This is a genomic window from Micrococcus sp. EWR3.9.1, from assembly GCF_052615555.1.
Genome location: NZ_JBQXFD010000005.1, coordinates 112,628 through 161,681 on the forward strand (window position 1 = coordinate 112,628; position 49,054 = coordinate 161,681).

48 protein-coding genes (1 of these 48 only partly in view) are annotated in these 49,054 nt (G+C 73.4%); 20 read left to right on the forward strand and 28 right to left on the reverse strand.

All coding sequences use genetic code 11. The features are described 5' to 3' along the window. Both ACUJ8O_RS05050 and ACUJ8O_RS05055 read right to left on the reverse strand, forming a co-directional pair. A protein-coding gene (locus tag ACUJ8O_RS05050; protein ID WP_036339161.1) for an ABC transporter family substrate-binding protein crosses the window boundary here: on the reverse strand, positions 1–913 show its start. 950 nt of this gene lie to the left of the window's left edge; 913 of the gene's 1,863 nt are visible here — the first part of the coding sequence; its start codon is at positions 911–913; the stop codon falls past the left edge of the window. A gap of 195 nt (positions 914–1,108) precedes the next feature. Then, positions 1,109–2,587 carry a phytoene desaturase family protein gene (locus tag ACUJ8O_RS05055; protein WP_036316456.1) on the reverse strand — a complete coding sequence of 493 codons (1,479 nt, stop codon included), beginning with the start codon at positions 2,585–2,587 and terminating at the stop codon, positions 1,109–1,111. Between the two features lie 65 nt (positions 2,588–2,652). Between ACUJ8O_RS05055 and zupT the strand changes: the two genes are divergently transcribed. Beyond that, entirely contained in the window at positions 2,653–3,441 is a 789-nt protein-coding gene (gene zupT, locus ACUJ8O_RS05060) for a zinc transporter ZupT (RefSeq protein ID WP_445373203.1), read from the forward strand. A 13-nt stretch (positions 3,442–3,454) separates the two neighbouring features. Here the strand turns inward: zupT and ACUJ8O_RS05065 are convergent, their stop codons facing one another. Then, positions 3,455–4,636: a S1C family serine protease gene (locus ACUJ8O_RS05065; RefSeq protein ID WP_158183876.1), complete on the reverse strand. Its 1,182-nt coding sequence runs from the start codon at positions 4,634–4,636 to the stop codon at positions 3,455–3,457. Between the two features lie 2 nt (positions 4,637–4,638). Next, a complete protein-coding gene (gene tpx / locus ACUJ8O_RS05070) occupies positions 4,639–5,139 on the reverse strand; it encodes a thiol peroxidase (RefSeq protein WP_158183877.1) in 501 nt (166 codons plus the stop codon). Positions 5,140–5,220: 81 nt separating this feature from the next. On the opposite strand from tpx, the gene ACUJ8O_RS05075 reads away from it, so the two are divergent. After that, positions 5,221–6,123: a patatin-like phospholipase family protein gene (locus ACUJ8O_RS05075; protein ID WP_158184364.1), complete on the forward strand. Its 903-nt coding sequence runs from the start codon at positions 5,221–5,223 to the stop codon at positions 6,121–6,123. 24 nt (positions 6,124–6,147) lie between these two features. Here the strand turns inward: ACUJ8O_RS05075 and ACUJ8O_RS05080 are convergent, their stop codons facing one another. Further along, positions 6,148–6,687, reverse strand: coding sequence for a PACE efflux transporter (locus ACUJ8O_RS05080; protein ID WP_236649693.1), 540 nt, complete (start codon positions 6,685–6,687; stop codon positions 6,148–6,150). Between the two features lie 130 nt (positions 6,688–6,817). Between ACUJ8O_RS05080 and ACUJ8O_RS05085 the strand changes: the two genes are divergently transcribed. Both ACUJ8O_RS05085 and ACUJ8O_RS05090 read left to right on the forward strand, forming a co-directional pair. Continuing rightward, positions 6,818–7,336, forward strand: coding sequence for a ferritin (locus tag ACUJ8O_RS05085; protein ID WP_158184363.1), 519 nt, complete (start codon positions 6,818–6,820; stop codon positions 7,334–7,336). A 145-nt stretch (positions 7,337–7,481) separates the two neighbouring features. After that, complete coding sequence (locus tag ACUJ8O_RS05090) at positions 7,482–8,429, forward strand: DUF808 domain-containing protein (protein ID WP_158184362.1); 948 nt, start codon at positions 7,482–7,484, stop codon at positions 8,427–8,429. A gap of 151 nt (positions 8,430–8,580) precedes the next feature. Here ACUJ8O_RS05090 and ACUJ8O_RS05095 read toward each other — a convergent pair whose 3' ends face one another. Then, positions 8,581–9,414, reverse strand: coding sequence for an alpha/beta fold hydrolase (locus tag ACUJ8O_RS05095; protein WP_060973545.1), 834 nt, complete (start codon positions 9,412–9,414; stop codon positions 8,581–8,583). Between the two features lie 128 nt (positions 9,415–9,542). Here ACUJ8O_RS05095 and ACUJ8O_RS05100 point away from each other — a divergent pair, with 128 nt between their 5' ends. From ACUJ8O_RS05100 to ACUJ8O_RS05120, 5 genes are all read left to right on the forward strand, one after another. Beyond that, on the forward strand, positions 9,543–10,277 hold the full coding sequence (locus ACUJ8O_RS05100) for an NUDIX hydrolase (protein ID WP_073117454.1): 735 nt from the start codon (positions 9,543–9,545) through the stop codon (positions 10,275–10,277). Between the two features lie 28 nt (positions 10,278–10,305). After that, positions 10,306–11,634, forward strand: coding sequence for a quinolinate synthase NadA (gene nadA, locus ACUJ8O_RS05105; RefSeq protein WP_192593483.1), 1,329 nt, complete (start codon positions 10,306–10,308; stop codon positions 11,632–11,634). Next, on the forward strand, positions 11,631–12,551 hold the full coding sequence (gene nadC / locus ACUJ8O_RS05110) for a carboxylating nicotinate-nucleotide diphosphorylase (protein ID WP_445373204.1): 921 nt from the start codon (positions 11,631–11,633) through the stop codon (positions 12,549–12,551). Before nadA ends, nadC begins: the two co-directional genes overlap by 4 nt. Then, complete coding sequence (locus ACUJ8O_RS05115) at positions 12,548–13,720, forward strand: cysteine desulfurase family protein (protein WP_445373205.1); 1,173 nt, start codon at positions 12,548–12,550, stop codon at positions 13,718–13,720. Before nadC ends, ACUJ8O_RS05115 begins: the two co-directional genes overlap by 4 nt. Before the next feature lie 109 nt (positions 13,721–13,829). Next, positions 13,830–15,467, forward strand: a complete 1,638-nt coding sequence (locus tag ACUJ8O_RS05120) for an alkaline phosphatase D family protein (protein WP_127445837.1) — start codon at positions 13,830–13,832, stop codon at positions 15,465–15,467. A 73-nt stretch (positions 15,468–15,540) separates the two neighbouring features. Here the strand turns inward: ACUJ8O_RS05120 and ACUJ8O_RS05125 are convergent, their stop codons facing one another. The 4 genes from ACUJ8O_RS05125 to ACUJ8O_RS05140 are packed head-to-tail and all read right to left on the reverse strand — an operon-like array spanning position 15,541 to position 18,939. Further along, on the reverse strand, positions 15,541–16,548 hold the full coding sequence (locus ACUJ8O_RS05125) for a glycine betaine ABC transporter substrate-binding protein (protein ID WP_036316435.1): 1,008 nt from the start codon (positions 16,546–16,548) through the stop codon (positions 15,541–15,543). After that, the gene (locus ACUJ8O_RS05130; protein WP_036316433.1) at positions 16,545–17,297 is read right to left on the reverse strand and encodes an ABC transporter permease; all 753 of its coding nucleotides are present in this window, start codon (positions 17,295–17,297) and stop codon (positions 16,545–16,547) included. Before ACUJ8O_RS05130 ends, ACUJ8O_RS05125 begins: the two co-directional genes overlap by 4 nt. Next, positions 17,294–18,301: an ABC transporter ATP-binding protein gene (locus tag ACUJ8O_RS05135; RefSeq protein ID WP_036316431.1), complete on the reverse strand. Its 1,008-nt coding sequence runs from the start codon at positions 18,299–18,301 to the stop codon at positions 17,294–17,296. The genes ACUJ8O_RS05130 and ACUJ8O_RS05135 overlap by 4 nt, the downstream gene beginning before the upstream one ends. Further along, the gene (locus tag ACUJ8O_RS05140; protein WP_002855197.1) at positions 18,298–18,939 is read right to left on the reverse strand and encodes an ABC transporter permease; all 642 of its coding nucleotides are present in this window, start codon (positions 18,937–18,939) and stop codon (positions 18,298–18,300) included. The genes ACUJ8O_RS05135 and ACUJ8O_RS05140 overlap by 4 nt, the downstream gene beginning before the upstream one ends. Before the next feature lie 228 nt (positions 18,940–19,167). On the opposite strand from ACUJ8O_RS05140, the gene ACUJ8O_RS05145 reads away from it, so the two are divergent. Then, positions 19,168–20,469 (forward strand): dicarboxylate/amino acid:cation symporter, encoded by a 1,302-nt coding sequence (locus ACUJ8O_RS05145; protein WP_036316429.1) that lies wholly within the window; start codon positions 19,168–19,170, stop codon positions 20,467–20,469. A gap of 73 nt (positions 20,470–20,542) precedes the next feature. Here ACUJ8O_RS05145 and ACUJ8O_RS05150 read toward each other — a convergent pair whose 3' ends face one another. After that, positions 20,543–22,024, reverse strand: a complete 1,482-nt coding sequence (locus ACUJ8O_RS05150; protein ID WP_095347484.1) for a sugar porter family MFS transporter — start codon at positions 22,022–22,024, stop codon at positions 20,543–20,545. 139 nt (positions 22,025–22,163) lie between these two features. Between ACUJ8O_RS05150 and ACUJ8O_RS05155 the strand changes: the two genes are divergently transcribed. From ACUJ8O_RS05155 to arfB, 3 genes are all read left to right on the forward strand, one after another. After that, positions 22,164–23,906, forward strand: coding sequence for a bifunctional 3'-5' exonuclease/DNA polymerase (locus tag ACUJ8O_RS05155; protein ID WP_445373206.1), 1,743 nt, complete (start codon positions 22,164–22,166; stop codon positions 23,904–23,906). Positions 23,907–24,043: 137 nt separating this feature from the next. Next, complete coding sequence (locus ACUJ8O_RS05160) at positions 24,044–25,489, forward strand: MFS transporter (protein WP_445373207.1); 1,446 nt, start codon at positions 24,044–24,046, stop codon at positions 25,487–25,489. Further along, positions 25,482–25,937, forward strand: coding sequence for an alternative ribosome rescue aminoacyl-tRNA hydrolase ArfB (arfB, locus tag ACUJ8O_RS05165; protein ID WP_036316421.1), 456 nt, complete (start codon positions 25,482–25,484; stop codon positions 25,935–25,937). The genes ACUJ8O_RS05160 and arfB overlap by 8 nt, the downstream gene beginning before the upstream one ends. Before the next feature lie 24 nt (positions 25,938–25,961). Here the strand turns inward: arfB and ACUJ8O_RS05170 are convergent, their stop codons facing one another. Together ACUJ8O_RS05170 and ACUJ8O_RS05175 are read right to left on the reverse strand one after the other, a co-directional pair. Beyond that, a complete protein-coding gene (locus ACUJ8O_RS05170) occupies positions 25,962–27,428 on the reverse strand; it encodes a serine hydrolase domain-containing protein (protein WP_445373208.1) in 1,467 nt (488 codons plus the stop codon). Between the two features lie 33 nt (positions 27,429–27,461). After that, positions 27,462–28,469 (reverse strand): cation diffusion facilitator family transporter, encoded by a 1,008-nt coding sequence (locus ACUJ8O_RS05175; RefSeq protein WP_445373209.1) that lies wholly within the window; start codon positions 28,467–28,469, stop codon positions 27,462–27,464. A gap of 143 nt (positions 28,470–28,612) precedes the next feature. Here ACUJ8O_RS05175 and ACUJ8O_RS05180 point away from each other — a divergent pair, with 143 nt between their 5' ends. Continuing rightward, complete coding sequence (locus tag ACUJ8O_RS05180) at positions 28,613–29,743, forward strand: saccharopine dehydrogenase family protein (RefSeq protein WP_145950510.1); 1,131 nt, start codon at positions 28,613–28,615, stop codon at positions 29,741–29,743. A 28-nt stretch (positions 29,744–29,771) separates the two neighbouring features. Here the strand turns inward: ACUJ8O_RS05180 and ACUJ8O_RS05185 are convergent, their stop codons facing one another. After that, positions 29,772–31,424: an ABC1 kinase family protein gene (locus tag ACUJ8O_RS05185; RefSeq protein WP_445373210.1), complete on the reverse strand. Its 1,653-nt coding sequence runs from the start codon at positions 31,422–31,424 to the stop codon at positions 29,772–29,774. Positions 31,425–31,467: 43 nt separating this feature from the next. Further along, the gene (locus tag ACUJ8O_RS05190) at positions 31,468–32,865 is read right to left on the reverse strand and encodes a DUF4921 family protein (RefSeq protein WP_445373213.1); all 1,398 of its coding nucleotides are present in this window, start codon (positions 32,863–32,865) and stop codon (positions 31,468–31,470) included. Between the two features lie 126 nt (positions 32,866–32,991). Here ACUJ8O_RS05190 and ACUJ8O_RS05195 point away from each other — a divergent pair, with 126 nt between their 5' ends. Beyond that, positions 32,992–34,506 (forward strand): acetyl-CoA hydrolase/transferase family protein, encoded by a 1,515-nt coding sequence (locus tag ACUJ8O_RS05195; RefSeq protein WP_095347487.1) that lies wholly within the window; start codon positions 32,992–32,994, stop codon positions 34,504–34,506. Between the two features lie 115 nt (positions 34,507–34,621). On the opposite strand, the gene ACUJ8O_RS05200 is transcribed toward ACUJ8O_RS05195, so the two are convergent. Together ACUJ8O_RS05200 and ACUJ8O_RS05205 are read right to left on the reverse strand one after the other, a co-directional pair. After that, positions 34,622–35,047, reverse strand: a complete 426-nt coding sequence (locus tag ACUJ8O_RS05200) for a DoxX family protein (protein ID WP_036338685.1) — start codon at positions 35,045–35,047, stop codon at positions 34,622–34,624. Beyond that, positions 35,047–35,466, reverse strand: coding sequence for an organic hydroperoxide resistance protein (locus ACUJ8O_RS05205; protein WP_002855232.1), 420 nt, complete (start codon positions 35,464–35,466; stop codon positions 35,047–35,049). Before ACUJ8O_RS05205 ends, ACUJ8O_RS05200 begins: the two co-directional genes overlap by 1 nt. Positions 35,467–35,577: 111 nt before the next feature. On the opposite strand from ACUJ8O_RS05205, the gene ACUJ8O_RS05210 reads away from it, so the two are divergent. After that, positions 35,578–36,066, forward strand: a complete 489-nt coding sequence (locus ACUJ8O_RS05210) for a MarR family winged helix-turn-helix transcriptional regulator (RefSeq protein WP_095347488.1) — start codon at positions 35,578–35,580, stop codon at positions 36,064–36,066. 31 nt (positions 36,067–36,097) lie between these two features. On the opposite strand, the gene ACUJ8O_RS05215 is transcribed toward ACUJ8O_RS05210, so the two are convergent. The 5 genes from ACUJ8O_RS05215 to ACUJ8O_RS05235 form a co-directional block, all read right to left on the reverse strand. Beyond that, the gene (locus tag ACUJ8O_RS05215) at positions 36,098–36,904 is read right to left on the reverse strand and encodes an alpha/beta fold hydrolase (RefSeq protein WP_036338733.1); all 807 of its coding nucleotides are present in this window, start codon (positions 36,902–36,904) and stop codon (positions 36,098–36,100) included. Between the two features lie 26 nt (positions 36,905–36,930). Next, entirely contained in the window at positions 36,931–37,941 is a 1,011-nt protein-coding gene (locus tag ACUJ8O_RS05220; protein ID WP_069941693.1) for an NADP-dependent oxidoreductase, read from the reverse strand. Positions 37,942–37,982: 41 nt separating this feature from the next. Then, positions 37,983–38,666: a type 1 glutamine amidotransferase domain-containing protein gene (locus tag ACUJ8O_RS05225; RefSeq protein WP_069941694.1), complete on the reverse strand. Its 684-nt coding sequence runs from the start codon at positions 38,664–38,666 to the stop codon at positions 37,983–37,985. 85 nt (positions 38,667–38,751) lie between these two features. Then, positions 38,752–40,404, reverse strand: a complete 1,653-nt coding sequence (gene abc-f, locus ACUJ8O_RS05230) for a ribosomal protection-like ABC-F family protein (RefSeq protein WP_095347489.1) — start codon at positions 40,402–40,404, stop codon at positions 38,752–38,754. A gap of 28 nt (positions 40,405–40,432) precedes the next feature. Next, positions 40,433–41,263: a patatin-like phospholipase family protein gene (locus tag ACUJ8O_RS05235; protein WP_010080497.1), complete on the reverse strand. Its 831-nt coding sequence runs from the start codon at positions 41,261–41,263 to the stop codon at positions 40,433–40,435. Positions 41,264–41,270: 7 nt separating this feature from the next. Between ACUJ8O_RS05235 and ACUJ8O_RS05240 the strand changes: the two genes are divergently transcribed. Next, positions 41,271–42,071: a formate/nitrite transporter family protein gene (locus ACUJ8O_RS05240; protein ID WP_095347490.1), complete on the forward strand. Its 801-nt coding sequence runs from the start codon at positions 41,271–41,273 to the stop codon at positions 42,069–42,071. A gap of 24 nt (positions 42,072–42,095) precedes the next feature. Here the strand turns inward: ACUJ8O_RS05240 and aqpZ are convergent, their stop codons facing one another. Together aqpZ and ACUJ8O_RS05250 are read right to left on the reverse strand one after the other, a co-directional pair. Further along, positions 42,096–42,794 (reverse strand): aquaporin Z, encoded by a 699-nt coding sequence (gene aqpZ, locus ACUJ8O_RS05245; protein WP_073117468.1) that lies wholly within the window; start codon positions 42,792–42,794, stop codon positions 42,096–42,098. Positions 42,795–42,960: 166 nt separating this feature from the next. Further along, positions 42,961–43,503 (reverse strand): hypothetical protein, encoded by a 543-nt coding sequence (locus ACUJ8O_RS05250; RefSeq protein ID WP_206495966.1) that lies wholly within the window; start codon positions 43,501–43,503, stop codon positions 42,961–42,963. Between the two features lie 237 nt (positions 43,504–43,740). Between ACUJ8O_RS05250 and ACUJ8O_RS05255 the strand changes: the two genes are divergently transcribed. The 3 genes from ACUJ8O_RS05255 to ACUJ8O_RS05265 are packed head-to-tail and all read left to right on the forward strand — an operon-like array spanning position 43,741 to position 45,787. After that, positions 43,741–44,466, forward strand: coding sequence for a histidine phosphatase family protein (locus ACUJ8O_RS05255; protein WP_179297197.1), 726 nt, complete (start codon positions 43,741–43,743; stop codon positions 44,464–44,466). Next, the gene (locus ACUJ8O_RS05260; protein ID WP_095347491.1) at positions 44,463–45,005 is read left to right on the forward strand and encodes a DUF3090 domain-containing protein; all 543 of its coding nucleotides are present in this window, start codon (positions 44,463–44,465) and stop codon (positions 45,003–45,005) included. The genes ACUJ8O_RS05255 and ACUJ8O_RS05260 overlap by 4 nt, the downstream gene beginning before the upstream one ends. Further along, the gene (locus ACUJ8O_RS05265) at positions 45,005–45,787 is read left to right on the forward strand and encodes an SCO1664 family protein (RefSeq protein WP_095347492.1); all 783 of its coding nucleotides are present in this window, start codon (positions 45,005–45,007) and stop codon (positions 45,785–45,787) included. The genes ACUJ8O_RS05260 and ACUJ8O_RS05265 overlap by 1 nt, the downstream gene beginning before the upstream one ends. A 43-nt stretch (positions 45,788–45,830) precedes the next feature. Here the strand turns inward: ACUJ8O_RS05265 and ACUJ8O_RS05270 are convergent, their stop codons facing one another. The 4 genes from ACUJ8O_RS05270 to ACUJ8O_RS05285 form a co-directional block, all read right to left on the reverse strand. Continuing rightward, positions 45,831–46,397 (reverse strand): mismatch-specific DNA-glycosylase, encoded by a 567-nt coding sequence (locus tag ACUJ8O_RS05270; protein WP_095347493.1) that lies wholly within the window; start codon positions 46,395–46,397, stop codon positions 45,831–45,833. 1 nt (position 46,398) lies between these two features. After that, positions 46,399–46,653 (reverse strand): Txe/YoeB family addiction module toxin, encoded by a 255-nt coding sequence (locus tag ACUJ8O_RS05275; RefSeq protein WP_049159304.1) that lies wholly within the window; start codon positions 46,651–46,653, stop codon positions 46,399–46,401. Continuing rightward, positions 46,654–46,914, reverse strand: coding sequence for a type II toxin-antitoxin system Phd/YefM family antitoxin (locus ACUJ8O_RS05280; protein WP_002855277.1), 261 nt, complete (start codon positions 46,912–46,914; stop codon positions 46,654–46,656). It abuts the gene before it with no gap. Between the two features lie 499 nt (positions 46,915–47,413). Then, a partial coding sequence (locus ACUJ8O_RS05285) for a DUF262 domain-containing protein (protein WP_445373211.1) occupies positions 47,414–49,054 on the reverse strand: 1,641 nt, incomplete at its 5' end.

A 49,054-nucleotide genomic window follows, 5' to 3' on the forward strand; every position in this document is an offset into this window, starting at 1 on the left:
CAAGGGTGATGGACTGGCCGGCCTGCCAGCCGCCGTCCTTGAACTTGTAGGGGCCCATGGAGGGCACCAGCGAGGCGTCCGGCAGCTCGCCGGGGCTGAAGTCCCAGCCGTCGTTCCAGAACTCGGCCGCCGGGGTGAGCGCCTCGACGTCCTTCTCCTTCGCGGCGGTGACGAGCTCCTCGAAGCTCATGCCCGCCTCCTTGGCGACGATGTGCGCCGGCAGCGCGGTGCTGATGAGGATCTCCCAGTCCGCGTAGGGCTCCGGGTAGGTGACGGTGAACTCCTTGCCGTCGGCCTCGCCCTCGGGCGCCTCCGGGATGTACTTGCCCTGCTCGAAGGAGATCGAGTCGAACAGCGGGGTCTCGGCACCCTCGGCCTTGATCGTGTCGTTGTTCGCGGCCCAGTGGACGATGAAGTCGCCCGCGGTGACGGGGGTGCCGTCGGACCACTTGGCGTCGTCGCTGATGGTGTACTTCACGGTCAGCGGGTCGTCCGAGGTCTTCTCGTACGTGCCGAAGTCCTTGTCCGGGATGATCGAGCCGTCGGTGCCGAAGTACCAGAAGGACGAGAACATGCGGTCCGCGACGGCCGAGTTGTACGTGGTGTACGTGTTCGACTGCAGGCCGTTGTAGGACAGGAAGTCGTCGGCGCCCACCGAGTACGCGATGGAGCCGTCCTGGGTCTTGACGTCGCCCAGGTCGGCCTTCCCCGGCCCGGAGGCCTCGGCGGTGAGCTTCTGACCCTTGTCCCCTTCGATGACGTTGCCGGCGCCCGAGTCGCCGCCCTGGCTGGCGCCGGAGGCGCTGTTGCTGCTGGAGTCGCCTGCATTGCCGCCGCCCGGGGCGCACGCGGAGAGGATGAGGGCCGAGCCGGCGGCCAGGGCCGCGGCAGCGGAGAGCTTCGTGTACTTCATGGAAGGTGCTTCCGTTCATGAGAGGTGCAAGGACGTCGCGCGCCCGCATCCCTGTGGGGACCTGGTGGTGCGAGACGACCCCCGGGCCGTTCCGTCGAGACGGGACGTTCCGTGAGATGGAGCACACTGTAGCGGGAACATTCAGGTTCGCGAAAGTCCGAATCTGGATCCGTCCCGTCCGTGGCGCCGGCGCGGTCAGCGACGACGGTCCGCCAGCAGAGTCCGCACGGCCCACGCCCCGCCCATGCCATGGACGCCGGCGCCCGGCGGGGTGGAGGCGGAGGCCAGATACAGCCCGGTCCGACCCGCCCGGTGCGGCCGGGGCGACGCGGTGGGGCGCAGGAGCGCGCGCGCTCCCGCGAGCGATCCCCCCGCGATGTCACCGCCCACGAGGTTCGGGTTCCACGCCTCCAGATCGGCCGGGCGCATCGCGACCGCGGCCCCGATCCGGTCCCGGAAGCCGGGTGCGTGCCGCTCCACCTCCGCCTCGATCAGCGGACGGACGTCGCCGGGGTGGCCGTGGGGCACATGGGCGTAGGACCAGACGACCGTGTGCCCCCGGGCGGGCCCGGTGGCCCGTGAGGGGTCCGCCGCCTGCTGCTGACAGAGCATGACGAAGGGCCGCGTCGGCATCCGGCCGGCCGCGACGTCGTCCTCGGCCCGCCGGATCTCGGCGGCGGTCCCGCCCAGGTGCACCGTCCCCGCGCCCGCGAGCCGGGCGTCGCGCCACGGGATCGGCCCGTCGAGCAGGAAGTCGACCTTGGACACGGACGGCCCGGGGCGCCACCGGCGCAGGGCCGCGGCGTATCGCGGCGGCAGGCCCGTGCCGGCGACGCGCAGCACCTGGCGCGGGGTCAGGTCCAGCACGACGGCGTCCGCGGCGGGCAGCGCGCGCAGGTCCGTGACCTCGTGGCCCAGGTGCAGCCGACCGCCGTGCGCCCGCAGCACCGCCACGAGCGCGTCGACGATCGCCCCCGACCCGCCGCGCGCCACCGGCCAGCCCGAGCTCATCCCGAGCGCGCCGAAGAGCGCACCGAACGCCGCCGTCAGGGGCCGGCTCGAGGGCAGGATCGCGTGGGCGGCCGAGCCCGTGAACAGGGCGCGGGCGGCCTCCGTGCGGAACATCGCCCGGCCCAGCAGATCGGCCGGCCACGGGGCGCGCAGGCCGAAGCGGGCCATCGCCACCGGATGGGGCGGGGGTCGCAGCACCGGGCCGAGCGCGCCCGCCAGGATCTCGTCGACGTGCGCGACCAGGGCCCCGTGCACGGCCCGCCAGGCCCGCGCGTCGACGCCGAGACCCGCGGCGGTGGCCTCGAGGTCCCGGTGCAGGAGGGCGGCCGGCCCGTCCGGCAGCGGATGTCCCATCGGCATGGCCGGGTGCAGCCAGGCGAGCCCGTGGTCCGTCAGCCCCAGCTCCCGGAACACGGGGCTGGCGACGCCGAACGGATGGCCCGCCGCCCCGAGGTCCACCACGGTCCCCTCCCCCAGCACCGGCGCGGACGCGCACGCGCCGCCGGGCACCGGGGCCCGCTCGAACACGTCCACCTCCCAGCCCTCGCGGGCCAGCAGGGCGGCGGCGGTCAGGCCGTTGGGGCCGGCGCCCACGACGACGGCGCGGCCCGGCTCGACGCCCCGGGGCAGCGCGAATCCGGGGCCGGCGGCGGTGTCGGTCATGGTCTCCTCCTGTGGTCCCTAGGATGGTCCCACCCCGCCCGCCGCCCGTCAGGAGGCCCTCCCCCGTGGACCCGTTCTGGACCGCGCTCGCTCTCACGACGTTCGCCGGGCTGGCCACGGTGCTGGGCGGCGTCCTGGCGATCGTCGGACGCGAGCCCTCGGGCCGCGGGCTGGGGGCCGCCCTCGGCCTCTCCGCGGGCGTCATGCTCGCGGTCTCCTTCCTGGAGATGCTGCCGGCCGCCGTCGAGGGGCTGGGCGGGGCGGTCGGCCCCGCGGCGACCGCCGTCGCGGTGGCCGCCCTGGCCCTCGGCGCAGGCGCCTACGTGCTGCTCGAGCGCGCCGTCCCCGACCCCGTCTCGGAGATGCCGGGCGACGTCGACGACCCGGCCGGCCTGGACCGGCGGAGGATGCTGCGCCTGGGCACGGTGACGGCCCTGGCGATCGGCCTGCACAATCTGCCGGAGGGCTTCGTCACCTTCGCCGGCACCCTGCAGGATCCGTCGGTGGGCCTCGCGCTGGCCGTCGCGATGGCCGTGCACAACGTGCCCGAGGGCGTGGCCGTGGCCGTGCCCGTGCGGCAGGCCACCGGGTCGCGGCGCAAGGCCTTCGCGTGGGCCGCGTTCACGGGGATCGCGGAGCCGCTGGGCGCGCTGATCGGCTGGCTGCTGCTGGCCCCGTTCCTCACGCCCGCGCTCGTGGCCGCCGTCTTCGCGGCCGTGGCAGGCGTGATGGTGACCGTGAGCCTCGACGCGCTGCTGCCCGCCGCCCGGGCGGCCGGGGGCCGTGCCGCAGCGCTGGGCGGCGTGCTGCTGGGCGTGGCCGCGATGGCCCTCTCGCTGGACCTGCTCGCCTGAGCGCGGGCGCCGGTCAGTTCACGAGGGCCGGCTGCAGGACCGCCTCGGCCTCGCGCACCCCGCCGTCGGCGGTGCGCCACTGGACGATGATCCGGTCCCCCACGTTGTGGTCGTTGACCAGGCGGGACATCCGGGAGGCGTCGTCGCCGACGGGCCGCCCCTCGATCTCGAGGATCACATCGCCCTCGACCAGGCCGATCTGCTCGGCCGCCGAGCCCGCGTCCACCTGCATGACCACGACGCCGACGTCGGGATCCGCGCCGACCATGATGCCCAGGGCGCCGTCCGCGCCGATGCTCACGGTGTCCGTCTCCTCACCCGAGAGGACCTGCTCCACCACGTCGAAGGCCACCTCCAGCGGGATCGCGAAGCCGTCCACCTCGTCTGCGGTGGTCCCATCGCTGGCCGCCACGGTCACGCCGACCACCTGGCCGGCGTCGTCCACCACCGGGCCGCCGGAGTAGCCGGGCACGACGTCCGCGTCCGTCTGGATCAGGCCGGACAGGCGCGCGTACTGATCGGTGCCCTCGGCCGCGGCCATGATCGAGCGGTCCGTGCCGAGCACGGTGCCGCGCACGGCCGTCAGGCGGCCCTGGCCCCCGCCGTTGCCGACGGCGGCCACCGTCTCCCCGCGCCGCACCGGGTCCAGCGAGACGCTGGCCACCGGCAGGTCTGAGACGCCCTCGACGTCGAGCACCGCGATGTCGTGCTCGGCATCGCGCCCGAGCACCGTGGCCGTGTGCCGCGCGCCGGTGTCCGCGACCACCACGTGCACCTCCGAGGAGTCCTCGACCACGTGGTAGTTGGTCACCGCCAGCCCGTCCGGGGAGAGCACCATGCCCGTCCCCGTGCCGGTGCGGGCGCCGAGGGCGGTCTCCACGAGGAGGATGCCCGGGGCGTCCGCGACCGGCTGGCCCGGATCCAGGGACGATCCGTCGTGGGCCGACGCGGACCAGTCCACCGCCACGCCGTCGTGGACGTGCGTCAGGCCCGCCGCGAGCTCGCCCGCCTCCCGGGCGGGGGCCTCGGCGGCGGGCACATTCGGGGCGGAGTCCGCGGCGACGTCGACCATCCGGCCGGCGAGGAGCGCGGTGAGGCCCCCGGCCAGGACCAGCGCGCCGAGCACGCCGAACAGCGCGATGACGAACGCCAGGGGCGAGCGTCGTGCGCGCGGCGGCCAGCCCGGCGGCGTCACGCTCAGCCCCGGGCGGCCGCCAGGGCGGCCTCGTAGTCCGGCTCCTCGGAGATCTCGGGAACGAGCTGGGCATGACGGACCACGCCGTCGGCATCGACCACGACGACGGCGCGGGCCAGCAGGCCCTCGAGAGGACCGTCGGTCATGCGCACGCCGTAGTCGTCGCCGAAGGACGAACGGAACACGGAGCCGCTGCGGACGTGGTCGATGCCCTCGACCGAGCAGAAGCGTGCGGCGGCGAACGGCAGGTCCGCGGACACGGCCACGACGGTGGTGTCCCCGAGGTCCGCGACGCGGGAGTCGAACTCGCGGACGGAGGCGGCGCACACGCCCGTGTCCAGGGACGGGAAGATGTTCAGGATCACGCGGCGGCCGCGCAGCTCCCGCAGGGTCACCGGGGACAGGTCCGCCCCGGTGAGGGTGAAGTCGGGGGCGGGGGAACCCACCGGGGGCAGCTCACCGACGGTGTGGACGGGGGTGCTCTTCATGTGGGTCGTCGCCATGGGGACAGCCTAGGATGGGCGCGGCCGGACGGGAGCACTCCGCGCCCGGCTCGGCGGACGGCGAACACGGAGGTACCGACCATGACCGAGCCCATGACGTCCAACGTCACCGACACGGCGCTGCTGTTCGAGGGCGGGGGGATGCGCGCCGCGCTCACCTCGGCCGTGGTGGCGGAGCTGCTGCGCGAGCGGATCCACGTGGACTTCGTGGCCGGCATCTCGGCGGGCTCGTCCAACGCCGTGAACTACCTGTCCCGCGACCCGGCCCGCGCGCGGCGCTCGTTCGTGGACTTCGCCGACGATCCTCGGTTCGGCAACTGGCTGAGCTTCCTGCGCGGCAAGGGCCTGTTCAACGCCGAGTACATCTACGAGCACGCCGGCCTGCCCGAGGCGGACCTGCCCTACGACTTCGCCACGTTCCGCGCGAACCCCGCCCGGCTCGTCCTGGGCGGGTTCGACGCTGCGAGCGGCGAGACCCGCTGGTGGGACCGCTCCGACATGACCACCTTGACCGACCTGATGGTCCGCGTCCGCGCGTCGTCCACGATGCCGGTCCTCATGCCCCCGGTGCATGCCGAGGGCACGGTGTTCGTGGACGGCGCCCTCGGCGTGGACGGCGGGATCCCGCTGACCGCGGCGGAGGACGCGGGGTTCGAGAAGGTCCTCGTGGTCCTGACGCGGGAGCGCGGGTACGTGAAACGGCCCGAACGGTTCCCCTCGTTCTACCAGCGCACCTTCCGGCGCTACCCCGCCGTCGCGGACGCGCTGCTCACGCGCTGGCGCCGGTACAACGCGACCCGCGAGCGCCTGTTCGAGATGGAGCGGCAGGGACGGGCCTATCTGTTCGTGCCCGAGACCATGCCCATCGCCAACGGCGAGCGGTCCGTGGCCAAGCTGGCCGCCGCCCACGAGCTCGGCCTGGACCAGGTGCGCCGCGAGATGCCCGCGATCCGCGCGTTCCTGGGGCTGCCGACGTCCCGTTGAGCCGCGCCTGATCCGATCGGCGGGTCAGGCCTCGGCGCGGGCGGCCGAGTCCGGCAGGCCGAACACCGAGTCGAACGCGTAGGCGTACACCGCGGCGTAGACGAGGAAGAACACGAGCAGGCCGGCCTCGATGAGGAACGCCTCCCCCAGCCCGATGCCGAGGATCAGCGCCACCGCGGGCACGAGGAACACGATCAGCCCGCCCTCGAAGCCGACGGCGTGGGCCACGCGCACCCACCAGGGCCGGCCCGTGATCCCGAGGCGGCGTTCGAGGGTCTCGAACACCGAGTTGAACACGATGTTCCACAGCAGGGCCACGGTCGAGGACACCACCGCCACGGCGAGTGAGGGCCCGCCGCCGTTGCCGAGCGCCGCCAGGATCACGGTGGTGAAGAGGATGGCGAGCAGCTCGAAGACCACCGCGTAGACCACGCGGCGCAGCAGGGGCGTCCGGAACACGCGGCGGCGCACGAGCGCGTCCCGGCCTCCCGGGCCCCGCGGCACGTCGGAGGGCGGCGTCGACGCGGGGTCGACGCCCGGGCGGGCGTGGTGGGTCTCGGACACGGCGCCCAGCCTAGGGCCGGGGCCGCGGGGCGCCGAATCCGGCGGGACCGGCCGCCCGCCGTCGTCGTGCCCCGATGACGGGGCGGGCGCGCCTTCACCGCGCCCCGGTCGCCTGCCTAGAGTTCGAGGCATGAAGCTCACCGATGACCTGCTGCAGAAGTTCAACGACCAGATCACCCTCGAGTTCGAGGCGTCCATGGTCTACCGCCAGCTCGCGATCGCCGCCGACGACCTGGACCTGTCCGGGATGGCCGCGTGGCTGCGGCACCAGGCGGACGAGGAGATCGTCCACGCGAACAAGTTCATCGACCACGTCGCCGACCGGGACAGCTTTCCGACGATCGGTGCCATCCCGGCCCCGCCCGTGCAGGCCGGCCTGTCGGCCCTGGAGATCTTCCGGTCCGCGCTCGCGCACGAGCAGAAGGTCTCCGAGGCGATCCGGGAGCTGTACCGGGCCACCGAGTCCGCGGGCGACCTCAACTCGCGCCCGCTGCTGAACTGGTTCCTGGACGAGCAGATCGAGGAGGAGTCCACCGTCTCCGAGATCGTGGGCCAGCTCGAGCTCGTGGGCGACGACGGCTCGGGCCTGCTCCGCATCGACGGCCGTCTGGGCTCCCGCCCCGTGGAGACCACCGAGAACGACGCCTGAGCCCACCGGCGGCCTCGTCGGCCGCGCACGCACCGGCCCGGTCCCCCACGGGACCGGGCCGGTGCGTGTCCGTCCCCGCCGCTATGCTCGACCTGCGCCCTGCCCGCGCACCGGCGCGCCCGTCGGCCCCACCCCAGGAGGAACCATGGTCGGACTCGTAGCCCTGCTCGACGACGTCGCCGCCCTCGCCCGCCTCGCCGCCGCGAGCGTGGACGACGTGGCCGCCGGAGCGGGACGCGCCGCGGCCAAGGCGGCGGGCGTGGTGGTCGACGACGCCGCGGTGACCCCGCAGTACATGGCCGGCGCGGCCGCGGCCCGCGAGCTGCCGATGATCTGGCGGATCACCAAGGGCTCCCTGCGCAACAAGCTCGTGTTCATCCTTCCCGCGCTGCTGCTGCTCGACTGGCTCGCCCCCTGGATCCTGCCGTGGCTGCTGCTGGCCGGCGGCACCTACCTGTCCTATGAGGGCGCGCACAAGGTGTGGGGCAAGCTCGCCGGCCACGGGCATGCCGACGACGAGGAGCCCGCCGTCGAGCGGGGTCCGGAGGCCGAGGACACCGTGGTGCGCGGGGCCATCACCACGGACTTCATCCTGTCCCTGGAGATCATGGTCATCTCCATGAACGAGGTGGCCGACCTGGGCTTCTGGATGAAGGCGGCGATCCTGGCGGTGGTGGCCGTCGTCATCACCGCGGGCGTGTACGGGGTGGTGGGGCTGATCGTGAAGATGGACGACGTCGGCCTGCACCTGCACCAGAACGCCTCCACCTCCGGCGGCCGCTCGTTCGGCGCCGGGCTGGTCAAGGCCATGCCGCACGTGCTGCGCGTGGTGACCGTCGTCGGCACCGTGGCGATGCTCTGGGTGGGCGGCCACATCGCCCTCGTGGAGCTGGACGCGCTGGGCGTGCCGTGGCCCTACGCCGTGCAGCACGGGATCGTCGAGCCCGTCACGCACGCCGCCGGCGCGTTCCTCGGCTGGCTCACGGAGACCGCGACGTCGGCCGTGTGGGGCCTGCTCTGGGGCTCGGTCGCGCTCGGGGTGGTCCTGCTCGTCGGACGCCTGCGCGGGAAGAAGGCCGCGCCCGCCCACTGATGCGGCGGGCGACGGGTCCGCCCCCACCCGCGCCCGACGCTGAGGCCCCCACCCGCGCCCGACGCTGAGGCCCGCAGACGCGCCGCTACGCACGGAACGTGGCGGCGCGTCTGCGGGCCTCGGCGCTGTCTCCGTCTCCCGACGGGCCCCGTCAGTCGGCGGTGAGGAAGGTGCGCACCGCGGAGACGAAGGCCTCGGGCTGGTCGGCGTGCAGCCAGTGGCCGGCGTCACGGACGGTCACGCGCACGACGCGCGGGAACAGCTCCTTCATCCGCGGCACGTCCTCATCCTGGACGTAGTCCGACTCGGCGCCGGCCAGCCACAGGACCGGATGGTCGAACACGCGCTCCGGATCCTCGGGGACCACCGGGTCCGGGAACGAGCCGATCTCCCGCAGGTGCTCGAAGAGCATGGCCACGTTGGGCTGCCACGCGAAGTGGCCGGCCGTGCGCCGCAGGTTCTGCAGCAGGAAGCCGCGCACCCGCGCGTCGTGGACGTGCTCGGCCATGGCCGCGTCGGCCTCGGCCCGCGAGTCGTACGCGTCCAGGTCCATGCGCAGCATGGTGCCCAGCAGGTGCACGAACTCGTCCGTGGCCTGCGGTGAGAGCCGCGGGGAGATGTCCTCCACGATCAGCCGGTCCACGAGCTCCGGGTGCCGCAGGGCGAGCACCATCGCGACCTTGCCGCCCATCGAGTGGCCCAGCAGGTGGACCGGCCCGTCGGCGGCGAGGCCGGCGCGCAGGTGGGCGGCCACCCGGTCCGCGATCTCGCGGTAGTCCACCCGGTCCGTCCAGGGCGAGGCGCCGTGGTCCGGCAGATCGATCAGCTCCACCGTGAAGTCGTCGCCCAGCTCCTTGGCCGGGCCGGTGAAGTTCCGGCCCCGGCCCATGAGGCCGTGCAGGAACGCGACGCGGCGCGGGCCCTCCCCGATGCGGGTGGAGGCCAGGGGGGCGTCGGACGGGGCGGAGGCGGCGGTCGTGTTCACCCGACTCAGGCTAGCGCGGGAACGCGTCGGCACCTCCCCCGCCTTACAGTCATCTCGACCCTCTGAGATGGGCGCGAACAGTGTCATACTGACCAGAACAGCCCCGCCAGTCCGCCCCGGGAGGTCCCATGCCGGTCGCTGAGGCCCGCGTCAGCGTGGCCGTGTCCACGGCCGTCTTCGGCGTGCGCCCGGACCCGCACGGCGTGCCCCGCCTCTGTGTCGCCCTCGTCCCGCGGATGCGCGAGCCGTTCCTGGACCGGTGGGCGCTGCCGGGCGCGTGGCTCGGCGCGGACGAGGAGCTGGCCGACGTCGCCGCACGCGTGGCCGCCGAGTGCGTGCCCGGTCCCGTCCGTCGCCTCGAGCAGCTGGCGGCGTTCGGCGCCGTGGACCGTTCCCCCACCGGACGCGTCCTCACGGTGGCCCACTGGGCGCTCAGCCCCGCCCTGGACGACGACGGCGCCGCCCCGGCGTCCAGCCCGGACCCGGACGTGGCCGGGCTGCCCATCGGGGTCCATGTGCGCTGGCACCGGGCCGACGCGCCGCCCGCGCTGGCGTTCGACCACGCGCAGATCCTGGCGGCGGCCGTGGCGCGCCTGCGCGCGGACCTGCCGCGAGCCGGCGTCGGGCACGCGCTGCTGGGGCCCTCCTTCACCCTCGCCGAGCTGCGCGCCGTGCACGAGGCCGTCCTCGGCCGCGGCCTCGACGCCGCCAACTTCCGCCGCGCCACCCTCGCCGCCGGGACCCTCGAGGAGACCGGCGAGGTCCGCGGCGGCACCCCGCACCGCCCGCCCAAGCTCTACCGGTACCGGCCCGCCGGGCCCGGGACCGACCCCGATCCCGCCGGGCCGGACGCCCGCCGCTGACCCACCAGCCCCGACCCAGGAGTCACCCATGACCACCCCGACCGGGACCACCGCCTCGGTGGCCCGCACCCTGACCCTGATCGACAAGGACGCCGCGCGCGGCTCCTCGTGCTCCCCCGACCTGACCCGCGGCCCCTGGGCGTTCGACGCCGGCCTGCCCGCCTACGGCCCCGGCGCATCGCAGGACGACGCCGTCCCGGCCGACGCCCCCGTGCAGGGCCGCATCCCCGAGGAGTACCAGCGGGCCTCGGACGAGGAGCTCCACGCCCGGATCAGCGCGGCGCGGCAGACGCTCGGCGACCGCGTCGTCGTGCTGGGCCACTTCTACCAGCGCGACGAGGTCGTCCAGCACGCCGACTTCGTGGGCGACTCCTTCCAGCTCGCGCGCGCCTCCCAGGGCCGGCCCGAGGCGGAGGCGATCGTGTTCTGCGGCGTGCACTTCATGGCGGAGACCGCGGACCTGCTCTCCACCCCGGACCAGGCCGTCATCCTGCCCAACCTCGCCGCCGGCTGCTCCATGGCGGACATGGCCGACCTGGACTCGGTCGAGGACGCGTGGGAGCAGCTCGAGGCGGTCTACGGCACCGAGCCGGACGACGACGGGCGCGTGCCCCTGCTGCCCGTGACCTACATGAACTCCTCCGCGGCCCTCAAGGGCTTCGTCGGCGAGCGCGGCGGCATCGTGTGCACGTCCTCCAACGCCTCGGCCGTGCTGGACTGGGCGTTCGAGCGTGCCCAGCGCGTCCTGTTCTTCCCGGACCAGCACCTGGGCCGGAACACGGGCCGCGCCAGGGGGATCCCACTCGAGCAGATGCCGACGTGGAATCCCCGCCTGCCGCTGGGCGGGAACTCCGAGGACGCCCTGCGGGACGCGAAGGTCCTGCTGTGGCACGGCTTCTGCTCGGTGCACCGCCGCTTCACGGTCGCGCAGATCGAGCAGGCCCGCGCCGAGCACCCGGACGTGCAGGTGATCGTGCACCCCGAGTGCCCCCTGCCCGTGGTGGAGGCCGCGGACTCCTCCGGGTCCACCGACTTCATCGTCAAGGCCATCCAGGCGGCGCCGGCCGGCTCGACCTTCGCGATCGGCACCGAGATCAACCTCGTGCAGCGCCTGGCCGCCCAGCACCCCGAGCACACGATCTTCTGTCTCGATCCCGTGATCTGCCCGTGCTCCACGATGTACCGCATCCACCCCGGCTACCTCGCGTGGGTGCTCGAGGAGCTCGTGGCCGGCCGCGTGGTCAACCGGATCACCGTGCCCGCGTCCGTCGCCGACCCGGCCCGCACCGCTCTCGAGCGGATGCTGGCCGTCGCGCCGAAGCAGTCGGCCGCGCAGTCCGCCGGGGCCGGGACGTGACCCCGGCCGACCGCGCCCCGGCGGCACCGGCCCCGCCACCGGACGTGGAGCGGATCGTGGCCGCGGCGCTCGCCGAGGACGCGCCCTGGGGCGACGTCTCCTCGGAGACCTTCGTCCCGGAGCAGGCCCGGATCACCGCGCGTGTGGTGGCCCGCGAGGCCGGGGTGCTCTCCGGCACGAACGCCCTCGAGGCCGCCTTCCGGCTCGTCGACCCGGCCGTGTCCGTCACCCTGCACCTGGCCGACGGCGCCGACCTGTCCCCCGGCGCCGTCGTCGCCGAGGTCGCGGGCCCCGCCCGCTCGGTGCTGCGGGCCGAACGCGTGGCGCTGAACCTCGTCCAGCGCCTGTCCGGGATCGCCACGACGACGGCCGCCCACGTCGCCGCCGTGCGCGCCGGCGGCGGGCACGCGCGGGTGGTGGACACCCGCAAGACCACCCCGGGTCTGCGCGTGCTCGAGCGGCAGGCGGTGCGGGACGGAGGCGGGCACAACCACCGCTTCAGCCTCTCGGATGCCGTGATGCTCAAGGACAACCACCTGGCCGCGCTGGGGTTCGGCGGCGCCGGCGACCCGGGTGAGGCCCTCACCGCGGCCCTGCGCGCCGGGATGGCACGCCTGCCGCACACCACCCACGTGGAGGTGGAGGTCGACCGGCTCGAGCAGATCCCGGCGGTGCTCGCCGCCGGGGTCGGCACGATCATGCTGGACAACTTCTCGCCGGCCGAGCTGCGGGCCGGCGTCGAGCTCGTGGCGGGCCGCGCCGTCGTCGAGGCCTCCGGCGGGGTGAGCCTGGAGACGATCGGGGCGATCGCGGCCACGGGTGTGGACGTGATCTCGGTGGGTGCGCTGACCCATACCGTCCGGTCCCTGGACCTGGGCCTGGACGCCGTGGTCGAGGAGGGCTCGCCGCGCCGATGAGCACCACCCTCGACCTGGACCACGCGGCCACCGCGCCCGTCCGGCGCAGCGCGCTGGAGGCGATGTGGCCCGCCCTCACCGGCGTCTACGGCAACCCGTCCTCGGCGCACGAGGCCGGCCGGGCGGCGGCGGCCCTGCTCGAGGACGCCCGCGCGCGGGTGGCCCGCGCGATCGGCGCCCGGGCCGGGCAGGTCGTGTTCACCTCAGGCGGCACGGAGGCCGACGCGCTCGCCGTGCTCGGCACGGTGCGCGCCCGGATCCTCGCCGGACGCCCGGCGGGCCACGTGCTGACCACGGGGATCGAGCACAGCGCGGTGCGGCAGTCCTGTGACCAGCTGGCCCGGCTGCACGGCGTCGAGGTCGAGCACCTCGCGCTGGACCGTGACGGCCTGACCTCGGCGGACGACCTCGCCGCCCGCCTGCGCCCGGACACCGCGCTGGTCAGCGTGCACCTGGCCCACAACGAGGTGGGCACGGTGCAGCCGGTGGCCGAGCTGGCCGCCGTCGCCCGGGAGGCGGGCGTGCCGCTGCACGTGGACGCGGTGCAGGCCGCGGGGCAGATCCCGGTGGACGTGCGCGCCCTCGGGGCGGATCTCGTGGCGCTGTCCGGGCACAAGGTGGGCGGGCCCAAGGGGGTCGGCGCGCTGTGGGTGCGCCCGGGCCACACCCTGGAACCGCTCGTGCCCGGTGGTGGCCAGGAGCGGGGCCGACGGTCCGGGACGCAGAACGTGGCCGGCGCGGCCGGGTTCGCAGCGGCCTTCGAGGAGGCCGAGGCGGAGCGCGCCGCGGCCGCGGACGCGTGGGCCGAGCTGCGGGACCGGTTCGCGGCGCGCGTGCTCGACGGCGTCCGGGGGCTCGTGCCCGACGCGCGGCTGACCGGCCATCCCGCGCGGCGGCTGCCGCGTCACGCCTCGTTCGTGCTGCCCGGCGTGAACGGCGAGTCGGTGCTGGAGGAGGCGGCCCGCCGGGGCGTGCTGGCCTCGGCGGGGTCCGCGTGCTCGGCCCACGACGCCGAGCCGTCCCCGGCCCTGCTCGCGCTGGGCCTCAGCGAGGACGAGGCCCGCACGGCCCTGCGCTGCACGTTCGGCCCGGACGCCGACGCCCCGCTGCTCGACGCCGCGGCGGACGCGATCGTCGACGCCGTCCGGACGGTCGCCGCCCTGCGCTGAGCGGCCCCGGGCCGGTCGACCCCGATGCCGCCGGGGCCGGCGTCGGAAGTTCACCCGAGGGTCAGCCCGAGGCCACATGTCCCTCGCCTGCGTGCCCCACCCTGGCCCCGTGAAGCAGACCACCGCACCCCTGTCCCACTCCGCCTCCCGCCGTTCGGTGCTCGCCGCGGCGTCCGCCGCCGTACTCGCCCCCGCCGCCCTCGCCGGCCCCGCCGCCGCCCGTCCGGCTCGCCACACCCCCGGTGGCCTGGTCGCGTCCCGTCTGACGCTGCCGTCCGGCGTCGCCACCGGCGATGTCACCTCGAACTCGGCCGTGCTGTGGGCGCGCTCGTCCGGCCGTTCGCGCCTGCACGCCACGCTGCGCGCGGTCGACGAGGACGGGAAGGCGCTGCGCGGCCGCTTCTCTCGCGGGCTGACCCTGCGCTCCGGCTGGGTCGACGGGGCCACCGACCACACGGCGAAGATCCTCGCGGACACGCTGCCCTCCGGCACCCGCTTCGAGGTGACGTACGCGTTCGAGGACGAGGCCGGCCGCCTGGGCGAGTCGGCCGTGGCCCGCTTCACGACGGCGCCCGGCGCGCGGTTCGGCCGGAAGACCTCCGCCGCCCAGTCCTTCGTGTGGACCGCGGACACCGCGGGGCAGGGCTACGGCATCAACCCGGAGATCGGCGGCATGCGCGGCTACGCGGCGATGCACGCCACGCAGCCCGACTTCTTCCTGCACTCCGGCGACACGATCTACGCGGACAACCCCATCCCGGAGACCCTCGAGGTGGCCGGCGAGCCCACCTGGCGCAACCTCGTCACGGAGGAGACGTCCAAGGTCGCCGAGACGCTGAACGAGTTCCGCGGCCGCCACCGCTACAACATGATGGACGACAACCTCCGCGCCCTGTACACGGACGTCCCCGTCATCGCCCAGTGGGACGACCACGAGACGACCAACAACTGGTGGCCGGGCGAGGTCCTCGAAGACCCGCGCTACACCCAGGTCCGTGACGTGGACACACTGGCCGCCCGCGCCCGCCGCGCGTGGCAGGAGTACATGCCGATCGCCGACTCCACGGCCCTGCGCCGCGGCTCCGGCTTCGAGCCCGCCCGCATCTACCGCAGGATCCCCCGCGGCGCGACGCTCGACGTGTTCGCCCTGGACATGCGCACCCACAAGGGCGAGAACACCCCGGGGCTCGAGACCCACGAGACCCCGATCCTGGGCGAGGAGCAGCTGCAGTGGCTCATCCGCGGGCTGCGCGCGTCGACCGCCACGTGGAAGGTCATCGCCAACGACCTGCCGCTGGGCCTGATCGTCCCCGACGGCACGGGGCAGGAGTCCCTGTCCAACGGCGACGACGGCGCCCCGCTGAGCCGCGAACTGGAGATCGCCCGCCTCCTGAAGGCGATCAAGGACCACGGCGTGAAGAACGTCGTGTTCCTCACCGGCGACGTCCACTACTGCGCGGCGCACCACTACTCCCCCGACCGCGCGGCGTTCACCGACTTCGAGCCGTTCTGGGAGTTCGTGGCCGGCCCCATCAACGCCGGATCGTTCGGCCCGAACACACTGGACGGCACCTTCGGCCCTCGCCTGGACTTCGAGGCGCACGGGCCGGTCATGGGCTCGCCGCGCTCCGGCGAGCACCAGTACTTCGGCCACGTCGAGATCCCCGAGGACGGCCGCGAGTTCCGGGTGCGTCTGATCAACGCCGCCGGCCGGACGGTGTACTCGCGCACGCTGACGGCGGCCTGATCCGCCGTGCCGCGCGGCGGGTGACGCTCCCCAGCGGGGCGTCCCCCGCGGTGTCGGCGGCGTCGGCGGACCGTCAGTCGGTGATCAGGCCCTCCTCGCGGAGCCAGTCCCACGCGACCTGGGTGGGCTCCTCGCCGTCGACGTCCACCCGGGCGTTCAGGCGCGCGGCCGTCGCGTTGTCCAGGCGCGCGGTCACGGGCGCCAGCAGGTCGGCGATCTCGGGGTGCTCGGCCAGGACCTCCTCGCGCACGATGGGGGCCGCGTTGTACTTCGGGAAGAAGCTCAGCGGGTCCTGCAGGGTCGTCAGGTCCAGCGCGGCGATCCGCCCGTCCGTGGCGTACGCCTCCCCGAAGGTGCACGTCCCGTCCGCCACCGCGGCGAACACCGCCCCGATGTCCATCTGGCGCAGCCGGGATCCGGTGGGCCGTTCGATCCCGTAGGCCTCGAGCATGGGCAGGAATCCGTCGTTGCGGGCGGCGAATTCGGCGCTCACGCAGAAGGACTGGTCCTCCGTGGGGAGGTCCTTGATGTCCGCGAGTGTCTCCAGGCCGAGCTCCTCCGCCCGGTCCTGGCGCACGGAGAAGGTGTAGGTGTTGTCGAGTTCGGCCGGCGGCAGCCACACCAGGCCCTGTTGCGCGTCCTCGTCCCGGACCGCGGCCCACTGCGCCTGGGCGTCCGGGATCGGATCGGTGTGGCCCAGGTACGTGATCCAGGCGGTCCCCGTGTAGTCCCACTCGACGTCCACGACGCCTGCGACCTGGGCCTGGCGCGCACTGAGCGAACCCGGCATGTTGGTCAGATCCTCGACGTCGGCACCCGCGGAGCGCAGCAGGATCGCGGTGATCTTGCCGAGCACGACGCCCTCGTTGAAGTTCTTGGACCCCACCGCCACGTGGGCGCCCTCGAGGTCGATCCCGGCGACGTCGCCGGCGGGCGTGCCCGAGGGCAGGTAGCCGCCGGCGGTGCTCAGCCCGCACCCGGACAGGACCAGGGAGGCCGCCAGGCCGAGCGCGGCGAGCGCGGCACGAGCGGGGGTCCGGCCGCGGCGGCGGGATGGGATGGTCGCGCGCGAGGTGGTCATGCGAGCCCCCTCGGGGTGGCCAGCGTCTCGACGAGGCGGCCGATCCACTCGATCATCAGGGCGAGGGCGGCCACGAGGATCGCCCCCGAGACGAGCAGCGGGAAACGGAACAGGACGATCCCGGTCTGGATGAGCAGGCCGAGGCCGCCGGCGTCGATGAACGTCGCGAACGCCCCGGTGCCCACCAGCAGCACCAGGGCGGTCCGCAGACCCGCCATGATCACGGGCAGGGCCAAGGGCAGCTCCACCCGGAGCAGGGTCTGCAGCGGTGACATGCCCATGCCGCGGGCCGCCTCGACGACGGTGGGGTCGACGCCCCGCAGCCCGGCCAGGGTGTTGGCCAGCACGGGCAGGAACGCGTAGAGGGACAGGGCCAGGACGGCGACCCGGAAGCCGAACCCCCACGCCATGGCGAGCAGGACGATCACACCGATCACGGGAGCGGCCTGGCCGGCATTGGCCAGCCCCATGGCGACGGGGGTGAACCGCCGGGCGGCGGGGCGGCTCAGCAGCACGCCGAGCGGGACGGCCGTCGCCACGACCAGAACGGTGGACACGCCGACGAGGGCCAGGTGCTCGGCGGTGAGGCGCAGGACGGTGGGCCAGGTCAGCAGCCGGGCCTCGACGTCGTCGAGGGCGGCTCCGCGCACCCAGACGGTCCACCCGATCAGCAGGGCGGCCACGAGCAGCGGCAGGCCGATCAGGAGCAGGCGGTCCTCGGCGGAGGCCGCACGCAGCCGGGCGATCATGGCCGAGCCTGCTCGTCGCCGGCGCGGGCGTGCGCGCGCAGTGTCGGATAGTCGAGCAGACCGATGACCGTGCCATCACGGACCACGGCGATCTCCTCCGTCGGGGCCATGACCAGCGCGGCGAGGGCCTCGCTGATCGGGGTGGCCGCGTCGAGCACGGGCTCGCCCGGCAGCGTGCCCGTCGGGTGCGGTGCGATCGGGCGCAGCGGCAGCGAGTCGACCGACCGCAGCCCCAGCCGTTTGAGCCCCGCCCCCGACCCCACGAAGTCGGCCACGAACTCGGTGGCCGGCCGCGCCAGGACCTCTTCGGGGGTGGCGTACTGGGCCACGTGCGCGCCGGGTTCGAGCACCAGGATCCGGTCGCCCAGGAGCACGGCCTCGTCCACGTCGTGGGTGACCATCACGATGGTCTTGCCCACCCTGGCCTGGATGTCGAGCATCTCCTGCTGCAGGCGCTGGCGGGTGAGGGGGTCCACGGCGCCGAAGGGCTCGTCCATGAGCAGCACGGGTGGATCCGCCGCGAGGCCCCGCGCCACGCCGACGCGCTGCTGCTGTCCGCCGGACAGCTCGCGCGGGAAACGGTCTCGGTAGATCGCCGGGTCCAGGCCGACGAGCTCGAGCAGCTCGTCCACACGGTCGGCGATGCGCCGGCGGTCCCACTTGAGCAGGCGCGGCACCAGGCCGACGTTCTCGGCGACGGACAGGTGGGGCATCATCCCGCCGCCCTGCACGACGTAGCCGATCTGACGGCGCAGCCGGGTGGGGTCACGGCGTGTGATGTCCTCCCCGCCGATCAGGATCCGCCCGGAGGTGGGCTCGATGAGGCGGTTGATCATCTTCAGCGAGGTGGTCTTGCCGCAGCCGGACGGGCCGACGAACACCACGGTCTCCCCCGCGGGGATGATGAGGTCCAGGGCGTCCACGGCGGGACGGTCCTGCCCCGGATAGAGCTTCGTCAGGGACTCGAGACGGATCTCGGCCCCGGCGTCACGGTCGGTGCTCATGCGCGCAGTCCCTTCGAGATGGTGAGCCGGCCGAGCAGCACGAGCAGCCCGTCCAGGACGAGGGCGACGACGACGATGCCGAGGGTGCCCACGAGGGCGTAGTTCAACGCGTTGGCGCCGCCCAGGGAGACCAGCCCCGTGAAGATGTACGAGCCCAGTCCGGGCCCCAGGACGTAGGCCGCGACCGCGGCCACGCCCATGCCGAGCTGGCCCGCGACCCGGATGCCGGTGAGGATCACGGGCCAGGCCAGCGGGAGACGCACCCGGGTGAACAGCGCCACCGGCCCCATGCCCATCCCCCGGGCGGCCTCCAGCACCTCCGGGTCCACGCCGCGCAGACCCACGAGCGCGTTGCGGAGGATGGGCAGCAGGGCATAGAAGACCACCACCACGACGGCGGGGACGGTCCCGATGCCCACCAGGGGGATCAGGACGCCGATGAGCGCGAAGGAGGGCAGGGTCAGCCCGACGGCCGTGAAGGCGTTCGCGATCGGGGTCAGGGCCTTGATCCGCGTGGCGATCACGGCCAGCGCGATGGCGAGCACGGTGGCGATGGCCAGCGCCTGCAGCACGAGCCACCCGTGCTGCCACGCCCGGAAGAGGATGTCGGGCCAGCGTGAGGCGAGGAACTCGCTCATGCGGCCTCCACGCCGGCAGCGCACCCCTGGGCGGCCCGGGCGTCTGCGGGGCGGGGCAGGACCGTCATCGTCGTCTCCTTCGGTCCGGGTGGGTCGGGCGTGCTCTTGCACGCTCCCCGAGATGGTGGCGCTCCCTGTGTTCTGCGCCACGAAGGGGGTCACCGGCACCGCCAAGGATGGCCTACCGACCGGGCGACGGGCAGGACGGCCTCCGCTAGCGTGTCGGCCATGTCTCGCTCCCACTCCGATGCCCTCGACGCGTCCGGCCCCGACTCCGGGGGCGCCGTCGCCGTGCCCCGCCGCCGCGTCGGCCTGCTGCCCCGCATCCTCGTCGCGATCGTGGCCGGCGTCCTCGTCGGCCTGGTCGCGCCGACCTGGCTCGTGCAGGCCTTCGCCACCTTCAACGGGCTGTTCTCGAACTTCCTGGGTTTCATCGTCCCGGTGCTGATCCTGGCGCTCGTCGCCCCCGCGATCGGCGACATCGGCCGGGGCGCGGGGAAGCTGCTGGCCCTGACCGGCGGCATCGCCTACGGCTCCACCCTGGTCGGCGGCTTCGGCGCCCTGCTGGTCTGCCTGCTCGTCTTCCCGCTGATCCTCACGCCCGGGTCCTTCGAGGGGATGGCCAACCCTGAGGACGCGCTGCTCGGCCCGCTGTTCGAGGTGCAGATGGACCCGCCCTTCGGCGTGATGACGGCCCTGCTGCTCGCGTTCGTGCTCGGCATCGGCCTGACGATGCTGCCGCGCGGCGCCCTGCACGAGAGCTTCGACCAGCTGCGATCGATCATCGAGCGGGTCGTCATGGGCCTGATCGTGCCGCTGCTGCCCGTCTACATCTTCGGCGTGTTCCTGAACATGACCGCCGCCGGCGAGGTCTTCAAGGTCATCACCACGTTCCTCGGCGTGATCCTGCTGGTCTTCGGCCTCACCGTGGTGCTGCTGCTCCTCCAGTACGTCGTCGCGGGCGCGATCGCGGGCCGCAACCCGTTCACGGCACTGAAGACGATGCTGCCGGCCTACGCGACGGCCCTGGGCACCTCGTCCTCGGCGGCGACCATCCCGGTGACCCTGCGCCAGACCCTGCTGCTCGGCGTGCGCCGGCCGATCGCCTCGTTCGTCGTGCCGCTGTGCGCGACGATCCACCTGGCCGGCTCCACCGTGAAGATCGTCTCGTTCTCCATCGCGGTGCTGTTCCTCTCGGGCCAGTCGATCGACGTCCCGGTGTTCGTGGGCTTCATCTTCATGCTGGGCGTCACCATGGTCGCGGCGCCCGGCGTGCCCGGCGGCGCGATCGTGGCGGCCTCGGGCCTGCTGACCTCGATGCTCGGCTTCACCGAGCCGCAGGTCGCGCTCATGGTCGCCACGTACATCGCCATCGACTCCTTCGGCACCGCCACCAACGTGACCGGCGACGCCGCCATCGCGATGATCGTCGACAAGATCGCCGGAGACCGTCTCATCGAGGACTCCGAGGACGAGGGCCTGGAGCGCCTCGACGACGAGGGGGCCGCGACCGGCGCCGACGCCGGCTGACCCGCCCCGCACACACCACGGCCCCCTCCCTGTCTGCAGCTCAGGGAGGGGGCCGTCGTCGGGACGGGCGGTGTCAGCCGCGCAGATCCCGCTCCGCCTCGGCGCGCACCGCGCGCCGCTGCCCCGGGGAGCGCACGACGACGTCGCTCATCTCCTCGAGCGTCTTGCCCTTGGTCTCGGGGACGAAGGCCGCCACGAAGGCCAGGGACAGCGCCGCCATGACCGCGTACAGACCGTAGGCGAGGGTCAGGCCGATGTCCGCCAACCACGGGAACGTGGTGGAGACGGTGAAGTTCGCCGCCCACTGCGCGGCGGCGGCCACGGCGAGCGCGCCGGCGCGGATGCGGTTCGGGAACATCTCGCCCAGCAGCACCCAGACCAGCGGACCCCAGGTGGCGCCGAAGAACACCACGAAGGCGTTCGCGGCCACCAGCGCCACCGTGGACCACGGCTGCGGCAGGGAGACGGACTCGGCGCCGCCGGTCTGCGCGAAGGAGAAGGCCAGTGCCATCAGGCCGAGGCTGACCGTCATGCCGGCGGAGCCGGCGATCAGCATGGGGCGACGGCCGACGCGGTCCACCAGGGCGATCGCGATGAGGGTGACGGCGATGTTCGTGACCGAGGTGATCACGGTGACCGTGAGGGCGTCCGACTCCCCGAAGCCCACCGAGCGCCACAGGGTGGTGGAGTAGTAGAAGATCACGTTGATGCCCACGGCCTGCTGGAAGACGGAGAGCAGGATGCCGATCCACACGATCGGCTGCAGGCCCGCCGCCGGTCCACGCAGGTCCGCCAGCGACTCGCGGCGCTCCGAGTCCAGCGAGCGCCGGATGTCCTCGATCATCAGGTTCACCCGGTCCACACCGGTGAACTCGTGCAGGACCTCGGCCGCCTCGTCCGTGCGGCCGCGGGCGACCAGGTAGCGCGGGGACTCCGGCAGCTTCAGGGCGAACAGGCCGTACAGCACCGCCGGGACGGCCTCGGCCAGGAACATCCAGCGCCAGGCGTCGACGCCGAGCCAGAACGGCTGCGCCGCTCCCCCGGCCATCGTCGCGAAGAGCGCGTCCGTGAGGAGCGCGGCGAAGATGCCCAGGACGATCGCCAGCTGCTGGAGCGAGCCGAGGCGACCGCGCACATGGGCCGGGCTGACCTCCGCGATGTACGCCGGAGCGATCACGGACGCGGCGCCCACGCCCAGGCCGCCGACCATGCGCCAGAAGATCAGGTCGACCACGCCGAACGCCAGACCCGAGCCGATGGCGGAGACCAGGAACAGGATCGCGGCGATTACCATCACGGGCACGCGGCCGCGGCGGTTGGCGATCGGCCCGGCGAACCAGGCGCCGAGAGCGCAGCCGATCAGCGCCGAGGAGACGGCGAAGCCCGTGAGACCGGCGCCGAGGCCGAACTCCCCGGCGAGGGCGTCCACGGCACCGTTGATGACCGAGGTGTCGAAGCCGAACAGGAAGCCGCCGAGCGCGGCGGCGACCGAGATGCCGACCACCTTGGCGTTGAGGCGAGACGTCGCGGCGCCGCCGGACCGGGTCGCTGTCATGGTGGGTCCTCTCTGGGTGGCGCCCGACGGCCCGCTGCGCGCCGGTGCGTCCGCACAGTGTGTTCTCCGCTCAGCGAGCGTGCAAGTCGCACAGCCCCTCGCCCCGCCCACGGTGAGGCGGCGGGGCAGAATGAGGGCCATGTTCGTCGTCCTGGGCCCCGCCCCCGCCTCCGTCGGCAGCCCCGGCGCCTGGTGGGCCCTGGACGGGGAAGGCGACGGCGCCTCTCCCCTGGGATCCTGCGCCGCCGGGTCCGTGGCCGGGCTCGTGGCCGGTCTGCCCGCCCGCCTGGGCGTGGACCCGAGCACGGTCCGCTGGGTGCTCGCCGACGTCGGGACGGAGTACGCCGCCTGGCTGGTGGCGGGGGTGCGGGTGGATCGGTGCTGGGACCTGGCCCTCGTCCAGCGGATCCTGCGGCACGCGGCAACGGCGCCGGGCAGCGGGGTGCGTTACACGCCCGTGGCGCAGCTCGAGGTCGCCGACCCGGCGGAGCCCGAGCGCCCGGCGCGGGTGCCCGCCGGTCAGGAGTCCTTCTTCGACCTGCCGGACGAGGCCGGCCCCGCTCCGGACGTCACCGTGCTCGCGGCGGAGCTGGCCGCGCAGCGGGCGGCCGTCGAGGGCTCGGCCCACCCGCACCGGCTGCGGCTGCTCGCGGCGGCGGAGTCGCAGGGCGCACTCGTGGCCGCAGAGATCCGGGCGGCGGGTCTGCCGTGGGACCGGGGCGTGCACGAGGCGCTCCTCGCCGAGCAGCTCGGCCCCCGGCCTGCACCGGGCGAGCGTCCCGCCCGCCTGCAGGCCCTGGCCGAACGCATCGCCGACGTCCTGGGCTCCCCCGGGCTGAGCCCCGACTCGCAGCCCAGCCTGCTGCGGGCGCTGCAGACGACGGGCGTGGCCGTGGAGTCCACGCGGCAGTGGGACCTGAAGCACTGGATCGACGCCGGCGGCGCGGAACGCGAGGCGCGGGCCGCGCTGCTCGCGCCGCTGCTGGAGTACAAGGCCCTGGCCCGGCTGTGGACGGCCAACGGCTGGCACTGGCTGGACCAGTGGATCGGCGACGACGGCCGGTTCCACGCCGCCTACCTGGTCGGCGGCGTGGTGACCGGGCGGTGGGCCGCCCACGGCGGTGGGGCCATGCAGGTCCCGGCCGGGGTGCGCGACGCCGTCCGCGCAGACCCCGGGTGGACGCTGACCGTGGCCGACGCCTCCCAGGTGGAGCCGCGCATCCTCGCCGCGATGGCCGCCGACGAGGCGCTGGCCCGTGCCGGGACCACGCCCGACCTGTACCGGGAGGTGGCGGAGCAGGGCCGGGCGGCCGGCACCGCGCTGGCCGACCGCGGGCGCGCGAAGATCGCCCTGCTGGGTGCGATGTACGGCTCGACGACGGGCGACTCCGCGGCGCTCATGCCGCACCTGCGCCGGCTCTACCCCCGAGCGATCGGCCTGCTCGAGCGGGCGGCCTCCGTCGGCGAGGGAGGCGGCCAGGTGTCCACGTGGCTGGGCCGCTGGTCCCCCGCGCCGGGGCGGAAGTGGCAGGAGTCCGTGTCCGACGTCGGCACCCAGGCCGCCGAGTCCGCGGCCCGGCGACGGCGGCGCTCCCAGGGCCGCTTCACCCGGAACTTCGTGGTGCAGGGCACCGCGGCCGAGTGGGCGCTGTGCTGGATGGGCGAGATCCGCCGTCGACTGCGCTCGGCCGGCATGCGCACGGAACTCGTGTTCTTCGTCCACGACGAGGTCGTCCTGCACGGCCCGGCCACGGAGGTCGAGGCCGTGCGGACGGTCGTGGCGGAGTCCGCGAGCGCCGCCGGCCGCCTGCTGTTCGGTCCCGCCCCCGTGGACTTCCCGCTCACCGTCTCCAGCGTGGGGTCGTACGCGGACGCGAAGTGAGCGACGGGGCGGCAGGGCGACGGTCGCGGTCATGGCCTCCGTGCGCCGCACCGGGCCGAGGACCCTCGGACCTGGCACGATGCGGGACGAGGGCCGATCCTGGAGAGCGCCCGAGACACCCTTGTGAAGGAGACCGCATGCCCGTCGCCCCGCGTCCGTCCGACGGCGCCGCGTCCTCGGTCTTCACCCCGCACCAGCAGCGCATCCTCGCGGTGCTCCTCATCCCGATCTTCATGTCCCTGCTGGCCGTGTCCAGCATCAACGTGGCCCTGCCCGCCCTGCAGCGGGGCCTGGACGCCAGTGACGCGGAGCTGCAGTGGGCCATCTCCGGCTACACCCTCGTGTTCGGCATGGTGCTCGTGCCGGCGGGCCGGGCGGGTGACCTCTTCGGACGACGCCGGCTGTTCATGGTGGGCCTCGGCGTGTTCGCGCTCGGTGCGCTCCTGTCCGGCCTGGCGCCCACGGGCGTCCTGCTCGTGCTCGCGCGCCTGGTCATGGGCGTGGGCGCGGGCCTGCTCAACCCGCAGGTCACCGGCTTCATCCAAAGCGAGTTCTCCGGCACCTCCCGCGCCCGGGCGTTCGGGGCGCTCGGTGCCGTCGTCGGGGTGTCCGTGGCGGTGGGGCCGCTGCTCAGCGGCGGGCTCATCGCGTGGCTCGGCGGCGACCTCGGCTGGCGCGCGACCTTTCTGGTGAACGTGCCCATCGCCCTCGGCGCCCTGATCGTGGCCCGCCAGTGGCTGCCGCGCACCGTCCCCGAGCGGGCGCGGCGTCCGGACCTGGACCCGGTCGGCGTCGTCCTGCTGGCCGGCGCCCTCGTGGCCGTCATGCTCCCGTTCCTGGACCGGGGGCTCGGGCCGTGGCGGTTCGTGCTCGTGCCCGTCGGCATCGGCCTGGCCGCCCTCTGGACGCGGTGGGAGGCCCGCTACGCACGACGGGGCCGCGCCCCGATGGTGGACCTGCGCCTGTTCCAGACCCGCAGCTTCGCGTGCGGCGCCCTGCTGATCGCCATCTACTTCACCGGCTCGACCAGCATGTTCGTCGTGATCGCCATGTTCATGCAGAACGGGCTGGGCTACCCGGCGCTGCACGCCGCGCTCATCGGCCTGCCTTCGGCGGTCATGTCGAGCGTGATGTCCACCGTGGCCGGGCGCGTGGTGCTGCGCACGGGCCGGAAGATCGTCGTCCTCGGCATCGCGCTGGCGCTGCTCGCCGTCGTGGGCTCCATCGGGGTGGCGTGGGCCAACCGGGAGTTCGGCCTGAGTCCGTGGTGGCTGCTGCTCACCCTCGCCATCTTGGGTGCCGGGCAGGGGCTGGTGGTCTCCCCCAACCAGACCCTCAGCCTGGCCGAGGTCCCGCCGCGGCACTCCGGCACGGCCGGCGGCGTCCTGCAGACCGGCCAGCGCGTCGGCACGGCCGTCGGCACCGCCGTGATCGTGGGGGTGTTCCTGGGCGTCGCCTCCAGTGCCGACTGGGACGGGGCGTTCATGGCCGCCTTCGCGCTGGTGGCCGGGTGCATGGCCCTCGCGCTCCTCGTCGCACTCGCGGACCTGCGCGGACCACGGACGGCGGCCCCCCGTGGCTGAGCCCCGCCCCGGCGACGTGCGCGTCACCCCCGGCCCCGGCGCACCCCGCGGGCTGATCATCCCCGCGGGCGAACTCGTCGAACGCTTCTCCCACGCCTCCGGCCCGGGCGGTCAGGGCGTGAACACGGCGGACTCGCGGGTCCAGCTCAGCCTGGACCTGGCGGCCACCTCCGCCCTCGACGACGTCCAGCGCGCCCGCGTCCTCGCGCGGCTGGCGCCCCGGCTGGCCGGGACGGTCCTCACCGTCAGCGTGGCGGAGCACCGGGCCCAGTGGCGCAACCGGGTGGCCGCCCGCGAGCGGCTCGCGGCGCTGCTGCGCGAGGCCCTGGCCCCGCCGACGCCGCGGCGGGCCACGACGCCGACGCGCGGCTCCCGGCGGCGCCGCCTGGAGGCCAAACGCCGTCGCTCCGAGGTGAAGCGCACGCGCCGCCGCCCCGGCCTCGACTGAGGCCGCCCGCCCGCAGGCGGCGGCTCAGTCCCGCCCGGTCACCCCACGGCCGGCGGCCGAGCGGTGACCCCACGCGTCGCCACGCCGGGCGAGGTAGTCCTCTTCGGGCCAGCTGCTCACCCCGGACACGCGTATCCTCACCACCCGGCCGTCGTCGCCGAGGTCGAACGGGATGCGCTCCCCCGACGCGCCGAAGCCATCCTCGTCCTCGGGCAGGAACGTGGTGGCGTCCAGCGCTCGCAGCTCGTGCATCCCATCGCGGGGGCCGGGCGTGCCGGGGTCGATCAGCACGAGGCGCTCACCGGCGCGAATCACGTCCGTCTCGCCCCACAGGGAGACGTAGCGGCCGGTCAGCCGGTCGAGGTCGTCGGTCGTGACGCCGGCGGGCAGCGCCTGCCCGTCGGCGGCGTCATGGGCGAGCAGATCGATGAGCTCGACGAGGCCCACCGCGAGCGCGTCCGCCGGACCGTCCACGGCGTTGGTGAGCACGCTGACGGTCAGGCCGGTCACCGGGTCCACCAGGGTCCGGGTGATCTGCCCGGGGAAGCCGCCGGAGTGGCCCACGAGCCGTCGTCCGCCCACGCTGATCCCGATCAGGCCGAGCCCGTAGGTGCCGGTCCCGGTCCCCCGCGGGAAGGAGGCCTCGGCCCGGTGCATCAGGCGCAGCGCGTGCTCGTCCAGCAGCTCACGCCGATCCAGTGCGAGAGCGGAGAAGAAGCGGCTGAGCTCCTCCGCCGTGGAGACGAAGCCGGTGGCCGCGGCCAGCGCGCCGGTGGCGGTCGGTGCCACGCTCACCCGACGCCCACGGCCGTGGGCCCGGGTGTGGCCGACGACGGCCCGGCCCGCCGCGTCGTCGTCGATCTCGGGGCGGGTGTCGGTGAGGCCGAGCGGGACGAGGATGTCCTCCGTGACGTGCTCGGCGTAGCCGCGGCCCGTGACTGCCTCGATGATCGCCCCGAGCAGGCCGTACCCGATGTTCGAATACTTGAACCGCTCCTGCGGGGCGTAGGTGGCGCCGTGCTCCCGGACGATCGCGCGCAGGGCGTCGGCGTCCGGGAAGGGGCCGTCGAGCTGCCAGTGGTCCGCGTCCACCCCGTCGCGGATGGCGCCGGAGGTGTGCGAGAGCAGCTCGCGGACGGTGACCCGGGCCAGCGGCGTGTCGGCACAGTCGGGCAGTCGTCCGGCCACGGTGTCGTCCAGGCGCAGACGACCGGCGGCGACCAGACGCAGCACGGCGACGGCCGTGAAGGTCTTGGAATGGCTGGCCACGCGGAACAGGTGGCCGGTGGTCAGCTCCGCCCCGGTGGCCTCGTCGGCCACCCCGAACGCGGCGGAGAGCACCAGCTCGTCGCCGAGCCGCACGGCCACCTGGGCACCGGGCACGTGCCGCGTCTCCACCTGGGTGGCCAGCCACCGGGACAGGTACGGGGCCGCCTCCCGGAGGCGGTCGAGGGACGGAGCGGGCGGCGGGGCGGGGGTGGTCTGGGTCACGAGAGGCCACTGTACGATGCCGGCCGCGCGGGCTCAGGCGCGGGCGTTCTGCGATTCCGGGGCCAGGGGCGCGTGGGCGGGGTTGGACAGGGAGAGCACGACGGCGGCCACGCGCGGGTGCTCGAGGAGGGCGTCCTCCACGCGCTGGAGCAGGACCGCGGCCTCGCTCTCCCGCTCGTCCCCGGCCAGGTCCACGGCCCCGACGACGAAGAGCTTCTCCGGGCCGACGTACTCGAGGTGCAGGTAGCTCACGGAGAGCACCTCGGGCCGCTCCAGCAGCCAGCGCAGCACCCGGGTCCGGACCGCCGGGTCGGCGACCTCGCCGACGAGGAACGCCATGTTCCGCGAGAGCAGGAAGATCGCGACGACCCCGAGCAGCACGCCCACGAGGATCGAGCCGGCGGCGTCCCACCGGGGGTCCCCGGTGAGCTGGTGCAGGGCGAGGGCGGCCGCCGCGATGACCAGGCCGATCAGGGCCGAGGCGTCCTCCACCCACACGGCGCGCAGGGTGGGGTCCGAGGTCTGGCGCAGGAACGTGGCATCGCTGATGTGCCGCCGCTCCGCGTCGCGGCGGAGGCGCCGGTGCGCGTTCAGGAACGAGATGCCCTCGAGCACGAACGCGACGGCCAGCACGATGTACGCGATCGTGTACTCCGCCTCCTCCTCGGGGGCGGACCAGGCCGTGATCCCGTGCCAGACCGAGACCGCCGAGCCCACCGCGAACAGGCCGAAGGCCGCGACCATCGACCACACGTAGGCCGCGCGCCCGTAGCCCAGCGGGTGCCGCGCGTCGGGGGCTCGGCCGGCCCGACGCTCCGCCAACAGCAGGAAGACCTCATTGCCGGCGTCGGCCCAGGAGTGCGCGGCCTCCGCCACCATCGCGGCTGAGCCGGTGACCGCGCCCACGATCGACTTGACGACGGCGATCACCGTGTTCACGCCGAGGGCGATCAGGACGGTCAGCAGGCTCTCGCCGCCGGTCTCGGCGGCGGGCGAGGCGGAGTGAGCGGGCGGGGCGACGGCGGGCGGGGTACGGGTCATCCCCCGAGTCTGCCCCTGCAGGCGGGTGCCGGGCCAGGCTCGCCATGTCCGGGTCCGCCGGTCCGGGAGCGCGAGATGGGGTCCACGCGGATCGGCGTCGCCGAGCCCGTGAGGTCTCCGCGTGCGCGGCCTAGCGTGGGACCATGACGGATTCTCCCCTGCACCTCGACCGCCCCGACGCCCCCCGCATCATCGTGCTCGGCGCGACGGGCTACGCCGGATCCCTCGTCGTGGACGCCCTCGTGGCCCAGGGCGCACGGCCCGTGCTGGCGGGCCGGAACCGGGACTCGCTCCAGCACGCGGCGAGGCGGCACGACGGGCTGGAGGTCGCCGTCGCCGACGCCGGGGACCCCGCCTCGCTGAGGGCCCTGGTCACGGAGGGCGATGTGCTGGTCTCCACGGTCGGCCCCTTCGAACGCTACGGCCGACCGGTCGCCCGCGCCGCCGCGGAGCGGGGCGCGCACTACGTGGACTCGACCGGTGAGGTCGGCTTCGTGAAGGACCTCAAGGCGGACCTGGACGCCACCGCCCGACGCACGGGCGCCACCCTGCTGCCCGCCCTCGGCTTCGACTACGCGCCGGGCATGCTCGCGGGCGGGCTCGCGCTGGCGGAGGCCGGTGGACGCGCACGGTCCCTGCAGATCGGCTACTTCGCCGACGGCGAGCTGGACCCGCGCGTCGACCTCAGCCACGGGACGCGCCAGACGATGGTGGGCGCCCTCACCGAGCGGACGATCACGTGGCGCGGCGGGCGGCTGGCGACCACGGGCCCGGCCAGCCGGTCGGCCGTCTTCCGGGTCGACGGGCAGGACCGCCGCGGCGTGCTGTTCGGCGGCACGGAGTCCCTGTTCCTGCCGCGGATGCAGCCCGGCCTGGATGAGGTCGAGGTCTTCAACGGCTGGTTCCCGGCCCGGCCCACGCAGATCGGCGCCGCCGCCCTCGGCGCGGTGGGGTGGCTCCCCGGCGTCGCCCGCGGCGTGCAGGCCCTGCTGCGGCCCTTGGCCGGGGACCCGGGTGGCCCCGACGCCGCAGACCGGGCCCGCACGGGCTCCCGAGTCGGGGCGATCGCGCGGGACGCGGCCGGCCGCGTCGTGGCGGACGTGCACCTGCGCGGCCCCAACGCCTACACGTTGACCGGGGACCTCATGGCCTGGGGCGCCCGTCAGCTCGCCGCAGGCCGGGCCCGCGAGGCCGGCGTCGTCAGCCCGATCCAGGCGTTCGGCCTCGACGACTTCGAGACGGCCTGCGCCGCGGTCGGCCTGGTGCGGGCATGATCCCGACGACTGACCCCGCCCGTGGCCCTCAGCGGGGGCGACGCCGCGGGCGGCTGATCCAGGCCAGATAGGCGCTGCCGCCGGTCAGGGCGGCGCCGCCGGCGGCCACCACCGGCCCGGCGAAGCGGCCGAGCCGGTCCTTGTACGCCACGAGCACGTTCGTGCCGCCGGTGATCATCGCGGCCACCACCATGGCGGCCACCACCCGGTCGCCCGTCCGCTCGAGGCGCGTCACGAGCGGCTCGAGCTCGCTCGCGCGGACGGTGACGTCGATCCCGCCGTCGTCGATGCGTTCCATCACCTTGCGGGCGTACTCCGGCAGGTCGATGCCGAGCTCGGCCGCCGCGATCGTGGCCCGGCCGATCCGGCCCGCCACCCGCCGGGGGTCGAGGTGCTCCCCCACGAGGCGCAGGGCGAACGGGTCGAGCACGCGGGTGTAGTCGAAGCCGGGGTGCAGGCGGCGGCCGATGCCGTCCACGATGATCAGCATCCGCAGCAGCTGCACGAGCTCGGGCGGCAGGGACAGCCGGTGGCGCCGCACCAGGGCGAAGATCTCCGAGATCAGCTGCGCCACGCGGATGTCCTCGAGCTCGCGCCCCTCGAGGCGGCCGACGATCCGGGCCACCTCCAGCCGGAGCCGACGGCGGTCCACCGGGCCGCGCGGCGGGGCGATGTCCAGCAGGGCCCGCACCAGCCCGTCGGTGTCCTGCCGGGCCAGCGCCATGGCCAGGCCCGCGAACCGGCGTCGAAGGGACGGGGAGATCCGCCCCACGGAGCCGAAGTCGATGAACCCGACGGTCCCGTCCGGCTCGATGAACAGGTTGCCCGGGTGCGGGTCCGCATGGAACACGCCGTGCTCGAACACCATGGCCAGCAGCACGTCGGCGGCCCGGTACGCCAGCTCCTCCCGGTCGATGCCGGCGGCGTCGAGTCCGGCCAGGTCGTCCACGCGCAGCCCGGAGAGCTCCTGCATGGTCAGCACGCGCGAGGTGGTCAGGTCCCACTCGATCCACGGGAACCGCACGCCCGGGGTGTCCCGGAAGCCGGCGGCGATCTCCTCGCAGGCCCGCGCCTCCACCACGTAGTCGAGCTCGGCGCGCAGCGAGCGGTCGAACTCGTCCACCATGGCCGGCACGTCCAGGTCGGCGAAGGTCCGTGAGGCCCGCGACCACGTGGCCGCCAGCGTCCGCAGGATCTCCAGGTCCGCCTGGACCTGCTCCACCACACCGGGCTTGCGGACCTTCACGACGACGGCGCGCCCGTCATGCAGGCGCGCGCGGTGGGCCTGACCGATGGAGGCGGTGGCCAGGGGCGCCCGGTCGAACCAGGCGAACAGGGTGTCGACGTCGGCGCCGAGGTCCTCCTCGACCGTCCGGGCGACGGCCTCGAAGGGCACCGCCGACGTGCTGTCCGTGAGGCGGGCGAACGCCGCGCAGTAGGCCTCGGGGAACACGTCCGGGCGCGCCGAGATCAGCTGCCCGAGCTTCACGAAGGTGACGCCCAGCTCCTCGAACGTGCGCACGAACAGCTCGGGGCGGGCCTCGGCGTCGATGCCCAGGTGCGGCTCCCCCTCCTCGAGGGGCAGCCACCGGGAGAGCCCGGCCTGCACGGCCGTGGCCCTGAGGCCGTTGCGGGCCATGACGTGGGCGATCTCGCGGTAGCGCTGCAGGTGGAGGGCCATGACGCCCACGCTACCGACCGCGCGGAGGGACGGGCCCCGCCGCTCAGTCCGCGTACCGGAGCATGCCCGGCCGGACCCGCGCGTCGGCCCCGATCCGCATCCCGTCCGCGAGCGCGCCCGCCGCCCGCAGCTCCCGCAGCCTCGCCAGCACCCGGTCCCGCACGTCCCACGGGCTGAGGGTGTTGACGTTGATCTTGGTGGCGCCCTCGAAGCCGGCGAGTGTGGAGACGCGCCACTTGAGCATCACGCGCCACGGCATCGGGTCCGCGACGCCGGGCGGGCGGGTGTGCCACTCCTCGTTGGAGGGGACGTCCGGGCCGGTGGCCGCGTGGGCGGCGTGCAGCAGGTCGGACATGCCGCGCAGCTCGGCCGGGTCCTGCCGCCACGGCTCCCCCACCGGGCTCGTGGAGTAGACCTCGACCGTCGGGTACCGGTGGCCGAAGCCGGCGAACATCACGGCGTGCTCGTTCTCGGCGATGACGAGGTCGTGCGCCACGGCGACGTCCAGCGCGGCGTGGTTGAAGACCTGCGGGTCCTCGCGCAGCCGGTCGAGGGCGGCGGCGTTCTGGGCGCCGATCTCGTCGATGGCCACGAGCTGCTTGTGCAGGTGGTCGAAGGAGGCGCCGGCGGGCTTGAGCCAGTTCTGGAACACGGACACGTACCGCACGGCGGGCGTGGTCGCATAGAGGTCCCGCATGGCGTCGGCGGTGAGGGCCAGGAAGGCGTGGTGCTCGTCCGGGGTGAGGGTGCCCGAGGAGGCGAGCTGGTGGTCGTCCACGGCCCCGTCGACGAAGTGCCGCCGAGCGATCACGACGTCGTGCGTGCCGCCGAAGAATGCGGCCGACGCCCCGATCAGCTCCGCCTCGGACATCGCCGCCGCCTCCTCGGCGGAGCGGCCGGAGGCGCGCAGCTTCGCGGTGACGACGGCGCGCACGTGGGCGCGGCCGGCCTCGGTGGCCAGGTACTCGTCACGGCGGCGGCACGCGTCCGGGGGGAGCTCGTAGCCGTGGTTGAGACGCCAGTAGTCGTAGCTGAGGATCTCGAAGAGGTTGGGGACCCGGCGGAAGGCCGGGATCGTCTCCTCGAGCCGCTCCGCGGCCGGATGCCGCAGGATCTGCCAGGCCGGGGCGCCGTCGTCGGCCCTCGTGGAGACGATGCGTGACTTCTCCGGCGGCGTCTCCAGCATCCGGTGCTCGCAGAAGGCGCAGTGCCGGCCGTGCTGGGCGGGGTCGAGCGGCTGCGGGGCGGGCCGGACGAGGCCGAGCGGGCGGTGGCCGCGGCCGGGCACGGTCCAGACCTCGGTGCCGGTGAAGGGGTTGCGCTGCTTGACGGTGCCGTCCGGCAGTCGGGTGAGGGGCTCGCTCACAGACGGGTGCACGAGGCCAGGATACGAGGCGGTGCCGGCCCGGAGGGCCGAGCCCTGTTCGCCGTCGTCGATCACGCAGGGCGGGCCCGTGTCCTCCGGCGTGATCATCCCCACGGCCACCCGTGACGCGGGTACGCTGATCGCTGTTCCACGTCACAGCGCTCTCGCTCGACTCGTCTCACCCGCACGGAGGCCTCACCCATGTCGTCCCGCATCCACCACCCCGGCCTCCGGTCGAAGGTGATGTCCGCCGCGGAGGCGGCGGCGTTCATCCAGCACGGCACCACCGTGGGCATGAGCGGGTTCACGGGGTCCGGCTACCCGAAGGCCGTGCCGACGGCGCTGGCCGAGCGGGCCAAGGAGCTGCACGCGCGCGGCGAGGAGTTCCGCATCAACCTCCACACGGGGGCGTCCACCTCCGCGGAGATGGACGGTGCGCTGGCCGAGGCGGACGCCGTCGCGCTGCGCACCCCGTTCCAGTCGGACCCGACGATGCGCGCCAAGATCAACGCGGGCGCGATCGAGTACATCGACACACACCTGTCCCACCTGGCGCAGACCGTGTGGAACGGCTTCTACGGGCCCATGACCACCGCGGTGATCGAGGTGTCCGGGATCCGCGAGGACGGCCGTCTCGTCCCCAGCTCCTCCGTGGGCAACAACAAGTCCTGGATCGACCTGGCGGATCAGGTGATCCTCGAGGTCAACTCGTGGCAGAGCGAGGACCTCGAGGGTCTGCATGACGTCTACTACGGCACCGCGCTGCCCCCGCACCGCACGCCGATCATGCTCACCCACCCCGCGGACCGCATCGGTGAGACGTACCTGCGGTGCGATCCGGCCAAGGTGGTGGCCGTCGTCGAGACCCACGCCCCGGACCGGAACTCTGCCTTCAAGCCCGCCGACGCGGACTCGATCGCGATCGCCCAGCACCTCGTGGAGTTCTTCGAGCACGAGGTGGCCCAGGGCCGGTACGACGAGCGACTGCTGCCGCTGCAGTCGGGCGTGGGCAACATCGCGAACGCGGTGATGTCCGAGCTGGTGAAGTCCCGGTTCACGGGCCTGTCCGCGTTCACCGAGGTGGTGCAGGACGGCATGCTCGACGCCCTGGACTCCGGCACCCTGGCGACCGCGTCCGCGACCGCGTTCTCCCTGTCCACCGAGGCCGCCGAACGGTTCAACGACAACGCCGCGAAGTATCGGGACAAGCTGATCCTGCGCACCCAGGAGATCTCCAACCACCCCGAGCTCGTGCGCCGCCTCGGCATCCTCGCCATGAACGGCATGCTCGAGGCCGACCTGTACGGCAACGTGAACTCCACGCACCTGATGGGCACGAAGATGATGAACGGTCTCGGCGGCTCCGGCGACTTCGCCCGCAACGCGTTCACCTCGTTCTTCCTCACCCCCTCCACGGCCAAGGGCGGGGACATCTCCTGCATCGTGCCGATGGTCTCGCACGTGGACCACACCGAGCACGACGTGCACGTGGTGGTCACCGAGCAGGGGCTGGCCGACCTGCGCGGCCTCTCCCCCAAGCAGCGCGCCCGCACGATCATCGACACGTGCGCGCACCCGGACTACAGGGAGCAGCTGCGGGACTACTTCGACCGCGCGATGCGCGAGTCGGACGGCCTGCACACCCCGCACCTGTTGGGCGAGGCCCTGTCCTGGCACCAGCGCTTCCTCGAGACCGGGACGATGCGTCACGGCTGACGGCCCGCCGGGCCGGACACCTGCGGAACGGGCCGCGCCTCGCGGCGGGGTGAGGTCACGCCGGCTCCGGGCACGTGCCCGGAGCCGGCCCAGGACCGCAGGACCGGCGACGGCGTCAGCCGCGCCCGCCCTGCTCCCGCTCGGGGATTCCCGCGGCCCACAGGGCGGCCGCGATGAGGGCGGGCTGGCCGAAGAGCCGCGCCAGGCGGCGACCGTCCGTGTCCAGCCCGAAGCCGTCCTTGCGCTCGGCGTACTGCCCGATGTTCCCGGGGTAGATCGCGGTGTAGAAGGCCGCCAGGGCGGTGCCGGTCAGGCGGCGCTGCCCGGGGAGCGCCAGCAGAGCGGCCCCGAGGCCGATCTCGGCCACGCCGGATCCGAGCACCACGAGGTCCGCCGGGAGCGGGACCCACGAGGGCACCTGGGCGCGGAACTCACGGCGTGCCACGGTGAGGTGGGACAGCCCCGCGGCGGTCATGAACCCGCCGAGGCCGAGGCGGGCGGCGGTCTGGGAGAGGGGGACAGGCTGCCGGTGCTTCGTCATCACGCCTCCCCGAGCTCGAGGACGACGTCGATGTTGCCCCGGGTGGCGTTCGAATAGGGGCACACCTGATGCGCCTGCTCCATGAGGGCGCGGGCCTGATCCGCGGGGACATTGGGGAGCACGACCTCGAGGGTGACCTCCAGGCCGAAGCCCTCACCCTGGCGGCCGATGCCCACGCGCGCGCCGACGGAGGAGTCGGTGATGTCGGCACGGGAGGCACGGGCGACCATCTGCAGGGCCGAGTGGAAGCACGCGGCGTAGCCGGCGGCGAACAGCTGCTCGGGGTTGGTGCCCTGGCCGGAGCCGCCCATTTCGGTGGGCACGGCGAGGTCGAGGTCGACCCGCCCGTCGGTGGTGCGGACATGGCCGTCGCGGCCGGCGCCGGTGCTGAGCGCCTCGGCGGTGTAGATGGTCTCCATAGGAGGTCCTTTCATCCGCCCGCCCCGTGCGGGACGAGTCGGCTCCAGCCTGCCACCCTGTTAGGTCGCGCGCAACCAAGTCGCTCCCCAGCGACCACTAGAATCGCTTCCATGGATGCCGCGCCGACCCCCAGCCTCGCCCTCGAGGACCAGCTCTGCTTCGCCCTGCACCGGGCGTCGCGCGCCGTCACGCGCGGCTACGGCCCCCTGCTGTCCCGCCTCGGCCTCACCTACCCTCAGTACCTCGTGATGCTCACCCTGTGGCAGGCGGAGGGTGACGCCTCGGCCGAGACGGAGGCGTCGACACCGGACGCCGGGGCGCTGGGAGTCGGCGCGCTGCGGGACCGGCTCGGCATGGACAACGGGACGATCACACCCCTGGTGCGGCGCCTGGCCGGCATGGGGCTCGTCACGCGGGAGCGCGACGTCCACGACGAGCGACGCGTGCTGGTCCGGCTGACGGACGAGGGGCGAGCGCTGCGGGCGTCCGCCCGGACGGTCCCGGTGGACGCCCTCACCCGGATCCCCCTCGACACCACCGAGCGCCAGGTCCTCATGGACCTGCTGAACCGGATCACCGAGGCCGCCGGGCCGCGCTGAGACGGCGGGAGCGGCCCGCGCGGAGCGCGGGTCAGCGCACCCGGTCCAGGATCGCCCGAGCGACGGCATCCGCCTCACGCTCGGGCAGCCAGTGGTCCGCGTCGAGCTTCACGAACCGGTACTCCCCCGCCACCTGCCCGGCCGTGAGCTCGGCGGCCCGCGGCCCCAGGGCCGCGTCCCGGGTGCCCCACACGTACGTGGTGGGGACCGTCACGGGCGCGCTGCGCGTGGTGGTCACCAGATCCGGGTTCGCCCGATACCAGTTCACCGGGCCGCGCAGGCTCTGCGGGGTGGAGAACCGGCGGGCGTAGTGCTCCGCCCCGGGGACCTGCCCCCGTTGCAGCAGGGAGCCCAGCCGTCGGGCGAGGATTCGTTCGGGGAGGGCCGGCGCCTGGAAGGCGGCGATGTACCAGCTGCGGCGCAGCTGGTCCGGGCCGCGCAGGGCGCGGGCCAGGGCGGCCGGGTGCGGCGTGGACAGGACCGTCAGGGACGCGACGCGCTCGGGGTGGGCGGTGGCCAGCGCCCAGGCGACGGCGCCACCCCAGTCATGGCCGACGACGTGGACGCGCCGCGCCCCCGCCGCGTCCGCCAGCGCGACGGCGTCCCCCACGAGCGCCGGGAGGCGATAGGCCGCCGTCGCCCGCGGAGCGGCCCCCGGGGAGTAGCCGCGCTGATCCGGGGCGAGCGTGCGCAGCCCCGCGGCGTGCAGCAGCGGTTCGACATGCCTCCAGGACGTGGCGTCCTGCGGGAAGCCGTGCAGCAGCAGGACCACCTCCCCCTCGGCCGGCCCGCCGTCGCGGACGTCGAAGGTCAGGCCCTGATGCCGGAAGGTGTCCATGCCGCCCCCGAGTGCGCCGTCGCCCGTCACAGCCGGACGAGCATCTTCCCCGTGTTGGCACCCTCGAGCAGGTCGATGAACGCCTGGGGTGCGTTCTCCAGCCCCTCCCGGACGGTCTCGTCCCACTGGATCTTCCCGGCGGCGACCCACGGGCCCACGCGCTCCAGGAACTCGGGGCGGACCTGCGCTGCGTACTTCTGCAGGACGAAGCCGCGCAGGGTCAGGCACTTGCCGATCGCCAGGGCGAGGTTGCGCGGGGCGGCCGGCGGCTCCGTCGAGTTGTACTGGGCGATCGCGCCGCACATCGCCACGCGGCCGTCGACCCGCATCGCGGCGATGGCGGCCTCGAGGTGGTCGCCGCCCACGTTGTCGAAGTAGACGTCGATGCCCTCCGGCGCCGCCTCGGCCAGCAGATCGGTGGGCGAGCCGTCGTGGTAGTCGAACGCGGCGTCGAAGCCCAGCTCCTTCACCCGCGCCACCTTCTCGGGCGTGCCCGCCGAGCCGACCACGCGCGAGGCGCCCAGCAGGCGGGCGATCTGGCCGGCGACCGAGCCGACGGCCCCCGCGGCGCCCGAGATGAAGACGGCGTCGCCCTCCTGCATCTCGGCCACGTGCACGAGGCCGGTGTAGGCGGTCAGACCCGTCATGCCCAGCACGCCCAGGTAGGTGCTGTCCGAGAACTGGGAGGTGTCCACGACCTGGACGGTGTCGCCGTCGAGGACGGCGTGCTCGCGCCAGCCGCGGCCGTGGAGCACGGACGTGCCCTCCGGCACGTCCGCGTGGCGCGAGGCGATCACGGTGCCCACCGCGCCGCCGTCGAGGGGGGCGTCGAGTTGGAACGGAGGCACGTAGGACTCGACGTCGTTCATGCGGCCGCGCATGTACGGGTCCACGGACATCACGGTGTTGCGCACGAGGACCTGGCCCTCGGCGAGCTCGGGGAGCTCGACCTCCGTGAGACGGAAGTTCTCCGGCGTCGGGGCGCCGTGGGGGCGGGAGGCGAGGTGGATCTCGCGCGTGCGGGTGGGGGTGCTCATGGTGGTCTCCTCGGGGTCGGGGCGGCGGGCTCGGTGGAGGGTCAGCGCGCGAGCAGGTCCAGGAGGCGGCGGGCGGCGTCGGCGGAGGAGGCCGGGTTCTGGCCGGTCACCAGGGTGCCGTCCGTGACCACGAAGCTCTCCCCGTCCGGGCCCTTGCGGTAGTCCGCGCCGGCGGCGATCAGCGAGTCCTCGACGAGGAACGGGACGACGTCCGTCAGCTGGGCGGCCTCCTCCTCGCCGTTGGTGAACCCGGTGACCTGACGGCCGCGCACGAACGGGGTGCCGTCGGCGGCGGTGATCGGGTGCAGGATCCCGGGCGCGTGGCAGACGAGGCCGAGCGGGCGCCCGGCCGCGTCGCTGTCGAGGATGATCCGCGTGGAGTCGGCGTCGGACACCAGGTCCCACAGCGGGCCGTGACCGCCCGGGTAGAAGACGGCGTCGAACCCGTCCACGTCCACCTGGGCCAGGGGCGTGGTGTGGGCCAGGGCGGCCTTGGCCTCCTCGTCCTGGTCGAACCGGCGGGTGGCCTCGGTCTGCATCTCCGGCTTCGAGCTCGTCGGGTCGATGGGCGGCTGGCCGCCGCGGGGCGAGGCGAGGGTGACCTCGTGGCCGGCGTCCGTGAAGACATAGTAGGGCGAGGCGAACTCCTCGAGCCAGAACCCGGTCTTGCGGCCGGTGTCGCCCAGCTGGTCGTGCGAGGTGAGGATCATCAGGATGCGGGACATGTCGGGAGCCCTTTCGTTGGTGGGTACTGAACTCTCATGGTCGTACGCAACCGAATCTCGGGCAAGGGTGACGGTGCCCGGGTCGTCAGCGCTCCGTCACCCGCCCGTCCTGGACCTGCCAGCGACGGTCGGTGCGGACGGTGTCCAGCATGCGGCGGTCGTGGGTGACGAGCATCAGGGCGCCCTCATAGGTCTCCAGGGCCTGTTCGAGCTGCTCGATGGCCTCCAGGTCCAGGTGGTTGGTGGGCTCGTCGAGCACCAGGACGTTCACCCCGCGGGCCTGGAGCAGGGCCAGGGATGCCCGGGTGCGCTCGCCGGGCGAGAGCTCGTCCACGGGGCGGTTCACGTGGTCGGCCCTGAGGCCGAACTTGGCCAGCAGGGTGCGCACCTCCCCGGAGGCCATCTCGGGCACGAGCGCCTCGACGGCCGCGGCGAGCGGGACGGTCCCGGCCAGCAGTGAGCGCGCCTGGTCGATCTCCCCGATCTGCACGCTGGATCCCAGGGCGGCCGTGCCCTCGTCCGGGGCCTGGCGGCCCAGCAGCCCGCGCAGCAGGGTGGACTTGCCGGCCCCGTTGGGCCCGGTGATGCCGATCCGCTCTCCCGCGTTGACCTGGAGGGACACCGGGCCGAGCGTGAAGCCACCCAGCCGGAACACGGCATCGTTGAGGGTGGCGACCACGGAGCTGGAGCGCGGCGCCGCGCCGATGGTGAACTCCAGCCTCCACTCCTTGCGTGGCTCCTCCACCTCCTCCAGGCGCGCGATGCGGCTCTCCATCTGCCGGACCTTCTGGGCCTGCTTCTCGCTCGACTCACTGTTGGCCTTGCGGCGCAGCTTGTCGTTGTCCGGGGACTTCTTCATCGCGTTGCGCACGCCCTGGCTGGACCACTCCCGCTGGGTGCGGGCGCGGGAGACGAGGTCGTGCTTCTGCTCGGCGAACTCCTCGTACTTCTCCCGGGCCTGGCGGCGCAGGGTGGCCCGCTCCTCGAGGTAGGCCTCGTAGCCGCCGCCGTAGACGCGGTTGGTGCGCTGGGCGAGGTCGAGCTCCAGGACGCGGGTGACGCAGCGGGCCAGGAACTCGCGGTCGTGGCTCACCAGCACGACGCCGCCGCGCAGCTCCTGCACGAAGGCCTCCAGGCGGGTCAGGCCGTCGAGGTCCAGGTCGTTGGTGGGCTCGTCCAGGAGCACGACGTCGAAGCGGGAGAGCAGCAGCGCGGCGAGGCCGACGCGGGCGGCCTGCCCACCGGAGAGGGAGGTCATGAGGACCTGTTCCGGGGAGGCGGAGAGGTCCAGGCCGAGGTCGGCGAGGACGGCGGGGATGCGCTCCTCCAGGTCCGCGGCGCCGGAGGTCAGCCAGCGGGTGAGGGCGGTGTTGTAGCGGTCCGCGGCGGCGTCGGTGACGTCCGGGTCCGCCAGGGCCTCGGCGGCCTCGTCCATCTCGGTCTGCGCGGCGGCGCACCCGGTGCGGCGGGCGATGTACCCGGCGACCGTCTCCCCCGGCACCCGCTCGTGCTCCTGCGGCAGCCAGCCCACGAACGCGTCGGCCGGGGCCAGGCTGACCGTGCCGGCCTGCGGCGCGAGGTCCCCGCCGAGGATGCGCAGCAGGGTGGACTTGCCCGCGCCGTTGGCCCCCACGACGCCGACGACGTCCCCGGGCGCGACCGTGAGGTCCAGATCCTCGAAGAGCGTGCGGTGGCCGTGGCCGCCGGCGAGGCCGGAGGCGACAAGGGTGGCGGTCATGGTGCTCCTGACGGAAGTGCGGCGGGCGTCAGGCCATTCTGCCGCGACTGAGCTCCACGAGCTTCTCGGCCCGGGCGCGCGTCGCCTCCTCTCCCGCCGCGATGGCGACGCCGGAGCTGCGGAAGTCCGCGACCGTCATCCCCTCGATCGGCGGGCTGATGAGCACGTCCGGCCGGTAGAGCGAGAGCCGGACGGTGGTGAGCTGGGCCTGCATGACGTCGATCGCCCGCATGGCCTGGCGCAGCGACGTGGCGGGCGAACGGCGGGTACGGGTGCGCGCCCCGGGCTCCGGCCGCTCCAGGGGCTCGAGCGTGGTGGCATCGACGGCGATCACCCGCTGCGCGCCCAGGAAGCGCACCCCGTCCACCGGGATCTGGTTGAGGATGCCGCCGTCCACCAGCACGGAGTCCCCCACGGTCACCGGCTCCAGCGCGCCGGGGTAGGCGGTGGTCGCCTGGATCGCGGTGATGAGGTCCCCGGTGTGCAGGTAGCGGGTCTGGCCCTCGACGACGTCGGCCGCGGTGAGCACCAGGGGAATCTGCAGCTCCTCGAAGGTGTCCGGGAGCAGCTCGCGGAGCCAGGCCCGCAGCCTCTCGCTGGAGAGGATGCCGCCGGTCAGGCCCCAGTTGATGAGCCGCGGCCAGTCCACGCTCCGCTCGATCTTCTCGAGCGAGGCGGCGTCATGACCGGCGGCTATGAGCGCGCCGAGGAGGCCGCCCATGCTCGTTCCCGCGAGCACGTCCGGGCGGATGTCGAGCTCCTCGAGCACCCGCCAGACCCCGATGTGGCACAGCCCGCGCGCTCCTCCGCCGCCCAGGGCGAGGCCCAGCCGACCCGTGGGCCGTTCGTCATGCATCATGGGCCCAGTGTGCCACGGACATGACCGTGAAGGGAGCGATGCCGGTCAGTCCGTCTCCGGCAGGCCGGCGGCCCACAGGGCGGCGGCAGACGAGGGCGCGGAACGCCTGCATCGGTCCCTCACCGTCCTGACGACCACCGGGTTCCTGGGCGGCGTCGAGATCACGATCGGCCTGCTCGCGTACCTGCTCACGCTCCACGAGACGGGCAGCCACCTGCTGGCCGGACTCGCGTTCTCCATCGGCCTGGTCAGCCTGTTCCTCGCCCACTCCGAGCTCTTCACGGAGGGGTTCTACTACCCGATCACCGCGATCGCCGCCGGCCGGGGCACGTGGGTGGAGCTGCTGCGTCTGTGGGCGGTGACCCTCGTGATGAACCTCCTCGGCGGCACCGTGATGATCGCCCTCGTGGTGGCGGGGTTCCCCGACCTGCACGGCACCCTGGCCGAGAGCGCCCACCACTTCCTGGACATCGGCTTCAGCTGGCAGGGCGCCGCCCTGGCGGTCCTGGCCGGGGTGGCGATCACCCTCGTGACGCGGATGCAGGCCGGGACGGACAGCCCGACGGCGATGATCGTCGCGTCCGTCGCCGGAGCCGTCGTCCTCGCCGGCGGTTCGCTCTTCCATTCGGTGATGGACTCGATCCTCATCATCGGAGCCATCCCGTCCGGAGCGCACGGCGTGGGCTGGCTCGAGTGGCTCAGCTGGGTGTGGTGGGTGATCCCCCTGAACATCCTCGGCGGGTTGGCGCTGACGACGGCGCCGCGCCTGCTGCGTTCCAAGGAGGTGCGGGAAGAGAAGGGGCGGTGAGGGGCAAGGTCCGAATGGCAGGGGTCAGACGGCGTCACGCGTCCCGTCGGCGGCGGGCTCGGGCAGCTCCTCGGTCATCCGGGAGGAGTTGGGGAAGACGAAGCGGTAGCTGAGACCGGCGACCGCGGCGCCCAACAACGGGGCCACGAAGAACAGCCAGACCTGGCCGAGGGCGTCCCCGCCTGCGAACAGGGCCACGCCGAAGGAGCGAGCGGGGTTCACGGAGGTGTTCGACACGGGGATGGAGATCAGGGGGATCAGCGTGAGGGTCAGGCCGATGGCCAGCGGCGCGAAGCCGGACGGAGCACGGCGGTCCGTGGCGCCGAGGATGATGTAGAGGAACACGGCGGTCAGCAGCGCCTCGGTCAGGAACACCGCGCCCATCGAGTAGCCGGCGGGCGAGAGTTCGCCGTAGCCGTTGGTGGCCAGGCCGTTCTCCGCAAGCGAGTAGCCCGGACGACCGGAGGCGATCGCCAGCAGCACGCCGCCGGCCGCCACGCCGCCCACGAGCTGGGCGATCCAGTACGGCACAGTGAGCTTCCACGGCAGACGACCCGCGAGCGCCGCACCCAGGGTGACTGCCGGGTTGAAGTGACCGCCGGAGACGTGACCCACGGCGTAGGCCATGGCCACCACGGTCAGGCCGAAGGCGAGGGCGACGCCGAGGAAGCCGATGCCCATGTTGACGCCTGTGGCGTCGTCGATCACGGATGCGGAGAACACGGCAGCGCCGTCCGTGGGACCGTCCCGCCGTTGCCTGGGCGCACCGTCTCGTCCCGCGTCCACCCTCCTGACCGCGCCGCCACGATCACGCCCGCAGATCAGGCAGCGGCCCTCATCCGGGACGGGGACGCCGCCGGGCACCGCTCGTCCGGTCGGGGGCCGGGCCTCAGCCCGCCGGCTGATCCACCCCCGCGGCGGGACGCCCGTCCTCCAGGTAGACGCAGTGCGCGGCGTCCCAGGCGGCGTCGACGCGGCGGGCGATCGCCGGGCGCAGGAGCTTCCGGGCCTCCTGGCACGTCACGAAGCGATGCTCGGAGGCCTCGTCCTCCTGCAGGCGGATGGCGGCGACGTCCGCGGCAGTGAGCGGGTGGACGGCGCGGAAGAGGAAGCGCAGGCCGATCCGGCCGTCGGCCTTGCTGGGCCGCGTGTCGACGGCGACGAGCCGCCCGGCGGTCACCTCCAGCTTATGTCCCGCGCGGCGGGCGCGCACCGTGCGGACGGCCAGGATCAGCCAGGCGAGCACGGCCAGCGCGGCGAACACCGCGGGCAGCACGTGCCCCAGGAGCACGGAGGAGGCGACGGCGGCGAGGAACGCGGCCAGGTTGAGGACGACGTCGTACATCGGCGCGATGAACCGCCGGTTCACCACGTGGAGCCCGGCGATCGCCACGCCGCACGCGAACGTCACCGAGAGCAGGAGGTTGACCACCGGGGGAGGGTATCAGCGGCGGTCGAGGCGGACGGCCTCGAGCATGCGGCGGTCGTGGGTGACCAGCAGCAGGGCGCCGTCCTAGGCCTCGAAGGCCTGCTCCGGGCGTTCGAGGCCTGCAGACGGGCGTCAGCCTTGCCGGGCATAGGCGTGCTCGCGTTGCGTCACTGACCCTTTGCGTCATGGCCGCGAGGCTTTGTCCGCGAGAGGCGGGCATCCCCTCGCTACGCTGAGGCCATGGCGACGGTTCTCCTCGTGCGGCACGGCCGCACCACGGCCAACGCGTCCGGACTGCTGGCGGGCCGCACCCCCGGGGTCAGCCTGGACGAGCACGGACGGGAGCAGGCGGCCCGCACCGCGGACCGCATCGCGGCCGTGCCCGTGGCCGCGGTGGTGGCCAGTCCCTTGGAGCGGTGCGCGCAGACGGCCCGCGCCCTCCTCGATCGCCAGCCGGGGACGGTGCCCTCGCTGGTCGACGACGACCTCACCGAGTGCGACTACGGCCAGTGGCAGGGGCGCGCGCTCAGCGACCTGGCCACCGAGCCCCTGTGGGCGACGGTGCAGACCCAGCCGTCCGCCGTCGTCTTCCCCGGCGGGGAGTCCATGGCGGGCATGCAGGCCCGCGCGGTGGCGGCGATCCGCCGGCACGACGCCGCCGTCGAGGCCGAGCACGGGCCCGGGGCGGTGTGGGTGGCGGTGAGCCACGGGGACGTCATCAAGTCGATCCTGGCCGACGCGCTCGGCACGCACCTGGATCTGTTCCAGCGGATCGAGGTGGGACCCGCCTCCGTGTCCATCGTGAGCTACGGGCCGAGCCGCCCGCGGGTCTGGGCGACCAACACCGACGCCGGGGACCTGTCCTGGCTCTCGGCCCTCGGCCCGTCCGACGACGCCCCGGTGGGCGGCGGCGCGGGCACCGGCCCCGGCGCGGTGGACGAGCGGACGCCTAGGATCGTGGCATGAGTGATGCACCTGCCCCCGCCCATGAGTTCGACTGGCCGGATCGGGTCGTGATCGGGACGCTCGGCCGTCCCGGAGCCCGCACGTTCTACCTGCAGGTGCGCACCGGGCCCCGGCTGGTGAGCCTGGCCTTGGAGAAGCAGCAGTCCGCCCTGATGGCGGAGATGCTCGACGAGATCCTCGACGATCTGATGGCGTTGGAGGGCAATCCGCACAGCGTCCCGGCCAGCACGCCCGTGGAACTCGTGGACAACGATCCGCTGGACCCGGTGCAGGAGTGGTTCCGGGTGGGGGCCATCGGCCTGGGCTGGGACCCCACCACCGCGCAGGTGCTCATCGACGCGCACCCGCTCTCTGACGACGACGCCGACCCGGCGCTCGAGTCGGACGCCGAGGCCGTGCGCGTGCGGATGCCCGTCGGCGCCGCCCGGGCGTTCGCCCGGCGCACCCGGGAGGTCGTGGACGCCGGGCGTCCGATCTGCTCGGACTGCGGCCAGCCCATCGACCCCGACGGCCACGACTGCACCCTCCCCGACTCCTGATGAGCGCCGCGGACGTGCCCGCCGGCGAGCAGATGGCCGAGGAGCTGACGCTCACCGGCCGCATCACGACGGCGTCCAACGCCACGTTCCTCGGCGCGATCGGTGACACCCCGGTGGTCTACAAGCCGGTGGCCGGCGAGGCCCCGCTCTGGGACTTCCCCGCCGCAACCCTGGCCCGCCGCGAGGTGGCCGCGCACCTGGTGTCCGAGGCACTGGGGTGGGATATCGTGCCGCGCACGTGGCTGCGCGACGGCCCCTTCGGCGAGGGCATGGTGCAGCTCTGGCAGGAGCAGGATCCTGGGCAGGACGCCGTGGACCTGTTCCCAGCGGACAAGGTGCCGACCGCGGGGTGGCTCACGATCCTGGAGGGCGAGGACGAGGACGGGAACCGGCTGGTCCTGGCCCATGAGGACTCGGCGGCGCTGCGCCGCATGGCGGTGTTCGACGTGATCGTCAACAACGCCGACCGCAAGGGCGCCCACATCCTCGCCATGCCCGGCGGGCACCGCCACGGCGTGGACCACGGGCTCACCTTCCATGTGGCGGACAAGCTGCGGACCGTGCTGTGGGGCTGGTTGGGCGAGGTGCTGAGCGAGGAGGAGCGCGACGGCGTCGGCCGGGTTCTCGAGGGACTTGCTGGCGAGCTGGGGCGGGGGCTGGCGGGGTTGCTCAGTGCCGAGGAAGTCGAAGCCTCGGCCGAACGCTGTGCCCGGTTGCTCGAGGACGGGACCTTCCCTGCCCCGAGCGGGCTGACGCCAGCCGTGCCCTGGCCGCTGTTCTGACGGGCCTGAGGCGTCAGCGCGTCCGCAGGGACAGCGGGCGCACTCAGTCCACGAGCCCCGCCGCGGCACCGGCCGCACGGTAGTCCGCGGCGAGCGAGTCCAGGGTGGCGTGAGCGTTGAGCCCGCTGGGGTTCGGCGCCACGAACAGCCGCGTGCCCGGCCACGGCGTCTGCTGCTCCCCCAGCGCCGCCTTCGGGCGTCCGAACGCCTGCCGGTAGGCCGTCACCCCCAACACGGCGACGACGGCCGGCGCGTGCGCCGCCACGAGCGCGTCCAGGCGGGCGGGGGCGGCGGCGAGCTCCTCCGCGGCGAGCTCGTCGGCGCGGGCGGAGGCCCGCGGGACGAGGTTGGAGATCCCGATGCCGCGGGCATGCAGCTCGGCGAGGTCCTCGGCCTTGTAGCCATTGGAGGCGTCGATCAGGTGCCGGGTGAGCCCGGCGCGGTGCAGGGCCGGGTAGAAGCGGTTGCCGCGGCGGGCGAAGTGCGCACCGGTGGCGGCGGTCCACAGGCCGGGGTTGATGCCGATGAACAGCAGCCGCAGCGGGTCCGGCAGCAGGTCGGGGACGGTGCGGTCGCGGAACTGCTGCAGCTCGGCCTGGGTGAAGCGCATGTCAGTAGTGATACCTCGCCTGGAGGATGATCAGGTCCTCGCCGTCGACGAGGTAGACGAGCCTGTGCTCCTCCGTGATGCGCCGGGACCATGCCCCGGCCGCGCCGTACTTCAGCTGCTCGGGCTTGCCGATCCCCTCGAAGGGATCACGCAGGGCCGCGTCGATGAGGGTGTTGATCCGTTTGAGGACCTTGCGGTCCGTGGTCTGCCAGTGCGTGTAGTCCTCCCAGGCGGAGCGGTCCCACACGAGGCGCACTCAGGCGTCCCCGTCCAGGCGGTCCAGAGCGTGCTCCTCAACGCTCCCTGCGCGGGCGCGTTCGTAGGCGTCCAGCAGCCGTCGGGCGTTGGCCGGGGAGCGGAACAGGTAGGCGGTCTCCTGCCAGGCGGCGTACTCGTCCGCGGGCATGAGGACGGCGTTCCCCTTGCGGGAGACGATCTCTACGGCGTCGCGGTCCGCGTTCACCCGCTCGATGAGCGGGAACAGGGTCTTGCGGGCTTCACTGGCACTGATGGACATGCGGGCCTCCCTAGGCGCGTCGTGGTACCTGCTTATGGTACCAGTCGGTGAGGTGGAACTCAGGAGGCACCCTGTGGGATGCAGAACTCCTTGCCCTCGTGGTCCGGGGGCCCGGCGACGGCGTCCCCTGCTCTCCCAGGAGCACCTTGGGCTTCCCGAATAACCGCCGGTAGGCAGTTAACCCCAGCACCCCGACGATGGCGGGCGCGCGCGAGACCATGAGCGCGTCGAGGCGAGCGAGCCGTGGAGACCTCCTGTCGCGTCGGTTCGCCGGGGCGGATGACGCAGCCGGCGGGGTCGACGTCGTGGGCGCGGAAGTTGTCGAGGGCCTCGTCGAGGACAGCCCTGATCTCCGAGACGATTCGCTCCGCAATCTCGATTGAGATGTCCACATCCGCTCTCCTGACGCAGGCCCCCGCGGGCCGTTCTATTGTCTTGAGGGCCATCGAGGCGGCCGAACCCTGTTCGCCAGAACATCGCCGTTGAAGTCCCATCGGCCCTAGGCCAGCGGGAACCGCCCGATCACCTTGTCAGCCAACACTTTCGTGCGCGCCTCGATGTCATCAGCGGTCCACGACTCCCGAGTGGCGAGCTCGGCGTTCAACGAGAAGCCGTTCTTGTAGCCGATGGGCAGGCCCTTCGAATCCTGGCGGTCACGCTTCTCAACGAAGGATTTGTTGCCGAGATTGCTGTTGTAGGCCGTGATCGTGAGGTTCCCCAGCCTGTGCCGGTGCTCCTCCTGCACCTGCGCAGCAACCTCTTTGCCTCCGAGCATCTCCTGCCATGCGGCGGGCAGATTCTCACCCTGCGGGAGGATGTGTTCGATCGTCCAGACGAAGTGGTTCTTCTCCTGCCGCCACAGGTCCGCCCATGTCTCCTTGGTCATCGCATCCTCGGCCAGGGTGGTCAGCACGAACCGGGCGACGTCGGTGTTCTCTTCGTAGATCCGGCCGAGGAGCCGGGCTCGGAACTCCTCGTCGGAGGCTGAGACGCTGTTCAGCTTCTCTCTGACGACCTTCAGAACGTCATTGCCACGGGCGTCACCCACAGCGTCGATGGTCGTCATGAAGAGCTTCGCCAGCGCGTAAGTGGGCGGGTAGCCGGTGAGGTTGCGGCGAACGAAGAAGTTTGTGAGGCGGTCAACGACCGCCTCGACCTGGGCGTCGGTCAACTCGAGTTCGTCCTGCTTCGTCATGAGCCACATCAGGAGGACGTAGGACGGCGCACCCTGGGCGCGCATGAGCCGCTGGAAGGCCCGGTCGAGGGAGGTCGGCTGGTCGAGCTCCACGACGCAGTTGATGCGGCCGTAGATCTTGCTCGCCTCGACGAGGGCGTCGACGACTTTCTTCAGGTTCTGTTCCAGGAGCTTCTCGTAGACACGGATCAGGTTGGACTTGGTGGCGACGGAGGCGTTGGGGACGTCGGGGAGCTCCGTCTTGAAGGCGTTGTAGTAGTGCCGCAGGAAGCGCTCCTGGGTGGAGTAGCTGTCGCCGAGGCTCGTCAGCATGTCGTTCCAGTGTTTGAACGCCTGGTCGACATTCATGATCTGCTTCTTCTCGGACTCGGCCAAAAGGTGGTTCTTGATCAGATCCACGGGCGAGAGCGGCATACCGCGGTTGTTCAGCGATTCGAAGAGGACGAACGCGTCGGCGTGGCTGGCGACCTCGATCTTCACAATGACCGCCTGCAGGGCCGCCTCGTGCACCCTGAGCGCAGCCTCCGTCTCGGACAGCTCCTCCGTCTCGGCGAGCTTCAGGATGGCGGCGCGGAAGTAGCGGTAGCACTTCGCGATCCGGCGGCTGGGGTAGTACGGCTTCCACTCGCCCTCAACGGGCAACCCGGCGCCTTCGAGCGTCTTGAGGTAGTCGAAGAGGTTGTGCCCTTGCTTCTGCGGTCTCACCCGCGGCTGCTGGTCAGCCTTGCGGACCAGCTGGCGACCGAGGTTCGTAACGTCCGTTCGGGTGTCGTCATCGAGCTCGTCGATGTGCTCCTTGAGCACGGAGTAGACCGCAGCAAGGAGCAGGGTCAAGGTCGTCAGTCGTTGCTGGCCGTCGACCACATGCAGGATGTTGCCCTCGAGCGGGTCCGTGGTCTGGTCGAGCGTGATGATCGTCCCCAAGAAGTGGGCGCCTTCGGCCTG

Bases quoted from the DNA above. Each gene is read 5' to 3' on its own strand.
- ACUJ8O_RS05055 (WP_036316456.1), bottom strand. From the start codon at position 2,587: ATGACCGACACCGCCGCCGGCCCCGGATTCGCGCTGCCCCGGGGCGTC.
- tpx (WP_158183877.1), bottom strand. From the start codon at position 5,139: ATGGCGACGACCCACATGAAGAGCACCCCCGTCCACACCGTCGGTGAG.
- ACUJ8O_RS05075 (WP_158184364.1), top strand. From the start codon at position 5,221: ATGACCGAGCCCATGACGTCCAACGTCACCGACACGGCGCTGCTGTTC.
- ACUJ8O_RS05085 (WP_158184363.1), top strand. From the start codon at position 6,818: ATGAAGCTCACCGATGACCTGCTGCAGAAGTTCAACGACCAGATCACC.
- ACUJ8O_RS05090 (WP_158184362.1), top strand. From the start codon at position 7,482: ATGGTCGGACTCGTAGCCCTGCTCGACGACGTCGCCGCCCTCGCCCGC.
- ACUJ8O_RS05100 (WP_073117454.1), top strand. From the start codon at position 9,543: ATGCCGGTCGCTGAGGCCCGCGTCAGCGTGGCCGTGTCCACGGCCGTC.
- nadA (WP_192593483.1), top strand. From the start codon at position 10,306: ATGACCACCCCGACCGGGACCACCGCCTCGGTGGCCCGCACCCTGACC.
- ACUJ8O_RS05115 (WP_445373205.1), top strand. From the start codon at position 12,548: ATGAGCACCACCCTCGACCTGGACCACGCGGCCACCGCGCCCGTCCGG.
- ACUJ8O_RS05125 (WP_036316435.1), bottom strand. From the start codon at position 16,548: ATGACCACCTCGCGCGCGACCATCCCATCCCGCCGCCGCGGCCGGACC.
- ACUJ8O_RS05130 (WP_036316433.1), bottom strand. From the start codon at position 17,297: ATGATCGCCCGGCTGCGTGCGGCCTCCGCCGAGGACCGCCTGCTCCTG.
- ACUJ8O_RS05135 (WP_036316431.1), bottom strand. From the start codon at position 18,301: ATGAGCACCGACCGTGACGCCGGGGCCGAGATCCGTCTCGAGTCCCTG.
- ACUJ8O_RS05140 (WP_002855197.1), bottom strand. From the start codon at position 18,939: ATGAGCGAGTTCCTCGCCTCACGCTGGCCCGACATCCTCTTCCGGGCG.
- ACUJ8O_RS05145 (WP_036316429.1), top strand. From the start codon at position 19,168: ATGTCTCGCTCCCACTCCGATGCCCTCGACGCGTCCGGCCCCGACTCC.
- ACUJ8O_RS05150 (WP_095347484.1), bottom strand. From the start codon at position 22,024: ATGACAGCGACCCGGTCCGGCGGCGCCGCGACGTCTCGCCTCAACGCC.
- ACUJ8O_RS05155 (WP_445373206.1), top strand. From the start codon at position 22,164: ATGTTCGTCGTCCTGGGCCCCGCCCCCGCCTCCGTCGGCAGCCCCGGC.
- ACUJ8O_RS05160 (WP_445373207.1), top strand. From the start codon at position 24,044: ATGCCCGTCGCCCCGCGTCCGTCCGACGGCGCCGCGTCCTCGGTCTTC.
- ACUJ8O_RS05175 (WP_445373209.1), bottom strand. From the start codon at position 28,469: ATGACCCGTACCCCGCCCGCCGTCGCCCCGCCCGCTCACTCCGCCTCG.
- ACUJ8O_RS05180 (WP_145950510.1), top strand. From the start codon at position 28,613: ATGACGGATTCTCCCCTGCACCTCGACCGCCCCGACGCCCCCCGCATC.
- ACUJ8O_RS05185 (WP_445373210.1), bottom strand. From the start codon at position 31,424: ATGGCCCTCCACCTGCAGCGCTACCGCGAGATCGCCCACGTCATGGCC.
- ACUJ8O_RS05195 (WP_095347487.1), top strand. From the start codon at position 32,992: ATGTCGTCCCGCATCCACCACCCCGGCCTCCGGTCGAAGGTGATGTCC.
- ACUJ8O_RS05200 (WP_036338685.1), bottom strand. From the start codon at position 35,047: ATGACGAAGCACCGGCAGCCTGTCCCCCTCTCCCAGACCGCCGCCCGC.
- ACUJ8O_RS05205 (WP_002855232.1), bottom strand. From the start codon at position 35,466: ATGGAGACCATCTACACCGCCGAGGCGCTCAGCACCGGCGCCGGCCGC.
- ACUJ8O_RS05210 (WP_095347488.1), top strand. From the start codon at position 35,578: ATGGATGCCGCGCCGACCCCCAGCCTCGCCCTCGAGGACCAGCTCTGC.
- ACUJ8O_RS05215 (WP_036338733.1), bottom strand. From the start codon at position 36,904: ATGGACACCTTCCGGCATCAGGGCCTGACCTTCGACGTCCGCGACGGC.
- ACUJ8O_RS05220 (WP_069941693.1), bottom strand. From the start codon at position 37,941: ATGAGCACCCCCACCCGCACGCGCGAGATCCACCTCGCCTCCCGCCCC.
- ACUJ8O_RS05225 (WP_069941694.1), bottom strand. From the start codon at position 38,666: ATGTCCCGCATCCTGATGATCCTCACCTCGCACGACCAGCTGGGCGAC.
- abc-f (WP_095347489.1), bottom strand. From the start codon at position 40,404: ATGACCGCCACCCTTGTCGCCTCCGGCCTCGCCGGCGGCCACGGCCAC.
- ACUJ8O_RS05235 (WP_010080497.1), bottom strand. From the start codon at position 41,263: ATGATGCATGACGAACGGCCCACGGGTCGGCTGGGCCTCGCCCTGGGC.
- ACUJ8O_RS05255 (WP_179297197.1), top strand. From the start codon at position 43,741: ATGGCGACGGTTCTCCTCGTGCGGCACGGCCGCACCACGGCCAACGCG.
- ACUJ8O_RS05260 (WP_095347491.1), top strand. From the start codon at position 44,463: ATGAGTGATGCACCTGCCCCCGCCCATGAGTTCGACTGGCCGGATCGG.
- ACUJ8O_RS05265 (WP_095347492.1), top strand. From the start codon at position 45,005: ATGAGCGCCGCGGACGTGCCCGCCGGCGAGCAGATGGCCGAGGAGCTG.
- ACUJ8O_RS05270 (WP_095347493.1), bottom strand. From the start codon at position 46,397: ATGCGCTTCACCCAGGCCGAGCTGCAGCAGTTCCGCGACCGCACCGTC.
- ACUJ8O_RS05280 (WP_002855277.1), bottom strand. From the start codon at position 46,914: ATGTCCATCAGTGCCAGTGAAGCCCGCAAGACCCTGTTCCCGCTCATC.